Source organism: Saccharopolyspora sp. NPDC050642, assembly GCF_040654735.1.
Taxonomy (GTDB): Bacteria; Actinomycetota; Actinomycetes; order Mycobacteriales; family Pseudonocardiaceae; genus Saccharopolyspora; species Saccharopolyspora elongata.
The window spans coordinates 170,170-227,365 of sequence record NZ_JBFAIN010000002.1; the positions used below are offsets into that span (position 1 = coordinate 170,170).

Here is a 57,196-nt window from a genome sequence, read left to right on the forward strand (position 1 = left end):
TCTCGGCCAGCTTCACCAGCCCGGTGGCCGCCGTGAACACGTCCGAGAACCGGCGCAGCCCCAACGGGATCCGCAGCACCGACTCGCGCCGCTCCCGCGCCTCCTCGTCGGTCGCCAGCCGCCGCGCCCGGCCGATGTGCCCGCCGCACACCGACGACGCCCACTGCGCGAGCTCCGCGTCCACGCCGTCGCGCTCGTGCAGCACCTCTGCGATCGCGCCGGCCAACGGCGTGCGCAGCTGCACCACGCGGCACCGGGAGCGGATCGTGACGGACACGTCCTCGGGGTGATCGGACGGCGCGCACAACAGGAACACGGTCCTCGGCGGTGGCTCCTCCACCGCCTTGAGCAGCGCGTTCGCCGCACCCTCGGTGAGGCGGTCGGAATCTTCGATCAGCACGATGCGCCACTGGCCGGTGGTCGGGCGCCGCGCCGCGGCCTGCACGAGGGCCCGCATCTCCGCGACCGAGATCGACAGGCCTTCGGGCGCCACCAGGCGAACGTCGGCGTGCGTGCCGTGCAGCACCGTCCGGCACGCCGGGCAGTGCCCGCAGCCCGGCTGCTCGGCATCGGAGCACTCCAAAGCGGCGGCGAAGGCACGGGCCGCGATCGACCGGCCCGAACCGGGCGGCCCGGTGAACAGCCACGCATGCGTCATCGAACCCGGCGGAACCGGCTCTCCCCGCACCTGGCGGTGAGCAGCGCGCACGGCGGTGTAGAGCGTCCGCACCGCGTCGGGCTGCCCGACGACCTCCGCCCACACCCCGGTGCTGGGCACGTCCGGAGCGTCGGTTTGCATCACGTCGCCTCCAGTACTTCGCGAACACCCAGACTGTACGGGGCGGCACCGACCGGCCTGCGGTCAACCGGAGAACGCTTCGAGCACCCGGCGCAGCACCGCCAGGGCGACGAGCACCGCGACAGCCAACACGATCAGGAAGCCCACGATCGCCCCGGGCGTGCGGCGCGGCCTCTCCCCCGGCGGCTCAAGACGAGGTGTCTGGGGGCTGGCCGCCGGAGCGCGGCGGCGCCGAATCGGCCTGTGCACGTCCTCCGCCGTACTAGGCGGCGTCCAGGGCTGCGGCGGCGCGGTCCGCTGCTGTGGCACCGCGAACGTGCCGAACAGGGCATCCGGACGAACCGGCAAGGGCGGCAACGGCTGCGTGCCGTCGAGACCGTGCAAGGCATCCCGCATGTCCGCCTCCCCGAGGCTTCCGATAATCGGAAGTCTCCGCCTCGGGGTGGCGGAACACCAGGATCAGGACGACTTCGAAGTGGAACTCGCCGCTTCTTCGCAGCCGTCGTCTTGGACGCACACCCCGGTGCTGGGCACATCCGGGATCACATCGCATCCCGTGTCGACTACGACGGGTCGTGAGTGCGCAACTGGGCTGGAGCCCACGCACGCACTCACGACTCTACGGCGCGGCTCCGACGCACAAGCGGGTGCGGGCCTAGCCGAGCAGCACGATGGCCAAGATCGTCAGCACCGGGATGGCCAACGCCACCAGGCAGCCGATCTTCGCCGCCGGGTTCTTCTTCGGCTGCTTCTTCTTCGGCTGCTTCGCCGACTTGCGCTGCGGGTTCGCGGCGCGACGCGGAAGCGGCCGGTCCACGTCTTCCACAGGCTGCGGTGCGGGCGGCGCCGCCGGCGGACGAGTCCGTTTCGGCGGCGCCGCGCGTGCCACGGTCAATGCATCCGGGTAGCCGCGCAGCGGCGGCAACGCCTGCGTGCCATCCGGGCCCGACAGCGCGTCCCGCTGCGTCACGACGACTTGGAAGTGGAACTCGCCCGCTTCTTCGCCGTCGTCGAGGTGGTCTTCTTCGCCGCGGTCGTCTTCGAAGCCGTCGTCTTCGACGCGGTCTTCTTGGCCGGGGCCTTCTTCGCCGGCGCCTTCTTCTTCGCCGGGGCCTTGGCCCGCCGCTCCGCGAGCAGCTCCACCGCGCGATCCATGGTCAGCGACTCGACGTCATCGCCCTTGCGCAGCGAGGCGTTCGTCTCGCCGTCGGTGACGTACGGTCCGAAGCGGCCGTCCTTGATCACCAGCGGCTTGCCGGTGTCCGGCTCCTCGCCGAGCTCCCGCAGCGGAGCCGCGGCCGCCCGCCGACCGCGCTGCTTCGGCTGCTCGTAGATCTTGAGCGCCTCTTCCAGCGTGATCGAGAAGATCTGGTCCTCGGTCTCCAGCGACCGCGAGTCCGTGCCCTTCTTCAGGTACGGGCCGTAGCGGCCGTTCTGCGCGGTGATCTCGTTGCCGGACTCCGGGTCCTTGCCCACGACCCGCGGCAGCGACAGCAGCTTCAGCGCGTCGTCGAGCGTCACGGTGTCCAGCGACATGTGCTTGAACAGGCTGCCGGTGCGCGGCTTGTTCTTGTTGCCCTCGGGCAGGACCTCGGTGACGTACGGCCCGAACCGGCCTTCCTTCGCGACGACCTCGTGCCCGGACTCCGGGTCGGTGCCGAGGCTGCGGCCCTCCATCGGGGTGGCGAACAGCTTCTCCGCGATCTCCACCGTGAGCTCGTCCGGCGGCAGGTCGTCCGGCAGGTTCGCGCGCTGCGACGAACTGTCGGCGAGCGTCCGCTCCAGGTACGGGCCGTAGCGGCCGACCCGCACGTAGACGGTGCGGTCCTCGTCGTCGTTGAACATCGGGATGGAGTTGATCTCCCGCGGGTCGATCTCCTCGACCCCGGAACCGACCAGCTTCTTCAGCCCGCCGGCGCGACCGATGGAGCCCTCTGGCCCCACGTCGCCGCCGAAGTAGAAACCGGACAACCAGCTGGTCCGCTCCTCGCGCCCTTCCGCGATGCGGTCCAGCTCGTCCTCCAGCGCGGCCGTGAAGTCGTAGTCCACCAGCCGGCCGAAGTGCTTCTCCAGCAGTCCGACCACGGCGAAGGCGATCCACGACGGGACGAGGGCGGAGCCCTTCTTCCAGACGTAGCCGCGCTCCTGCACGGTGCTGATGATCGACGCGTAGGTCGACGGGCGCCCGATGCCCAGCTCTTCCATCGTCTTCACCAGGCTGGCCTCGGTGAAGCGCGGCGGCGGGTTGGTGGTGTGCCCGTCCGGCGACAGCTCCGGCGCGGTGATCGCCTGGTCCTGCACCAGCTGCGGCAGCCGCGACTCGGCGTCGTCGGCGACCCCGCCGGCCTCCGAGTCGACCGCCTCGACGTAGGCCTTCAGGAACCCGGCGAAGGTGATCGTGCGACCGGACGCGGCGAACGTGCACTCCTCGCCGCTGGTGGCGGTGCCGGTGATGCGCACCGACAGCGTGGTGCCCTTCGCGTCGGCCATCTGGGACGCGATGGTGCGCTGCCAGATCAGCTCGTAGAGCTTGTAGCCGTCGACGTCGTTGCGCAGCTCGCCCGCGACCTCGCCCGGGGTGCGGAAGCTCTCGCCCGCGGGGCGGATCGCCTCGTGCGCCTCCTGGGCGTTCTTGACCTTGCGGTTGTACTGCCGCGGCTGCGGCGACAGGTACTGGTCGCCGTAGAGGTCCCGGGCCTGGTTGCGCGCCGCGTTGATCGCCGTCTCGGACAGCGTCGTCGAGTCGGTACGCATGTAGGTGATGTAACCGTTCTCGTACAACCGCTGCGCCGTGCGCATCGTGCGGTCGGCCGAGAACCGCAGCTTGCGGCTGGCTTCCTGCTGCAGCGTGGAGGTCATGAACGGCGCGTACGGCTTCCGCGTGTACGGCTTCTCCTCGACGCTGGACACGTGCAGCTGCACGTCGGTGAGCGCCGCGGCGAGGCTGCGCGCCTCCTGCTCGGTCAGCACCCGCGTGTCGGCGTTCTTCAGCCGCCCGTCGGGGCCGAAGTCGCGACCGGTGGCCAGCTTCGCGCCGTCCACGTTGACCAAGCGGGCGCCGAAGCGACGCGGCGAGGCGTCCGCGCCGGCGTCCATCGTCGCGGAGATGTCCCAGTACTCGGCCGGGACGAACCTGATCCGCTCGCGCTCCCGCTCGACCACGATCCGGGTCGCCACCGACTGCACGCGGCCCGCCGACAGCTTCGGCATGACCTTCTTCCACAGCACCGGGCTGACCTCGTAGCCGTACAGCCGGTCCAGGATGCGGCGGGTCTCCTGCGCGTCCACCAGGTCGTGGTCCAGGTCGCGCGGGTTCGCGGCGGCCGCCTGGATCGCCGACTCGGTGATCTCGTGGAACACCATCCGGCGCACCGGCACCTTCGGCTTCAGCGTCTCCAGCAGGTGCCAGGCGATCGCCTCGCCCTCGCGGTCACCGTCCGTCGCGAGGTAGAGCTCGTCGACCTGCTTGAGCGCGTCCTTGAGCTCGGTGACCGTCGCCTTCTTGTCCGAGCTCACCAGGTACAGCGGCTCGAAGTCGTTGTCGACGTCGACGCCCAGCCGGGCCCACGCCTGGCCCTTGTACTTCTCCGGCACGTCCTTGGCGTTCTTCGGCAGGTCCCGGATGTGGCCGCGAGAAGACTCGACGATGAAGTTCGAGCCCAGGTAGGAGGCGATCTTCTTCGCCTTCGCAGGCGACTCGACGATCACCAAGCGCCGACCCGCGGAGCCAGCCCCGTTGGGGGACCCCGAAGCCCGGCCGGTCCCGCCGGCCTTCTTCGTCCGTGTCGACCCAGCCACGCTTACCTGCTCTCTTCTTCCGGAGGCTTCCATTGCACCCGGTGCTACCCGACAAGTTCCTCAGTGTGCCCCTTATGCGCCGATTCGCAGCACGCCGGGAAGGCACAGGGTTGCACATAACACGCTGAGACTCGTCCACGTCTTCTTGTACGAACGTATCGGGTGACTGTGGTGTTCCGTTGCGTGACCTGGCGTGATGTGCGTCAAACCGGTCAGGACACCAACGGCCACGTTCGCTCGATCGCACCATCGGGCATCGGACCGACGAGCTCAGCGAGGCGGGCGAGCCCCCGCCGACCGGTCACGCGCAGCGCCGGTCCGCCGGCGCGCGGGCCGACCGGCTTCGCCGGGAGGCCGCAGCCGCGCAGCGCCGTGACCAGCGGCGCATGCGTGTCGGGAGCGTGCGGATCGAGCCCGAGGCGGTAGCCGGTGGGCTCGGCGGAGCCGGCGGTCAGCGCCCAGAGCCGGAGGGCGGCGCCGTCCGGGACGAAGTCCGGCGGGACCGACTTCACGGCGCCGCGCAGCCAGCGGGCGGCGAGGCCGGTGAGGTCCGCGCGGAACGCGGTGCGGATCAGCGGGCGACCTTCTTCGGAGCGGCCGAGCTCGGCCTCCACGCCTCGTTCGGCGCAGGCCACGACCAGGGAGCGGGCGCGCCATTCGGCGTCGACCACCACGGACAGCCGGGCCGCGGTGCCGCGGCCGAAACCGACCGCCTGCCCCGGACCGCACAGCATGCCCGCGAGGTCGGCGACGTCTGGCTGCCGCGCCTCGGCCGAGTAGAAGGACAGCTGGTCCACGGCCCGCATGCTAGAACAGCAGTTCGACCTTGGCCAGCACATCCACCCGTTTGCGTCACCGGGACCGGAAATCTCCGCAGGTCCGGGCCCGTGCGTGTTTTGCGCTGCTATGGCGACACAACCCACGCACGGCCCGTGACCAGCGGAAACGCTCAGCGCGGCGGTTGCTGCTGGGGCGGGGCGAAGAACTGCTTGCACTCCGGGGCCTGCTGCGAGGCCGCCTTGAGCTCCTCGTTCCGGTCCAGCGCCGCCAGCTCGTCCTTGAGGTCCAGCTGCTGGCCCTTCTGCAGCTCCTGCTGCATCGCGGCCATGCCCTCCTGGAAGCTCTGCTCGTTGGTCGGATCGACCTGCTTCGCCTTCTCGCCCGCCGACGTCAGCAGGTCGCGGACCTGCGTGAAGCCCTGCTGGAAGCCGTCGTTGACCGAGTCCGCGCCCGCGATCGGCGCCGGTCCGAGGCCCCGCAGGCCGTTGATGGTGTCGTCGGCGGAGCGCACCGCCGAGTCGATGCGTTCGATCACCGTCTGCTTGACCGTGGCCGTGTTCGTCTTGTCGACTCCCGGCAGCTGCTTCTGGGAGGTGGCGAAGTCACCCACCAGCCCGCACATCCGGCCCGCCCACGCGACTCCCTCCGGACTCGGGGCGGCCGGCTTCGGCGGCGGGGCGGGTGCCGGGGCCTGGGCCGGGCCTGCCGCGCACCCGGCGAGTGCCAGCGGGACGGCGGCGAGCACCGCGATGGACGTCGAACGGATCTTCATGCGCACTCCTCGCAGAGATCGGAGTTGCCTTCGGCGTGCGCTCACAGACTCTTCCCCACCGCCTACTGCGCTCCGGAAGGCGGGGTCGCCCATCCGGCAAAACCCCAGCGCACGAAAAGGGCGCCGCCCCGCTAGGGGACAGCGCCCTTCCAGATCCGCACAGCCGGCGCGATCGGAGCGAACGGACTGCCCGCCTCAGCAGCAGAGGTGAACGGTCCGTTCGCTTCACCACCGACGCGTCAGGCCGCGCCGTTGACCGCCTTGTCGTCCGAGGTGGATGACTCCGCGATCGCCGTGGAACGGCGCTTGGAGACCACCACGGCCGCGATGATCACCACGGTCGCGACGACCGCGATGCCGTACCGCACCACCGGGTTCGCGTCCGCGCCCACGGTGAAGGTCACCACGGCCGGCGCGATCAGCACCGACACCAGGTTCATCACCTTCAGCAGCGGGTTGATCGCCGGACCGGCGGTGTCCTTGAACGGGTCGCCGACGGTGTCGCCGATGACCGTGGCGGCGTGCGCCTCGGACCCCTTGCCACCGTGGTAGCCGTCCTCGACCAGCTTCTTCGCGTTGTCCCACGCGCCACCGGAGTTGGCCAGGAAGATGGCCATCAGGGTGCCGGTGGCGATGGCGCCCGCGAGGTAGCCCGCCAGCGGGCCGACGCCCAGGCCGAAGCCGACCGCGATCGGCGCCAGCACCGCGAGCAGGCCGGGCGTGGCCAGCTCGCGCAGCGAGTCGCGGGTGCAGATGTCGACGACCCTGCCGTACTCGGGACGCTCCGAGCCGTCCATGATCCCGGGCTTGTCCCGGAACTGCCGCCGCACCTCGTAGACCACGGCCCCGGCCGCGCGCGACACCGCGTTGATCGCCAGGCCCGAGAACAGGAACACCACGGACGCCCCGATGATCACGCCCACCAACACATCCGGCGCGTAGACGAAGAACGTGGAGGCGTCGATGTGGCCGGCCACATCGACCAGCGCGGCGCCGATCGCGTCCGTGTAGGACCCGAACAGCGCGGTCGCGGCCAGCACCGCCGTGGCGATCGCGATGCCCTTGGTGATCGCCTTGGTGGTGTTGCCGACGGCGTCCAGCTCGGTGAGGATCTTCGCGCCCTCGCCCTCGACGTCACCGGACATCTCGGCGATGCCCTGCGCGTTGTCGCTGACCGGGCCGAAGGTGTCCATCGCGACGATCACGCCGACGGTGGTCAGCAGGCCGCAGCCGGCCAGCGCGACGGCGAACAGCGCCACCGGCAGCGAACCGGACAGCAGGAACGCGCCGAACACCGCCGCGCCGATGATCAGCGCGGTGTACACGGCGGACTCGAAGCCCACCGACAGGCCCGAGAGGATCACGGTGGCCGCGCCGGTCAACGACGACTTGCCGACGTCGCGCACCGGGCGGTGCTCGGTGGCGGTGAAGTACCCGGTGAGCTTGAGGATGACCACCGCGAGCAGGATGCCGATGATCACCGCGACCAGCGCGATCACCGCCGGGTTGCCGCTGGTGGCGCGGATCTCCTCGGATACGCCGGTGAGCTCGCCGAAGGAGCTCGGCAGGTACAGCAGCGCGGCGATCACGCAGAGCACCGCGGAGATGCCAGCCGAGATGTAGAACGACCGGTTGATCGCGGTCAGCGCGCTCTCGCCGGCACGGGCCTTGGTGATGTAGACGCCGATCACCGCGGTGATCACGCCCAGCGCGGGCACGATCAGCGGGAACAGCAGGCCGTGCAGGCCGAACGCGGCGGTGCCCAGGATCAGCGAGGCGACCAGGGTGACCGCGTAGGACTCGAACAGGTCCGCCGCCATGCCGGCGCAGTCACCGACGTTGTCGCCGACGTTGTCGGCGATCGTGGCGGCGTTGCGCGGGTCGTCCTCCGGGATGTTCTGCTCGACCTTGCCGACCAGGTCGGCGCCCACGTCGGCGGCCTTGGTGAAGATGCCGCCGCCGACCCGCATGAACATCGCCAGCAGGGCCGCGCCGAAGCCGAAGCCCTCCAGCACGCGCGGGGCGCCGCCGGCGTAGACCAGCACCACCAGCGCGGCGCCGAACAGGCCGAGGCCGACGGTGATCATGCCGACCACGCCGCCGGTGCGGAACGCGACCCGCATCGCCTTCTCGCGACCCTCACCTTCCTCGCGGGCGGCCGCCGCGACGCGCACGTTCGCGCGGGTGGACAGCCACATGCCGAGGTAGCCGATGGTGGCCGAGAACGCGGCGCCGAACAGGAAGAAGATCGATCGCCCGATCGTCTCGCCGGTGCTCTCCGAGGGCAGCGCGAACAGCACCAGGAACACGATCACGGCGAAGATCGCCAGGGTGCGGAACTGCCGGCTCAGGTAGGCCGAGGCGCCTTCCTGCACGCCCTTGGCGATGTCCTGCATCTTGGCCGTGCCTTGACCGGCGGACAGCACCTCCTTGATCAGGACGTAGCCGAAGGCCAGGGCGGCCAGGGCGATCACCATCACGGCACCGACGACGACGTAGTCGGCGCCGGCGAGCTCGATACCGGTGGCTTGTTGGGCGAGGTCCATCCGGGTTTGCGAGCTCGGTGGTGCAGCGCCCTGGGCCCAGCCGTGCTGGACCGGGGTGAGCAGGGACATCCGTCCTCCTGGGTTGTGCTCGGTTCAGCACCGGGGCTCCGCAACGCTCGACGGGGCTCCGGTGCGCGGTAGGCGGCCCCGCCCGGTACGGCCGGTGATCGGTTGCTGGCCGTCCGTGGCGACGTCGTGGCTCGGGAGTCTATTCAGGCCACGAGTGGCTTACCTCACGGTGTGATACGCAACTCGTCACGACGTGGGATTCTGTTACGAAAGAATCGATTCAGATGGGTACTTGATCACCCAATTGGGCAAAGGTTGATTTGGCCCAAACGGGTTACATGGGGTATGAGGCACGACTCCGACGGTCCACCGGGTCGCCGTCGGATTCAGCGCCACCGCCCCGGCCCGCGGCAAGAACCAACCGATCGAGCGATACCGACACGGATGCGGAAACCGGGAACGCGTGCGCAGCGCGCGATCGGCGTTGTGCGAGGCTCGCTAGCGTGCGCGCAGCGGACCAGGACAAGGGGCGGCGGTTACTCGACCGCGCGGTAGCCGGCATTCCGGCCGACGAAACGCCGTTGCGGCACGTCGCACACCTGCCCGCCCGCCCGGCCCGCACCGCCGACTGGCCTGAGTGGGTCCCGCCGCGACTGGTGGACGCGTTCCGCGAGCGCGGCGCGCGGGAGCCGTGGGTGCACCAGATCGAGGGAGCCGAGGCGGTCCGGGCCGGCGAGCACGTGGTCGTCGCGACCGGCACGGCCTCCGGGAAATCGCTGGTCTACCAGCTGCCGGTGCTCTCGCGGCTGCTCGAAGACGACCGGGCGACCGCGCTGTACCTCGCCCCCACGAAGGCGCTCGGCGCCGATCAGCTGCGCACCATCGGCGAGCTCGGCATGGCGGAGGTCCGGGCGGCGAGCTACGACGGCGACACGCCGCAGGTCGAGCGGGACTGGGTGCGCGCGCACGGCCGGTGGATCTTCACCAACCCGGACATGCTGCATTACGGCGTGCTGCCCGGGCATGGCCGCTGGGCGCGGTTCTTCCGGCGGCTCAGCCACATCGTGGTCGATGAGTGCCACACCTACCGCGGAGTGTTCGGCTCCCACGTCGCGCTGCTGCTGCGCCGCCTGCGCCGCGTCGCGCAGCACTACGGCGCGGACCCGGTCTTCGTGCTCGCCTCGGCCACCGTGTCCGACCCGGAATCGCTGGCCGAGCGCCTGACCGGCGTCTCGTGCCGCGCCGTGACCGACGACGGGTCGCCGCGCGGGGCCCGGACGGTCGCGTTCTGGGAGCCGCCGCTGCTCGACGAGATGATCGGCGAGAACGGCGCCCCGGTGCGCCGGGCGGTCGGCACCGAGGCGGCGCGGATCATGACCGAGCTGGTCATCGAGGACGCCCGGACGCTGGCGTTCATCCGGTCCCGGCGCGGCGTGGAGCTGGCGGCGCTGTCCGCGCAGCGCGCGCTGTCCGATGTGGACGAATCGCTCGCCGCGAAGGTGGCCGCCTACCGCGGCGGTTACCTGCCCGAGGATCGTCGCGAGCTGGAGCGTTCCCTGCTCTCGGGCGAGCTCCGCGCGGTGGCCACCACCAACGCGCTGGAACTCGGTGTCGACATCTCCGGGCTCGACGCCGTCGTGGTCGCCGGGTATCCCGGCACCCTCGCGTCCTTCTGGCAGCAAGCCGGACGCGCTGGGCGGGACGGCGACGGCGCCCTGGTCGTCTTCGTCGCGCGGGACGATCCGCTGGACACCTACCTGGTGCACCACCCGTCCGCGGTGCTCGAGCGCCCGGTCGAGGCGACGGTGCTCGACCCGACCAATCCGTACGTGCTCGAACCGCACCTGGCCTGCGCCGCCGCCGAGCTGCCGCTCGACGAGGACTCCTTCGACGTCTTCGGCGGCGAACCGGCGCGCCGGGCCGTAGCAGCGCTCACGGCGGACGGGGTGCTGCGCAAGCGCCCGCACGGCTGGTTCTGGACCTCCCGCGAGCGTCCACATCGGAACGTCGAGCTGCGGGGCGCCGGCGGGCATCCGATCGCCGTCGTGGAGGGCGAATCCGGGCGCATGCTCGGCACCGTGGACCCGGACTCGGCCTGCGGAACGGTGCACCCGGGAGCGGTCTACCTGCACCGCGGCGAATCGTTCGTGGTGGACGAGCTGGACCTGGAGACCGGGCTCGCGCTGGTGCACGAGGAAAGCCCCGATTGGACGACCTCGCCCCGCAACGTGGTGGACATCTCGGTGCTGCGGACCATCGAGCGGCACGACACCGGACGCGGCGTCACGGTCTGCCTCGGCGAGGTGGAAGTCACCTCGCAGGTCGTCGGCTACCTGCGGAAACGGCCCTCCGGGGCGGTGCTGGACCAGGTTCCGCTGGACCTCCCCGCGCAGACCCTGATGACCCGGGCGGTCTGGTACACGGTCGGCGACGAGCTGCTGGTGGGCAGCGCGCCGGGGGGCGCCGGGCTGGATCCGGCGCGCATCCCCGGCGCGCTGCATGCCGCCGAGCACGCGGCGATCGGCCTGCTACCGCTGTTCGCGACCTGCGATCGATGGGACATCGGCGGGGTTTCCACCGCGCTGCACGCCGACACCGGGGAGGCAACGGTGTTCGTGCACGACGGTCATCCGGGAGGGGCCGGATTCGCCGATCGCGGTCATGCCGCATTGGTCCCATGGTTGGCCGCGACGCGGGAAGCGATCGCTTCCTGCGACTGCCCGGCGGGATGCCCGTCCTGCGTCCAGTCGCCGAAGTGCGGGAACGGCAACGAGCCGCTGGACAAGGCGGGGGCGGTGGCTGTTCTCGATGCGGTGTCGGCCGCGCTCGGGGGCGGCGCCGGCGGATCGGCTGGGCTGCACGACCGTCCACAAGAGAGCTGAGCACGAAGGGCTGGTGCGTGCTCGGAGGAGACGTGTTCGGTCGTGTCGGGGAGCCCGGGGCGCGGATGCCGATCCGGTCGGCGTCGGTGCGGCCGGCAGGTGATCACCTGCCCGCTGCGAGAAGTTCCGCCACGTTCTCCGGACTGCTGTTGTCAAGGAGTTCGAGACCCGTGCAGAGCGCGTCCTGCACGAAGTCCGGGGTGGGCAGCTGCCAGGCGCAGACCTCCGGCTTGACCCGCCAGTGCACCGCACCGCCGGGGTAGGCCGTCGGGGGCATCGGCACCCAGCTTCCGTTGCTGTGCAAGATGATTCCGCCCTGCTCGGCCAGCTCGGGGTAGAGCTCGCCGCCACCGGACATCAGGAAGTACCAGCGGCCGTCCGGGGTGGCCACGATCGGCACCGGGAAGCCGAGTGCGCGCAGCACCAACGCGGCGCGGTGGCCGAGGTTCGAGTCGACCTCGATGGCGTCGACCGTGGTTCCGGTGGCGACCAGCAGGCCGTAGGGCCGCTCCGTCCACCATGACGTGACCTCGTCGGGGTTGGTGCCGAGGCGGTCCTGCCAGTCGCGGTACACCGGCCGCAGGCCGGTCTCCTGGCGTCCGCGGCGACCGATCCAGCCGTCTTCTTCGGGGTAGGTTCCGGGTAGCACCGGCCAACCGCGCGAGGCGAATCCGATTGCCTGCACGCGAAGTTCGATCCGGCTGCTGGTCAGCCCGGCCGGGTGGGCCGGGATGCCGCGGAAGGCGCTTTGCCACCTGTCCGCTGACCGTTGCATTTGCTCCGCCTCCTTGTTCCACAGTGGGCGCCGGACCGGCGGCTCGGGGGTGCCTCCGGCAGAACCTTCGGCAGCCGCCTGGTTCTCGACCTCGTTGTCGTGAACCTTGGGTCTTGCGCTCACACCACTAATCAACGTCATCCGAACCGGGTGAGTACACCCCCAGTCGACGACCGGTAGCTGAGCCGCGACGAACGCTCCCGCCCGGAACACGTGAACTATAAGGATCATCCTGTTGAGCGGCACCGGAACGACCGCTCGCTAGGGTGAAATCCGGTCGCCCGACCGCTCGTCGACCGTTCGTCGCGGCCGGATCGATCGGCCGCCGTTCAGCTTCCCTCCGGCCCGGCACGAGCCCGTGCGCTGGCCTTTCGCCCGCCAGGGACGAACGCGGGAAGATCGGCTCGGACCGTCACGAGGGCGTCCCAGCCTTCCATCCGGCACTCCTCGAGCTCGGCTCGCATCCCGCTCGCGACCCGGTTCGCCCGCTCGCACGCGACCTGTTGCCCGTGCGGCGCGTACGCAGCGGCGGCCAGCGCGGCGAGATCCGCCGCCCCTTCGGCCCGGTGGCGGGCGACGGTGGCCGCGCCCAGTTGCAGGACAACGGACAGCAGGATGATCAGCGCCAGCGAGAGCACCGCCGCAACCACGGTGACCGCTCCCCTGTCGCCGCTCATGGCGCCACCCCTGGTTCCAGCACCGCCACCGCCCGCGCTTTCAGCCAGCGGCCGGGCAGGAACTCGCCGGGCAGCGGGGCACTCACCTCGGTGCTGACCTGATCGCCCTCGACCAGCACCGTAAGCGACGCGCCGCCGGGCGCGATGCGGCCGACCGCCTCGTCCGCGCGGGGCCGGTCGCCGCGCGCCACCAACCGCGCGGCTTCGACCGCCGCATCGGTGCAGCGGAGCTGGCCGATCAGCGCGCCGATCCCGGTCACGATCAGCGCGAACACCGCGATCACCGAGCAGATGCCCAATGCCGCCTCGACCGTGACCGCCCCGGCGTCGCGGCAGGCCGTTCCGGCGCCGGGCGACGCCGGAACCACCTGCGCGGCCATCAGGTATCGCCGCCTTCGAGCCCGCGGGCGATGAGCCCGGCGAGCGCGTCCTTGACCGAGTTTCCGGTCACGACGTCGTAGAGAAGCGAGGCGAACGCCACCGCGGCGACGGTTCCCACCGCGTATTCGGCGGTGCTCATGCCGCCGTCTCCGCGCAGCAGGGCGCGCAGTCGGCGCGTCGCCGTCCACCGGTTCGACCGGGCACTCATCTCGATCAACCTCCAGCTCATATCCACAATGGACTTACAAGGGCACCGCGAGGCGGTGCATCATGCCGACCACCACGGGCAGCACTCCGAGGCACAGGAACGCGGGCAGGAAGCACAGGCCCAGCGGCGCCGAGATCCACACCGTTGCGCGCTGCGCGCGTGCTTCGGCCTGCTCGGCAACCGCCGCTCGCGCATGCGCAGCGATTTCGCCCGCCACGTCCGCCAGCGCGCTGCCGGTCCGGGCGGTGCGCCGGGCCGCCCGTGCGAGTTCTGCGGTGTCCGGGTTCCGCAGCGCCGGTTCCCAGCCGGTCGCGGCATCCGCGCCCAGCGCGAGGTGGTCGGCGACCTCGCGCAGAGTTCGGTGCGCCGCACCGGTGAGTTCGTCGGCCACCGCGCGCACGATCACCGGCACCGGCAGCCCGGCGCGCATCCCGGCGGCCAGCAGGTCCCAACCGGCGGCCAGCGCGAGCGGATCCGTCCGGTCGCGGCGCTGGTCCGCGAGCGCCGACCACCGGCGCACGGCGAAGGCAGCGGCCAGCCCCATCGAGATCCCGACGACCGGGCCCAGCACCTGCACCGCGCCAGCCCCGACGGCCAGCGGCAACGCCCAGACCACAATGGACTTCCTGGGACGCCCGCGAGCCGGCGAGCGCGGGCCGAGCGAGCGGAGCCTCGCCCGCGCCGAGCTCGGCGGCACGAGCAGCAGAGCCGCGGCCGCGAGCAGCAGTTCGATCACGGCTGCACCACCGCCCTGGTCAGGCGCAACGTCCAGCCGACCCCGGCGCACAGCAGGGCCACTCCGACCAGCAGGAGCAGTTGCCCGAGCAGCCCGCCGGTCAGGACGGTGATCGGCCCCGCCCCGACGGCTTCGCCGAACAGCAACCCGAAGATCGGCAGCCCGGTGAGCACGGCGGCGGTCGATCGCGGGCCGGCCATCTTCGCCTCGACGTCCCGCCGGAACGCGGTCCGCCGCTCGACGTCGCGGCGCACCGCGTCGAGCAGGTCGGCCAGCGCTACGCCATGCCGCTCCGCCAGCGCCCAGGCCCTGGCCATCCGGTCCTGCGGCCCGCGCAGCTCGGCGATCCCGTCGTGCCCTTCGAGAGCCGCCGCGACATCGCCGCCGAGCCGGACCGTGGTGGCCATGTCCTGGAACACCCCGGCCACCGCCGGACCGGCCTCGGCCGCCGCCCCCTCCGCAGCGGCGGCCGGGTGGGCCCCAGCGCGCAGCTGCGCCACCAGCAGCCGCAGCCCCGCGGTCAGCTCGTCGGCCCGGTCCAGCCGATGTCGCCAGTCCCGCTGCGTTCGCCAGTACTTCGCGCCGAGCAGCGACAACGCGACAGCCGCGCAAGAACCGGCCGGACCGGCGAAGCCCCAGCCCGCGACGGCGCCGGCTGGAATCACGAGCAGCCGACCGACACCCCGGAACGAGGGCCTGGCAACGCGTACCGGCTCGGCGAGGAGCCGGTCGCGCGCCCTGATCTCCGGCCAACAGAGAACGGCTACGGCCAGCACGACCAGCGCGTGGATCAGCACGGCAACGCACCTCCTCTCGCGGCCAGCAGCGCCGCCAACGCGTCCTTGCCCGGCCCCCACCCGCTCCCGGCCTGCCAGGCCGGGAGCACCTCGACCAGCTCGCCGCTGCGCCGCAGTACGCCTATCCCGGCGAGATGCCTTCCGCGCCGAGCGCTCCGGCGAACGTGCAGCACCACCTGCACTGCCGCAGCGAGCTGGCTGTGCAGGGCCGCGCGCGGGAGCCCGCCGAGCGCCGCCAGCGCCTCCATCCGGGCCGGAACCTCTTGCGGCGAGTTGGCGTGCAGCGTGCCCCCGCCTCCGTCGTGGCCGGTGTTCAGCGCGGCCAGCAGCTCGCGCACCTCGCCGCCGCGCACCTCGCCGACGACGAGCCGATCGGGCCGCATGCGCAGCGCCTGCCGGACCAGGTCGCGGACCTGGATCTCGCCTGCTCCCTCGACGTTCGCCGGGCGGGTGAGCAGCCGGACCACGTGCGGATGACGCGGGTAGAGCTCGGCGGCCTCCTCGACGCACACGATGCGCTCGGATTCCGCGACCTCGCCCAGCATCGCCGCCAGCAACGTCGTCTTGCCGCTGGCCGTGCCGCCGACGACCAGGAAGGCCAGCCTGGTCGCGACGATTTCGCGCAGCACCGCGGCGGTCGGGCCGTCGAAGGCACCGGAACCGCACAGCGCGTCGAGATCGTGCGCGGCCGGGCGCAGCACGCGCAGCGAGATGCAGGTGCCCTCGCCCGCAACCGGTGGAAGCACCGCGTGCAGCCGGACCGGCCCGGATGCGCTCTCCTGCGGCAACCAGGCATCGACCCATGGCTGGGCGTCGTCCAGCCTGCGGCCGCTGGCCACCGCGAGCCGCTGCGCGAGGCGGCGCACCGCGTCTTCGTCGGCGAAGCGCACCGCCGCCCGCTGGAGCCCTTCGCCGCGGTCGACCCACACCTTGTTCGGCGCGGTGACGAGCACGTCGGACACCGCCGGATCGCGCAGCAGCGGCTCCAGCACGCCGGCCCCGCGGAATTCCTGCTGCACCAGGCGAAGTGCGGCCAGCACGTCGGCGTCGGCGACCAGGCCGCCCGACTCCTCCCGCACCGCGGACGCGACGGCGGCCGAGGTCAGCGTGGCGCCGCTGCCGACCAGCCGGTTGCGCACCCGCTCCAGCAACTCACCGTCGATCGAATCGGCCACAGTGGACGATTCCGCCGATCCGCCGGGGATCGGGTCGACTTCCAGGACACGACTCATGGACATGACTCGACTCACTTCCGTTCCGATGGAGCACCGAAAGAGCTGAATCCCCGCGCGCCCGACCGGCGCGCTTCCCTGCCGTCAACCAGCCACTGTGGACGGTTCCGAGCGGCCGAGCGCGGCCAGGACTTCCCGCGCGACCTGGGCCACCGGGCCCCGCCGCACCGGGCCGGCCGCGGCGAGACCGCCGCGATCCAGGACCGCCGGCAGGCGCGGCTGCGGCCGCATGACCGCCAGGACCTCCGCGCCCACGGCTCGCGCCACGTCCGCCGTGCGCAGCCCACCGGGCGCGGGCCCCCGGACCACCAGCCGGACCGGACCGGCCGCGTGTTCCCGGATGCTCGCCACCGCGCGGGCCGCCGCCGCGCAGGCCCGCACCTCGGCAGGCACGACGACGACCGCCAGGTCCGCGTCGCGCAGCCCGGCCGCGGCCGCAGCCGGAAGGGTGCGCGGCAGATCGCAGACCACGGTGTCGCCGGCCCGACGACCAGCGCAGAGCACGGCTCGCACCGCCTCCGGCGTCAGCCCGGTCGGCGGCCCGTCGCGGTCGCAGGACAGCACCGTGATCGCGCCGCTGCCGATCCGGCGCTTCGGCAGCGCCTCGTGCAGCGCGCTCGCGGCGAGCCGGCCGGCGTTGACGGCCAGCCCCGACCAGCGCAGGCCGTCGGCCGCCTCCGCACCGACGGCGAGATCGACCCCGCCGCCGAGCGGATCGCAGTCGACCAGCAGCGACCGTTCCCCGCTGCGCGCGGCGAACACCGCCGTCGCGGTGGCCAGCACGGACGCTCCCGCCCCACCGCAACCACCCAGCACCGCGAGCACCCGGCCGCCCTGCGCCGGAGCGTCGCCGGCATCCGCCAGCAGCTCGATGAGACCCGCCTCGTCGGCAGGCAGTTCGAGCACGCGCTCGGCGCCGATCTCGAACGCGGCACGCCAGAGATCGGGCGTCGGATCCCTCGACAGCACAACGACTCCGCGCCTTCGCGGCAGTCCATCGGCCGCGCCGAGCGCAGCGGCGTCAAGCAGCACCAGCGGCGCGGTCCGCCAGCTCGGCGGCGCCGGGCCCGGCACGTGTTCCACTTCGCCGCCGGCCGCCGCGGCCAGCCGCGAGACCTCTTCGGCCAGCGCGGAATCCCGCGCGACGAGCAGCGGGCGTGCAGCAGTCATGGCGATGCCTCCGGCAATCGAATGGCGGGGATGGATGCGCGCCGAATTGGCGCTCGATAACCAAGGTGGCCGGATCACCGGCAGCTGCCAACCGACTTTTCCAAATCTGTGGACAAACCGACGACCTGTGGATAACTCGCATACCCCGAAAGCACGACATCGCCCGCGAAAAACGGAAAGAGTTCGCATTGGCGTCCGGCGGAATGGGCCGCGGCGGAGCCCCCGGAAAGGGGACGGCCCCCGCCAGGGGGGAGGGGCGGGGGCCGTCTGCAGTTCAGCTCCGGGGGGTCGAGCTGAACCTGCCCGGTAGCACCGGACTCCTCTCACTCTAGCTCGTAGATCCCCCGCAATGCCCCCCGTCCATTTGAGCGAACGTTCTCGCTCTCAGTGCGCACCGAACCGGTCAGTAGCCGACATTCGAGTCAAGAAAAAACTCCCACTAGACGAAAGCAACGCCCAACACCACACACAGCGTGAGTTCTCGACGCGTGGTCGCCCGCCCCCGCCCCAGGCGCGCGAGATCGGGCCGTCCGAGCCCCCGGAACTAGCAAATCCCGGGCCGTCGACGGCACGACAACGGGCGCGGCGACTAACGGATCGATTGCCGAAAACGATGCGCAAGGCCACCACCGGGAATGGAAAACCCTTCGGTAATGCGCGCCCGCAGCCCGCCGAAGCGGGCTCGTATGCTGTGCGGCGTGACAGAGCCCGCGAACCCATCGACCCACACCGGACGCCGGGTGGCCGCGTTCTTCGACCTGGACAAGACCGTCATCGCCAAGTCGAGCACCCTCGCCTTCAGCCGCCCCTTCTTCCAGGAAGGGCTGATCAACCGACGGGCCGTGCTGAAAAGCGCCTACGCCCAGTTCGTGTTCATGCTGGCCGGCGCCGACGCCGACCAGATGGACCGGATGCGCGCGCACATCACGTCGCTGTGCACCGGCTGGGACGTCGAGCAGGTCAACGCGATCGTCGAGGAAACGCTGCACGACATCGTCGATCCGCTGGTCTACAAGGAAGCCACGCAGCTCATCGCGGAGCACCAGGAGCAGGGCCACGACATCGTCGTGCTGTCGGCCTCGGGCGAAGAAGTGGTCGCCCCCATCGCGAAGCTGCTCGGCGCCACGCACTGGTCCGGCACCCGGATGGTCGTGGTGGACGGCCGCTACACCGGCGAGATCGAGTTCTACTGCTCCGCGGAGAACAAGGCGACCGCCGCCCGCGAGCTCTCCGACGAGTACGGCTACGACCTCGCCGAGTGCCACGCGTACTCGGACTCGATCACGGATCTGCCGCTGCTGGAAGCCGTCGGGCACCCGACCGTCGTCAACCCCGACCGCGGACTGCGCAAGGAGGCCGTCCAGCGCGGCTGGCCGACGCTGTCCTTCGAGCACCCGGTGTCGCTGCGCGCCCGGATCCCCACCCCGTCCCGCGCGGCGGTGACCGCGGCCGGCGTCGGCATGGGCGCGGTGGCCGCGGCCGGTGCGGCGTGGTGGGGCCTGCGGGCCTGGCGCCGCCGGCGCTGACTCCCGCATCGGGCGCGCGGTACCGCACCGCCGGCGAAGATCGCCACCCGAAAAACCCATACCTACGGCCTGCATCCGAACCCTTGCAGTGACGCGCGTCACCGACTACAAAGGAAGTGCGGACCATGGTTGGCCAGGGATGTTACGGAGGAGAAGTAACATCCACCCCGATCAGACTCCGCGCGCGAGGCCCGGAGCACCCACGCGTTGCCGCACACAAGGCTGGTCGTTCCACGGGGTTGCGTACCGGGACGCCGGACGCCTAGCCCGGAAGTTACGACAAGAGTGCACGCTTGGTAACCCGAGTACTCGCGCAGAGGGGCGGCGGCCCGTCGATCTGATCGACGGGCCGCCGCCGTATCTCTGTCTCGTTCCTCCTTCGCGGGACCGTCCGCGACCACACCGGTGCGCAGCGTTGACCGGGGCCGAACGTGTGAGTAACTTCCGAAATCGACCGATTTCGTGGTGAACACTTTCCGCCCGGCGTTACCCCGCCCGCAGGGAGGCCAACGTGAAGACCCGAGCGCGCCGCGCCGCCATCGCGCTGAGCGCCATCGCCATCGGTGCCGCCGCGCTTACCACCACCGGCGGCACCGCAGCCCCGAAGCAGCCGCAGTCACCCGCCGAGCTGCTCAAGAAGATGACGCTGGAAGAGAAGGTCGGCCAGCTGTTCGTCACCTACGCCTACGGCCGCACGGCGGACACCGCGCACCCGCAGAACCAGGCGGAATTCGGGGTCGACACCCCGGCGCAGGTGGTGCAGAAGTACCACCTCGGCGGCATCATCCACTTCGCCTGGACCGACAGCCTCTACGACCCCAAGCAGATCGCCGAGCTGTCCAACGGCCTGCAGGGCGCCGCGCTCAACTCCGGCGCGAAGGTGCCGCTGCTGATCTCGACCGATCAGGAGCAGGGGCAGGTCACCCGGATCCTGGAACCCGCCACCCAATTCCCGGGCAACATGGCGCTCGGCTCCGGCCGCAGCACCGATGACGCGGTCCGCGCGGCCGCGATCACCGGGCAGGAACTGCGGGCGATGGGTCTGAACCAGAACTTCGCGCCGAGCGGCGACGTCAACGTCAACGCGGCGAACCCGGTGATCGGGGTGCGGTCGTTCTCCTCCGACCCGGCACTGGCCGCGCAGCTCACCGCCGCGCAGATCCGCGGCTACGAGGACTCGGCGAAGCCGGGCGAGACGGTGTCGGCCGCGGTCAAGCACTTCCCCGGGCACGGCGACACCAGCCAGGACAGCCACACGTCGCTGCCGGTGATCGAGCACGACCGGCAGCAGTGGGAGCAGCTGGACGCGCCGCCGTTCAAGGAGGCGATCGCCGCCGGGACCGACATGGTCATGAGCGGTCACCTCATGGTCCCCAAGCTCGACGACTCCGGTGAGCCGTCGACGCTGTCCCCGAACGTGCTCACCGGGATGCTGCGCGACGAGCTCGGCTTCAAGGGCGTGATCGTCACCGACTCGCTGAAGATGGACGGGGTGCGGGAGAAGCACCCGGACGCCGAGATCCCGGTGCTCGCGCTCAAGGCCGGTGTCGACATCATGCTGATGCCGTTCAACGTGCAGGTCGCCATCGACGGCGTGGTCAACGCGGTGCGCAGCGGCGAGCTCACCGAGCAGCGCATCGACCAGAGCGTGGAGCGCATCCTGGCGCTGAAGGCCGCGCGGGGCGTGCTGGACAACCCGTTCGTCGACGTGTCCAAAGTGGACCAGATCGTCGGGACACCGGAGCACCTCGCCGAGGCGCAGGCCATCACCGACCGCACCACGACCGTCCTGCGCAACGACGGGATGCTGCCGCTGCAGAAGCCGGGATCGATGTTCGTGGCCGGCGCCGGCGACAAGGCGACCGCCGCGCTGGCCGAACGGATCAAGGCGCGCGGGCCGCAGGCGTCGGCCCTGGCGACGGGCTTGAAGCCGACGCCGGAGCAGATCGGTCAGGCCGTCGAGGAGGCCAAGCGCAACGACGTCACCGTGGTGCTGACCAACGCCGCGTGGAGCGAGGCCAACAAGACGCAGCTCGACCTGGTCAGCGCCCTGCAGCAGACCGGGAAACCGGTCGTCGCCGTCGCCGTGCGCGACCCGTACGACGCGGCGCACGTCGACCTGCCCGGCTGGATCGCCACCTACTCGGACAAGGCGGTGGCGATGGAATCGCTGACGAAGGTGCTCTTCGGCGAGATCTCCCCGGTCGGCAAGCTGCCGGTCCCGGTGCCCGACCCCGGTCAGCCCGGTGTCGACAAGTACCCGTTCGGCCACGGCCTGAGCTGGTAGCCCGGGTGAACTCGGAAAGGGCGGGCATGGGTGTGAATCGACGGGGCTTCCTGACCGCCGCGGCGCTGACGGTGCCCGCGGCGGGCCTCGCGACGAGTTCCGCGTGCGCCGCCCCGCGGTCCACCGACCTCGGCCCGGGCGTCAAGACCGGGGCGGACGTCCTCGCCGCGCGGAACTGGCAGGACATCACCGGCCGCCGGGTCGGGGTGGTGACCAACCCGACCGGCGTGCTCGCGTCGCTGGAGCACGTCGTGGACGTCATGCACGCCAGCGGGGCGGTGGACGTGGTCGCGGTCTTCGGACCGGAGCACGGGTTCCGCGGCACGTCGCAGGCCGGCGGCTCGGAGGGCGACTACCGCGACCCGCGCACCGGCCTGCCCGTGTACGACGCGTACGGGGCCGACGCGGCGAAGCTGGCCGAGATGTTCCGCAAGGCGGGCGTCGAGCAGGTCGTGTTCGACATCGCCGACGTGGGCGCCCGCTTCTACACCTACATCTGGACGATGTTCACCGCGATGCAGGCGGCCCACCAGGTCGGAGCGGCATTCCTGGTGCTGGACCGGCCGAACCCGATCGGCTCCCGGGTCGCCGGCCCGCGGCTGGACCCGCGGTTCGCCTCGGGCGTCGGGCTGCTGCCGATCGTGCAGCAGCACGGCATGACGGTCGGCGAGCTGGCGCGGCTGTTCGACCGCGAATACCTGCCGAGCCCGCTGGAACGCCTCGACGTGATCCGCGTGGAGGGCTGGCGCGGGCGCGGCGCGGACGCCGGGCTGCCGTGGGTCCCGCCCAGCCCGAACATGCCGACCCCGGACACCGCGGCGGTCTACCCGGGGACCGGGCTGTTCGAGGGCACCGTGCTGTCCGAGGGCCGCGGCACCACCAGGCCGTTCGAGATCATCGGCGCACCCGGCATCGACTGGCGCTGGGCGGAGGAGCTCAACGCCGCCGGGCTGCCGGGGATCCGGTTCCGCGAAACCTACTTCGTGCCGACTTTCTCCAAGCACGCCAACGCAACCTGCGGCGGCGTGCAGGTCTACCGATCGGGCGAGGTCGACGCGATCGGCGCCGCCGTCGCGATGATCACCACCGCGCGCCGCCTGTACCCGCAGGTCTTCGGCTGGCGACCCGACAACATGATCGACAAGCTGTCCGGCTCGGACCGCCTGCGCACGATGGTCGACGCGGGAGCCGACGTGCCCGAGATCGTCGGCCCCTGGCAGGACGACGTGGCGGACTTCCAACGACAACGCGAGCCGTACCTGCTGTACCGCTGAGGGGGACGCGATGGGCAAGACCATTCTGGCGGCGGTCGCGCTGCTTTCGGTCACCGCGCTGGCGGGGTCCGCCACGGCGTCGCCCGGCCACGTGTACGGGCACTTCGACCGGCCGCAGGACGGCTTCGCGCCGGCCGGCACCTTGTTGTCCGACGGGAGCCCCGAAGACGTCGGGCTCGATCCCCGTCCGATCGACGCGGCACTGCAGCAGATCGCGGCCTGGACGGACAAGACGCCCGGCCGCGAGCACCCGATGTACGCGGGTGCGGTGAGCCTGCTGGCGCACGAGGGCGTCGTGGTGCGCCGTTCGGTGGCCGGGCACGAGCTGCGCTACGCGGACGGCAACGGCACCGAACTGCCTCCCGAGCAGCGGGAACCGATGCACCGCGACACGATCTTCGACGTCGCGTCGATCAGCAAGCTGTTCACCTCGATCGCGGTGCTGCAGCTGGTCGACGACGGGAGCGTGCAGCTCGACGAGCCGGTGGCCACCTACCTGCCGGAGTTCGGCGTCAACGGCAAGGAATCGATCACGGTCGAGCAGCTGCTCACCCACACCTCCGGCCTGCAGGCCGAGGCCCAGCTGTGGAAACTGCCGCCGGAGCAGCGAATCCCGTCGATCATGCAGCTCACCCCGGAACACCCGCCGGGCACCAACTACACCTACTCCGACCCGAACATGATCACGCTCGGGCTGCTGGTGGCACGCGTCTCGGGCGCCCCGCTGGACCAGGTGGTGGCGGAGCGGATCACCGGGCCGCTGGGCATGACCGACACCGGCTACAACCCGCCCGCCTCCGAGCTGCACCGCATCGCGGCGACGGAGTACGAGGCCGAGCCGCCGCGCGGCATGGTCCGCGGGCAGGTGCACGACGAGAACGCCTGGGCGCTCGGCGGCGTCGCCGGGCAGGCCGGGATCTTCTCCACCGCCGACGACCTCGCGGTGCTGGGGCAGGCGGTGCTCAACGGCGGGACCTACGGCGGCAACCGCATCCTGTCGGAGGAAGGCGTCGAGATGATGCTGACCGACTTCAACGGCGCTTTTCCCGGCAACTCGCACGGCCTGGGCTTCGAGCTGGACCAGCGCTGGTACATGGCCGGGCTCAGCGGGCCGCGGACGGCGGGCCACACCGGCTTCACCGGCACGTCGCTGGTGATCGATCCGACGTCCCGTTCCGTGGCGGTGCTGCTGACCAACCGGGTGCACCCGTCGCGGCAGTGGGGGTCGAACAACGCCGCCCGGCAGGCCTTGGCGCAGGGCATGGCCCGCGCCCTCGGCGTGGCACCGGCGCGGGGCTCGGAGTCGTGGTTCTCCGGGCAGGGCGGGACGTTGACGACGGACGTGCTGGGGCCGGTCAGCGGCCCGACGCAGGTGTCGTTCTTCGCGTTCGTGGACACCCAGCGCGACGGCGACGGCACCGACCCGCTGCTCGTGGAGTCCAGTGTGGACGATGCCGGGTGGCGGCCGGTGCCGCTGCGGGCGTCCGGTCCCGGCGCGCCCGACGAGCCGCAGGATTCGTTGGCCGGGGCCGGGCATCGGAGCTGGTGGAAGGTGCGCGGCATGGTCGACGCGAACGCCGGTCAGCAGCTGCGCCTGCGGTGGCGCTACGCGCCGGACGCGCAGTACACCGGGCGCGGCGTGAACGTGGACGGAGTGCACGTGGCCGACCGCGACGCGACGCTGCTGGACGGCGAGCTCGAGGCCGCGCGGCTCCACCCCGAGGGCTGGCTCTCCACCGGCCGCTGACGCAGGGGTCCGCAATTTCCATTGAAATTGCGGAAGTTGTCCACAGCATCCGGTGTGTCGTGTGCCCGACTCGCCGGAGGTCCGCAATTTCAATGGAAATCGAAGGTCCGATTTCCATTGAAATTGCGGTGGAACCCGGTCATGGGAGTGGGGTCCAGGTGGTGCCGGTGGGTTCGGTGGTGACCCGGCCGAACTGGACGTCCGCGAAGTGGATCCCGAAGCCGATCGTGTTCGGCTCACGGAGCTCGCGCAGCAGGTCCTGGCGCGACCTGACCGCCGCGTCGTGGTCGACGTCCGCCCACACCGGCCAGGTCGGGTTCTCGATCTGCACCGCGCTGTGCAGCGCATCGCCCAGGACGATCAGGCGCCGGCCGCCCGAGGAGATCGTGTACGAGGCATGGCCAGGCGTGTGGCCGAAGGCGGTCCGCACTCGCACGCCCGGGAAGACCTCCTGTCCATCATGGACGGTCTCCACCTGCTCGCCCAGCCGGTCCAGCATCTCCTCCGTGACGTCCGCGGCATGCTGGTCGCGGCGCTCCCACTCGCGCTCGGACAGCAGCACCCGCGCCTTCGGGAACGCTCCGTGGTGCGCCCAGCCGATGTGGTCGGTGTGCAGGTGGGTGATCGCGACGGCTTCGATCTCGTCGGGTTCGCGGCCCAGCGCGGCCAGGTTGTCCAGCAGGTCGCGGCCGTGGATCGCACCGATGGCCGGGTTCGCCGGATCGTCCGGCGAGCCCGCCGGCCCGTAACCCGCGTCGATCAGCATCGCCCGCGAACCGCTCTCGACGAGCAGCCCGCCGATGCTGGCGACCAGCTGCCCGGCCTCGTCGAGGTGCCGTGCGTGTTCGCGCCAATCGGCTTCGGTCGTCCCCGGGAACCAGCCGCGCGGCTTGAGGCCCACGACGCCGTCCGGGACGTAGCTGACGCGCAGGTCACCGAGGTCGATCGAGCGGATTCCGGCCACGGCGTTCCAGCGTTGTGCATCGTTCATGGCACAAGAACTTACAACTTTAACTATTAAAATTGCAACAGTTCTAGCTTGCTAGACTTGCCGCATGGACGAGCCGATGGCCGCACGCGAGCTCTGCAGCCTGATCAGCGAGCTCGCGCACAACATCGACGAGCACGTGCGCGGCTGCGTCGCCGACACCGACCTCACCGCGCCCCAGGCGATCGCGCTGCGCGAGCTGAGCGAGCCGCTGACCATGCGCGAGCTCGCCGACCGGATGCACTGCGCGACGTCGAACGTGACCTTCGTGGTCGACCGGTTGGAGAAGCAGGGCCTGGTCACCCGGCAGCCGCACCCGCGCGACCGCCGCGCCAAGCAGCTCACCCTGACCACCGAAGGCGAGCGGCAGCGGGCGAACATCATCGACCGCTTCTCGGTGAACACCCCGCTGGCCGGGCTCACCCAGGCGGACCAGCAGGCCCTGCACGACCTCCTCCGGCGGGCCCTCGCCGACCGCTAGCGGCGGGCCGCCGTTCGAGTCGCGGGGCGGGTCGCGGGCGGGCAGGGTCGTACCGCAGCCGCAAATCGTTCGGAGGGAGTCGAAGTGTCGGCGATTCCGCAGGACCGCGAGGAAATCCTGAACAAGCGCGCCTTCGCCCACGTGGCCACCATCGGGCCGCACGGCGAACCGCAGTCGAGTCCGGTGTGGATCGACTGGGACGGCCAGTACCTGAAGTTCAGCCAGACCAAGACGCGGCAGAAGTACCGGAACCTCAAGCGGGAGCCGCGCATCGCCATCTCCGTGCACGACCCGGACCAGCCCTATCGGTACGTGGAGGTGCGCGGCAAGGTCGCCAAGATCGAGGACGACCCGGACCGCACGTTCATCAACAAGATGGCGAAGAAGTACCTCGACGAGGACGAGTACCCGTGGCCCCGGCCCGGCGAGGAGCGCGTGGTGGTCTACGTCGAACCGGAGCACTCGACGAAGCAGTGACGGCGGAGGGCGCGATTTCGCGCGGAATCGCGCCCGCCCCGGTCACGTCGGCGGGAGGACGTGGGTGCCGGTCCGGTCCGTGGTCAGGCAGAGGGAGCAGATGATCGTGTCCGGGACCGCGGAGGCCAGCACGTCCGGGCGCTCGAAGGTCTGGTCGCAGACGTCGCAGGTGTAGGCGGTGTCCACCGGGGTGCCGTCGGCGTCGAAACGCGGTTCCGGGATGCCGTCGTCAGTGCGCCGCAGGTAGTAGCGGCCCCGCGTGACCGCCGCCAGCAGCGGTGTCAGCACCGCCGCGATGGCCACCGCCGCGATCGGCGAGTACGGCTGGACCGCCGCGCCGAACGCGCCGAAGTACATCGCGATCGAGAAGCCCGCCGAGGCCAGGAACGCCACCACCCCGACCGGGTTCACCGCGTGCAGCATGCCGCGGCGGAACTCCGGCTCCTTCGGCGACAGCCCCAGCACGTACTTGTTGATCAGGATGTCGGTGGCCACCGTGACCACCCACGCGATCGCGCAGTTCGCGTAGAAGCTGAGCACCGAGTTCAGGAAGGCGAACATGTTCGCCTCCATCAGGACGAGCGCCACCAGCAGGTTCAGCAGCACGAACACGATCCGGCCCGGGTACCGCCTGGTGATCCGGGTGAAGGAGTTGGTCCAGGTCAGCGAGCCGGAGTAGGCGTTGGTGACGTTGATCTTCACCTGGCTGAGCACCACCAGCACCACCGCCAGCGGGATCGCCAGCCAGGCGGGCAGGAACAGCTCGTAGATGCCCATGAACTGCTGCACCGGCTCGGTGGCCGCCGCGCCCGCCACGCCCATGATGAAGAACGCCAGGAAGGCCCCGGTGGCCTGCTTGACCGCGCCGAAGACGACCCAGCCCGGGCCCGCCACCAGCATCGACGCCCACCAGGACCGCTTGTTCTCGGCGGTGCGCGGCGGCATGAAGCGCAGGTAGTCGATCTGTTCGCCGATCTGCGCCATCAGCGACAGCGCCACCCCCGCGCCGAGCATCACCGACGCGGCGTTGAGCCCGCCGCCTGCCGCCCCGCCGAACGCCAGCCACGAACTCACCGAGCCCGGGTCGACGACCACCAGGTAGCCGATCGGGCCGACCATCAGCAGCAGCCACAGCGGCGTCGTCCACACCTGCAGCTTGCTCAGCGCCTTCATCCCGTAGATGACCAGCGGCACCACGACCAGCGTCGTGATCAGGTAGCCGAGCCACGGCGGCACGCCGAGCCCGACTTTCAGGCCCTGCGCCATGATCGCGCCCTCGGTGGCGAAGAAGATGAACGTGAAGCTGCCGAAGATCACGCTGGTCAGTACCGAGCCGTAGTAGCCGAAGCCGGCGCCGCGGGTGATCAGGTCGAGGTCGATGTTGTAGCGCGCGCCGTAGTACGCCAGCGGCAGCCCGGTGACGAAGATGATCACGGCCGCGACCAGGATCGCGACCAGCGCGTTGAGCGTCCCGTAGCCGAGCCCGATGCCCGCGCCGATGGAGAAGTCGGCGAGGTAGGCGATGCCGCCGAGCGCCGTCGTCGCCACCACGCCCGGCTTCCACCGGCGGTAGCTGCGCGGGGCGAACCGGAGGGTGTAGTCCTCCAGCGTCTCCCGCACCGCCTGGTCCTTCGTCTCCGCCGCGACCATCCGCTGCCTCCCGTCGAACGCACGAGCGGAAGGCAGTGTTCGGCATCGATGTTTCGAGCACGGGCGGGGCGCGTTTCCGGATCATGACGCCGGGTGTGAATCGCATCGTCGCAGCGTCGGACCGGGAATTACCCCTTTCGGAGTAGTTGGGTTCCGAGGCAACCTGGGTATGAGATTGCCGCGTCTTCCCCGTGGAAACCCGGAAGAGGCCCATTGACCTGCACAAGAGATGGTTAGTAAGTTTCCCACATGGTCACTGACGACACGTTCCGCGAATCGGGCGAGTCCAGCCCGCTCGTCAAGATTCGCTCCCTGCTGCCCGGCCTGGCGCGGGCGGAGCAGCGCGTGGCCAACATCGTGCTCGCCGACCCCGCGTCGATAGCCCGGCGCAGCATCACCGAGGTCGCCGAGGCCGCGGGCACCAGCGAAACCACCGTCACGCGGTTCTGCAAGGCGATCGGCGTCGGCGGCTACCCGGACCTGCGGATCGCGCTGGCCGCCGACACGGCGCGCACGTCCGTCCGCGACCGCGAGCTGGGCAGCGACATCGCCCCGGACGACGACCTCGGGCAGATCATCGAGAAGGTCGGTTACGCCGACGCGAAGGCGGTCGAGGAGACCGCCGGGCAGCTGGACGCCGCGATCCTGCAACGGCTCGTCGACGACGTCGCCACCGCCCGCCGCATCGACGTCTACGGCGTCGGCGCCAGCGCGTTCGTCGCGCTCGACCTGCAGCAGAAGCTGCACCGCATCGGCCTGACGTGCTTCGCGTGGGCCGACACGCACAACGCGCTGACCTCGGCCGCAGTGCTGCGGGAAGGCGACGTCGCGATCGGCATCTCGCACACCGGCGCCACCAGCGAGACGGTCGAGGCGCTGCGCGAAGCGCGGCGGCGCGGCGCCACCACCGCGGCGCTGACGAACTTCGCCCGCTCGCCCATCACCGAGGTCGCCGACCGCGTGCTGACCACCGCGGTGCGCGAGACCACCTACCGCTCCGGCGCCATGGCCAGCCGCATCGGCCAGCTGACCGTGATCGACTGCCTGTTCATCGGCGTCGCGCAGCGACACCTGGACCAGGCGAAGGCCGCGCTGGAGGCCACTTACGAGGCAGTGGGCGGCCACCGCCTCGACAGCCGCCCGGACCGCCGGCGGCAGAAGGAGACGTGATGCGCGACCCCGACCCGCACCCCGAGCGGGTGCTCCCGCAACTGCCGCAGGAGGCGTGATGAGCCCGGACCGCGCGGTCCGCGTGGACGCTCCCACCGAGCGCAGCAACCCCAGGACCAGGGATATCGACCTGCTGCCGACCCTGGACATCCTGCACGTGCTCAACGGCGAGGACCGGACGGTGCCGGTCGCGGTCGGCCAGGTGCTGCCCGAACTCGCCCGCGCGGTCGACATGGCCGTCGCGGCGCTGCGCGCGGGCGGCCGCGTGCACTACGTCGGCGCGGGCACCTCCGGGCGGCTCGCGGTGCTGGACGCCGCCGAGCTGATCCCGACCTTCAACGTGCCGCCGACCTGGTTCGTCGCGCACCAGGCGGGCGGCCCAGAGGCGTTCCGGCGCGCCGTGGAGAACGCGGAGGACGACGTCGATTCCGGCGCCGCCGCCATCCGGGAGGATGCCAGCGGGCTCGACTTCGTCCTCGGGCTGGCCGCGTCCGGGCGCACCCCGTACGTGCTGGGCGCGTTGGACGCCGCGCGGCAGATCGGGGCGGGAACGGCGCTGGTGACGTCGAACCCGGACGTCGGGCCGGTGCCGGCCGACGTGGTGATCGCGGTGGACACCGGGCCGGAACCGATCAGCGGGTCGACCCGGATGAAGGCGGGCACCGCGCAGAAGCTGGTGCTGACCTCGTTCTCCACCGCGGTGATGATCCGGATGGGCCGCACCTACTCGAACCTGATGGTCAGCATGCTCGCCACGAACGCGAAGCTGCGCGGCCGCACCATTGGGATCCTGCAGGAGGCGACGGGCGCCTCGGAAGAGGTGTGCTCGACGGCGCTCACGGCGGCGGACGGAGACCTCAAGACGGCGTTGGTGCACCTGCTCACCGGCGTCGACATCGAGCGCGCAGCGGCCGCGCTGGCGGTCTCCGACGGCCACGTCCGCGACGCCCTCCGCGCCGTGGAGGACTGACCGGGAGCTCCGTTTCTACTGGTCAGGGCCCGTGTGTACTTTGTGCTGCTATAGCAAAAAAGTACTCACGGGCTTTTAGCAGCGGAAACGGAGCTTCAAGCTGCTGCCATCGGCAGGTCGTAGCTGCGGCGGACGCTGGAGCCGAGGACCGCGATGTTCGCGCCGTAGATGTGGATCGAGATCGCCTTGGACGTCCCCGCGTTGCGCACCAGGTGGATGTCGCCGGGCGGCGCGAAACCGCACACCTCGCCCGGCTGGTTGGTGGCGTGCCCTGCCAGGACCAGGTGGTCGTCGCGGATCTCGTAGCGCTGCTCGTGCTCCACGCCCTCGTAAACGCCGGTGACGCACCACGAGACGTGGTCGTGCACGGGAGTCTGCTGCCCGGGCAACCACACCAGGGCGACGATCGAGAAGCTGCCGTCGGGTTCCACGTGCAGGACGTGCTGCCGGTAGTTGTCGGGATCGCCGATCCGCTGTTCCGGGCGCAACAGGTCCGGCTCGGCCAGGAACGGCCGGAGGGCTTCCTGGACCAGTTCGCCGGTTTCGGCCGCCTCGGCACCCCGCCGCACCTGTTCGCGAATCGCCCCGGCCAGTTCAGTCAGCTGCGAAGTCATGCGAATCACCTTGCCCCGACCGGAATCCGCACGTCGACCACCGAAAACTTGGTGACTCTCAAAGAAGAGCTTATGGCTCAGATGCACCGTTCGACGCGTGGCGTCCAGGCGCCGTCCGAGGTTCCGCCACCCGCGCTACGAGGCGAACTGCGTCTGGGAACAGGCTTCAGCGCATCGCGGTACCGACCCGTTCGAAGGTTTCCAGCATCAGCGCGGTTGCCGGGATTCGGTGGTGGTCGCGCAGCGCGTACGCCGACACCTGTCTGTTCGCCAGCCTCCGCACCCGTCGGCTGATCACCTTCGGGTGCCGCAGGAACGACAGCACCAGGCTGGGCATCAGCGCGATGCCGGTCCCGGCCGCGACCAGGCTCTGCACCGCGAGGTTGTCGTCCGTGGTGAAGGCGATGTCCGGCTCGAAGCCGACCGCGCCGCACTCCTGCACGAAGTGGTCGCGGCAACGCGTGCATCCGGCGATCCAGCGCTCGTCGGCGAGATCGGCCAGTTCGACCGATCTCCGCTTGGCCAGCCGGTGTCCCTTCGGCAGCACCGCGACGACGGGATCGTCCAGCACGGCTACGCCCACCAGGTCGCCGTCCAGCTGCTCCGCCACCCCCGGGTACGTGAAGGCCAGGGCGACGTCGCATTCGCCGCGCCGCAAGGTTTCCATCGAGTCAGGGGGTTCCGCCTCGATGAGCCGGATCCGCAGGTCCGGGTGGTCGCGCGCGATGTGCACGGTCGCGGCGGGCACGATCGTCGCGCTGGCACTCGGGAAAGAGCAGATGCGCAGGTTTCCCACGCGCAGCTGTCGGATCGCCGCGATCTGGTTCTGCGCGGCGTCGAGGTCGCGCAGAACAGATGCGGCGTGGCGGGCCAGCACCTCACCCGCTTCGGTCAACCGCATGGTCCGGCCGGCGCGGGTGAAAAGCGGTGTGCCGACGGTGCGTTCCAGCGCGCGCATCTGCTGGCTCACCGCGGGCTGGCTGTAGCCGAGCCGCCGAGCCGCGCCGGAGTAAGAGCCGGTCTGCACCACCTCGTGGAACATCCGGATGTACCGCGGATCGACCATGCAGAAAATCTCTCACGTTCGCCTGGATCGCGGCACTGCCGATACGGCGCTTCAAGCCGCCCGAACGGCCGAACCGCGCAACTCCCCGAGCTGATCGCGCAGCTGATCACGCACCCGCGTCAAGTCGTCGATCCGCTGCTGGACCAGCGCCAGCCGCTGCTCGAACACGTCGATCTTGGGCGTGCGGTCGGCGCAGGTGTGCACCGGATCGGCCAGGCATCCGTCGATGAGCCGCAGGTCTGCGGAGGTGAGTCCGGCGGCGAGCAGGAGCTGGATGTTCGCCACCACCGTGACCGCGTCCGAGCCGTAAACCCGGTAGCCGTTCGCCGAACGCTCCGGCCGCAGCAAGCCCTGCTCCTCGTAGTAGCGCAACGCCCGCGTCGTGGCGCCGGTGGCGTCGGCCAACTCACCGATCCGCATGCCGCCTCCCCTGGTCCGGATCGACGGTAAACCTTGACGCCAGCATGAAGGTCAAGCCCCCGGTTCCAGCGCGACCACCGGGATGAGCCGCGCTGTCCGCTCCTGGAAGTCGGCGAACTGCACTCCTTCGAACGCTCCGCCGACCTCGCCGCGGTTCGCGCGGAACTCCCGGATCACCTCCCGATTCACGTCGTTCACCGCGACACCTCGACCATCCGCCGGTCACCGGCTGATTCGACCACTGCGATCACCAGGGCCAGCACAGCGAGCACCCCGCCAGCCACCGGAACCATCCACAGTGGAAAGCCGTGCCCGATCAACCGCCCGCCGAACCAGCCCCCGGCGGTGATGCCGAGGTTGAACGCGGAGCTCTGCACGGTGAGCGCGAGCGTTCTGGCCTGTTGCGATGCGACGGCGAGCAGCCTGGTGTTCACCACCGGGATCACCGCGTAGTAAGCGGCACCGAAGGCGAACAACGCCGCGACGGTGAGCGGCTTGTTCGCGGCAACGGACCCCAACAGCAGCAATGCGGCAGCGAGCGAGGCGAGCGCGCCGCAGATCGCCGGCATCAGGGCGCGATCGGCGAGCCTCCCGCCGAGCACGTTGCCCGCGGTGCCACCGATCCCGAAGACCAGCAGCAAGGCGGTGACGGTCATCGGCCCGAAACCGGTGACGTCCGTGAGCATCGGGGTGATGTAGGTGTAGGCGGTGAACGCGGCGGCGGCTCCCAGCGCCGTCATCGCGACCGTGACCTGCACCCTGCGATCACCGAGCACGCGCAGTTCTGCGAGCCGTCCGGCAACGGCCCGCTGCCCGGTCGGCAGCAGCAGCCGCAACAGCGCCGTCGCGGCGAGCGTCAATGCGGCCAATGCCCAGAACATCGCCCGCCAGCCGAGCCACTGGCCAACCGCGGCGCCGATCGGCAACCCGATGACCGTCGCCAAACTGAGCCCCAACGACACTCTCGCCACCGCCGACGCACGCCTTTCTGGTGGCACGAGATCCACGGCGACGCCGAAGAACAGCGGCATCAGCGCGGCATGCGCCAAGGCCGCCAACACCCGGGAACCGACCAGCAACGGGAAGGACGGCGACAACGCCGCGACCACGTTGCCCCCGGCGAACAGCAGCATCAGCGCGAGCACGAGCGGCTTGCGGGCAAGACCTCCGGTCGCCAGCGCGAGCACCGGCCCGCCCACCACGACCGTCAGTGCGAACATGCTGATCAGCATGCCTGCGATCGGCAGCGGGACGCCGACCTCAGCGGCGATCTCCGGCAGCAGGCCCGCAAGCATGATCTCGCCGGTACCGAGGATGAAGGCGCAGCCGGTGAGCACCAGCAGAAGCAGGCCTGGGCGGGGTTCCGTTGCACTCATGGCACCGAGCGTCCGCGTTCACGCCAGGCGTGAAGGTCAACCCGGCGTGAGCAGGACCACTCGCACCATCAGCGTCCCTTGTGAACGAAAGAGGGCGCCGACCTCGACCGGCGCCCTTGCCCGCGAGTCAGTCCGGGAGGCCGGCGGCGACGTTGCGGTAGGCGTCGGCGACCAGGCTCCAGAAGCCCTCGGAGTCGAGGGTCGTGGCGACGTCGGCGTTGTGGACGTCGGCCGGGGCCCGGAAGTCCGTGACCGTCATGCCCGAGGTGAACCGGCCCTGAGTTTCGACGTCGACGCGGGCCGGCACCGTCTCGAACAGCCCCGGGTCGATCACGTAGGCGACCGCGCACGCGTCGTGGATCGCCGGGCCCTCGTCCTGGTAGCTGATGTGGCTGCCGTAGAAGTCCAGGCACGGCGTGATCAGCTCGGACTCCAGCCGGCCGAGCCCGGCGAACCGCGCGCGCACCGCGGCGTTCGCCCGCGCCTGGTAGGTCAGGTCCAACCCGATCATCACCGTCCGCCAGGGCGCGTTGAACGCGACGGCGGCGCCCTCGGGATCGGCGAGGATGTTGAACTCGGCGGCCGGGTTGGTGTTGCCGCGGGTGTAGGAGCCGCCCATGATCACGAACTGCCCGGCCCACTCGGCGATCCGCGGCTCCTTGCGCAGCGCGAGCGCGATGTTGGTGAGCGGCCCGACCGCCACCAGGCTGATCTCGCCGGGCGCGGCGGCCAGGGTGTCGATGATGAAGTCGACGGCGTGCCGGCCGCTCAGCTCCGACTTCGGCTCCGGCAGCACGACGCCGCCGAGACCGGTGTTCCCGTGCACGTCCCCCGCGGTCCGCGGCTCGCGCACCAGCGGCCGCCCGGCGCCGCGCGAGACCGGGGCGTCCATGCCGTAGTAGTCGTGCAGCCGCAGGGCGTTGTCGGTGGTGTGCTCCAGCTCGACGTTGCCGCCGACGGTCGTCACGCCGACCACGTCCAGCTCCGGGCTGCCGTGCGCCAGCGCCAACGCCAGCGCGTCGTCGATGCCCGGATCGCAGTCGATCAAAATCTTCTTCACGCCGTGTCCCTCGCCTCTAGAGGCTGTTGTGGATGTCGTGGGGTTTTGTCTTTGAAGCGGCGCAGCCGCTTAGCCCACCTACGCAACTCGCACCGCCGCGCAAAACGCGTTTGGAGACAGGCTCTCTAGCCCTCGCGGGAAGTTCAGCCTTCCTGGACGGCGTCGGCGATCGACTTCGCCTCGCGCGCCCCGGCCTCCAACGCCTTGCAGCAGTACACGATCCAGGCCGCAACCGCGTCGATCTCGCCGGTGGCGAAGCCGAGGGCCAGCTCGGCGTACTCCTCCTGCCGCCGGAAGTACGCGACCTCGGGAACCACCAGGCCCTTCGGGTCCAACCCGCTGCCGATCACGCTCAGCCGCGCCGCGGCCCGCGCGATCACGCCGTCGGCGGTGCCGAACGGCTGCAGCGCGAGGAGCTCGCCGTGCACGACGGCGGCCAGCACCGGGCCCGGGCCCTGCGCCTCCCGGTCGGTGATGATCTCGGCGAGCAGGTCGAGCCGCTCGGCGATCACCGGGTCGGCCTGCGGGCGGCCGAGCAGGTCCGGGTCGTCGACCAGGTCCGCGGCCGCGAGCACGTGCATCCGGGCCAGCGCCTGCCGCGGCGCGCGCTGCCAGGTGGGCAGCAGCGTGCCCATCGCCTCGGCGATCCGCAGCGAGCCGGCCAGCAGCGGGTCGGTGACCTCGCCGGACTCCGGGATCTCGGCCGCGCCACCAGCGATGGCCGCCGATGCGCGAGCCGCCCGGACCGACGCCTCGGCCGCGGTGGCGGGCCAGCCGCGCCGGTTGGCCGGGTGCCGGTGCACCTCGTCGATCGCCGCGCGGGCGGCGGTCACGGCGTCGGCGACGCCGTCCAGCTCCAGCAGCGGCACCAGCGATGGCTTCTCGTTCACGCCCGACGACGCTACCGGCACGCCATCACCCCTTCGCCCGGTCGCGCTGCGACATGTGACACAGTGACCGCGCTGCCGCCCTGCGTAATGCGGCGATATCGGACCGTATTGCCGGATTGGTCTGAACCATTTGGACGAACCCTCTGTTGCAGTGAGCCCGATCGCATTACGGTTCCCATAGCACTGACATCCCCGCACCAGGGAGGTTCTCGGCAATGACCCAGCCCGACGGGCAGAGCAACACGCTCGACAACCTGCTCACCGAAAGCAGGGCATTCCCGCCGTCCCAGGAATTCGCGGCGCAGGCCAACGCCACGTCGGCGCTGTACGAGGAAGCCTCGGCCGATCGGGAGGCGTTCTGGGCGAAGCAAGCCGAGCGGCTGGCCTGGGACACCAAGTGGGACCAGGTCCTGGACTGGTCGAACGCGCCGTTCGCGAAGTGGTTCGTGGGCGGCAAGCTGAACGTGGCCTACAACTGCGTGGACCGCCACGTCGAGGCGGGCAACGGCGACCGGGTCGCGATCTACTGGGAGGGCGAGCCCGGGGATTCCCGCGAGATCACCTACGCCGAGCTGCAGCGCGAGGTCTCCCGCACCGCCAACGCGCTGGCGGCGCTGGGCGTGGGCGCCGGGGACCGGGTCGCGATCTACCTCCCAATGCTGCCCGAAGCGATCTTCTCGATGCTGGCCTGCGCCCGGCTCGGCGCCATGCACAGCGTGGTCTTCGGCGGGTTCTCCTCGGAGGCGCTGCGCACCCGGATCAACGACGCCGAGGCCAAGGTCGTCATCACCTCCGACGGCCAGTACCGGCGCGGCAAGCCCATGCCGCTGAAGGCCAACGTCGACGAGGCCGTCGCGGAGACCCCCAGCGTCCAGCACGTGCTCGTGGTGCGCCGCACCGGCGGCGAGGTGGCCTGGGACGACTCGCGCGACAAGTGGTGGGACGACGTCGTCGCCGGCCAGCCGGACGTGCACACCCCGGAAGCCTTCGACGCCGAGAACCCGCTGTTCATCCTCTACACCTCGGGCACCACCGGACGCCCCAAGGGCATCCTGCACACCTCCGGCGGCTACCTCACCCAGGTCGCCTACACGCACCACAACGTCTTCGACCTCAAGCCCGAGTCCGACGTGTTCTGGTGCACCGCGGACATCGGCTGGGTCACCGGCCACAGCTACATCGTCTACGGCCCGCTGGCCAACGGGGCCACGCAGGTCGTCTACGAGGGCACCCCCAACGCGCCGCACGAGGGCCGGCACTGGGAGGTCGTGCAGAAGTACGGGGTGACGATCTACTACACCGCCCCGACGACCATCCGCACCTTCATGAAGTGGGGCGCGGAGATCCCCGCCAAGTACGACCTGTCCTCCCTGCGCCTGCTGGGGTCGGTCGGCGAGCCGATCAACCCCGAGGCCTGGATCTGGTACCGCAAGAACATCGGCGGCGACCGCACGCCGATCGTGGACACCTGGTGGCAGACCGAGACCGGCGCGATCATGATCTCGCCGCTGCCCGGCGTCACCGCCGCCAAGCCCGGCTCCGCGCAGCAGCCGCTGCCCGGCATCTCGGCCAAGGTCGTCGACGAGACCGGCACCCAGGTCGGCAACGGCGGCGGCGGGCTGCTGGTCCTCGACGAGCCGTGGCCGTCGATGCTGCGCGGCATCTGGGGCGACGACGAGCGCTACCGCGACACCTACTGGTCGAAGTTCGCCGACCTGGGCTTCTACTTCGCCGGTGACGGCGCCAAGTACGACGACGACGGCGACATCTGGCTGCTGGGCCGGGTGGACGACGTCATGAACGTCTCCGGGCACCGCATCTCCACCACCGAGGTCGAGTCCGCCCTGGTGTCGCACCCCAACGTCGCCGAGGCCGCCGTGGTCGGGGCCTCCGACCCCACCACCGGCCAGGGCATCGTCGCGTTCGTGATCCTGCGCGGCGGCACCGACGACACCGCCAGCGGCGAGGCCGCGCTCAAGGAGCTGCGCGAGCACGTCTCCCACGAGATCGGCCCGATCGCCAAGCCCCGCCAGATCATGGTCGTGCCCGAGCTGCCCAAGACGCGCTCCGGCAAGATCATGCGGCGGCTACTGCGCGACGTCGCGGAGAACCGCGAGGTCGGCGACGTCACCACGCTCGCCGACTCGTCCGTCATGTCGCTGATCTCCAAGGGCCTGAACAAGTCCAGCGACGACTGACCGGCACGTCCGACACGCCAGGGGCGCCCTCCCGCACGGAGGGCGCCCCTGTTGCGTCCGCGACCTCTCTGATTCGCACACGGCGCTTTGACCTGGGAGGACGCCTTCCCGATCTTGTTTGCGCCGACAATCACACGCGCTGCGGATGTTAGGATTCCAGCAAAGGTGTGCCGGGAAGACTGGTCGGCGTCGCAGTTCGTGCTATCCGCGATCGGAGCCGCCAGTGTCGAAAGCCGCCCGCAACCAGTCCCAGCCCGCCAAGTCGGCTCGAACCTTCGACTTCGGCTCCTACCTGCGGACCGAAACCGTCGGCGGCGTGGTCCTGCTGGCCGCGACCGCCCTCGCGCTGCTGCTGGCGAACTCCCCCGCGGCCGGGATCTACCACGCGGTCCGCGACTTCGAGATCGGGCCGCAGTTCCTGCACCTGGGCCTGTCCGTCGGCGACTGGGCCAAGGACGGCCTGCTCGCGATCTTCTTCTTCGTCGCCGGGCTGGAGCTCAAGCGCGAGCTCGTGGTCGGCGAGCTCTCCAACGTCAAGAACGCGCTGCTGCCCGTGATCGCCGCGATCGGCGGCATGATCGTGCCCGCAGCGCTCGCCTTCGCGATCGGCCACGGCGCGCCCGGCGCGCACGCCGCGTGGGCGATCCCGGTCGCGACCGACATCGCCTTCGCCCTGGGCGTGCTGTCGCTGACCGGCTCCTGGATGCCCACCGCGGCGCGGGTGTTCCTGCTCAGCCTCGCCGTCGTCGACGACCTCGGCGCGATCGTCGTGATCGCCGTGCTGTTCACCGACGGGCTCAGCGTGCTCGCGCTGCTCGCGGCGGTCGTGCTCTGCGTCGTCTACTGGTACCTGCAGCGCAAGCGGGTCACCACGCCGTGGCTGTACGTGCCGCTGGCCGTGGCCACCTGGATCGCGGTGCACACCAGCGGCATCCACGCGACGATCGCCGGCGTGGCGCTCGGGCTGCTCACCCGCGTCCGGCGCGACCCGCACGAGCCGGCTTCGCCGGCGATGCGCCTGGAGCACCGGCTCCAGCCCTGGTCGGCCGGGCTGATCGTGCCGGTGTTCGCGTTCTTCGCCGCGGGCGTGCCCGTGGACGGCGAGGCGCTGGCGGCGATCCGCGAGGACCGGGTCGCGATCGCGGTGATCGTCGGCCTGGTGGTCGGCAAGCTGATCGGCATCTTCGGCAGCTCCTTCCTCGCGGTCAAGCTGGGCATCGGCGCGAAGCCGGAATCGGTGCAGTGGCGCGACATGGCGGCGCTGGCGATGCTCGGCGGCGTCGGCTTCACGGTCAGCCTGCTGATCGCCGACCTGTCGCTGACCGGCGCGGCGGCGGAGCGGGCCAAGGCCGCGGTGCTGATCGCCTCCGCCATCGCATCGCTGCTAGCAGCGGCGGTGCTGCTGCGCCGCGGCCGCAAGATCAAGAACGGCGACGGCGCCGACGACGCCTGAACTCCACGTCCAGCCCCGGGAGACCGCAGTTTCAATTGAAACTGCGGGCCCGAGGCCCGGCACGAGGTTTCCATTGAAACTGCGGGACGCCTGGCCCGGCGGGTCACTCGCGGGTAACGCACCGCGAGTCGCCCGGTGGCGTGCTGATCGCGCGTGGCACGATGGGGCACGTGAACAGCGCCCAGAAGAGCACCAACGGCAGCCGTGACGGTGCGGGGTGGACCGCGGTCACGTCCATCCCGCTGTCCGAAGAGGGCACTGCTCCCGACGGGCAGTCCATCGGCGCGTTGGTACGCGATGCCACGACGCACCTGTCCACACTGGTCAGGTCCGAGGTCGAGCTGGCCAAGACCGAGCTCGCCGGCGAGATGAAGAAGGCCGTCAAGGGCAGCGTCTACTTCGTCCTCGCGCTGACCGTGCTCGGCTTCAGCCTGTTCTTCCTGTTCTTCACGCTGGCCGAGGGGCTGGCCCAGCTCGGCCTGTGGCGCTGGGCGGCCTTCGGCATCGTGTTCCTGGTGATGCTGCTGGTCGCGGGCCTGCTGGCGCTGCTCGGCTACATGCGGGTGCGCAAGATCCGGGCGCCGAAGCGCACCATCGAAACGCTCAAGGACACCTCGAAGATCGCCAAGCGCCAGCACACCGAGGAATCCCCGGCCGCATCCTGACGCTCCCGCTGGTCACCGGGCCACGCGCCCGTTGATCAGCTGTCGAGGCGGTTCGCGAGGCTCCATGCGTCGTGGCGGCGAAGCCCCTTGGCGCGCCGTTTTCGCGCGAGAACGACGCCCAGCGCGCTTCCCGGCGCGGCCTCTTCAGCGCCTCCGAAGTACTCACCGCCCAGTGCCTGCAAGACCTCCCGCTCGCGCGGGTCAGCTGGTGCAGGGGCCGGTGTCGACCTCCGCGGTCAGATTCGGGGCCGCCGCGACCTCGTCCGCCACTTCCTTCGCCGTGAGCGCGAAGCCCGTTTCCGGGTCGTCCACCGCCGCTCCGAAGACCACGCCCACGACCTTGCCGGACGGGTCGATCAGCGGCCCGCCGGAGTTCCCGCTCTGCACCCGGCCTCGCACCGTGTACACGTCGCGGACCACGGTGTTCGCGTCGTAGATGTCCGGGCCGCGCAGCCTGATCTGCTCCCGTATGCGGCCCGCCGACGCCGTGTAGGGCCCGTCCAGCGGATAGCCCAGGGCGATCACGTCGTTGCCCGGGCTGGCCGGTCCCGGCACGAAGGTCATCGCGTCCGCGTCCAGGTCCGGCACCGCCAGGATCGCGACGTCCACGTCCGGCTTGTAGAGCACGACCTCCGCGTCGAACTCGCCGCGACCGATCTCGATCGCCACCCGGTCGGTACCCGCGACCACGTGCGCGTTCGTCATCACCCGGTGCGGCGAGATCACGAAGCCGGTGCCCTCCAGCGCCCGCGCGCAGGACGTGGCCCGGCCCCGGACCTTCACCACGCTGGTCCGCGCGTTGCGCACCGCCTGGCTGTTGGCCAGCGCCATGTCCGGCGGCGCGATCTCCGCGACCGGGGTCTCCGAGAAGGGCTCCAGCGCCTGCGGGAAACCGGACACCCCGAGCATTTCGCGCAGGTCGTCCGGCAGCGCCTTGGCCGAGGCGGGCATCACCGAGTTCACCGCGGTCAGCACCTTCGACCGGCTTATCGCGGCCGCGAGGCCGGGCAGCGCCGACGCCGACGTGAACGGCAGCGCGATCAGCCACGCCACCACGAGCACCGCGACGAACTGCAGGACCGCGCCGAGCGCGTTGTCCACGCCGGTCAGCTTCGGGGAGGTGATCCGGTCCCGCAGTTCCCGGCCGGCCCACATGCCGAAGGTCTCGCCGAAGGCGACCAGCAGCACCACGATTCCGACGCCGAAGGCGAGGCGGGCGACCGGGCTGTCCAGGCGGTCCAGGATCAGCGGCGCCACCTTGAGGCCCACCACCGCGCCGATGAACACGCCCAGGAACGAGAACAGCGCGGTGACCAGGCCGCTGCGGGCCCCCGACACCGCGGCGAGCAGCGCCAGCAGCACCACCAGCAGGTCGACCCAGTTCACCCGCTCACCTCAATCTCGCCGACGATCGGCGGCGCACCACGGTCCCACAACCCGTCCTCGAAGCGGTCCCGCGCGTGCTGGAAGACGAGAACAGGTTCTCAAACCGTTCACGAACGCCCGAAGCCGATGTCCTCGGCCTCCTCCGCGGCCCGCCACGCCTCGTCGAGTTCTCGCACGTCGGCGCGGTTCCAGCGACGCGACCAGCCGGCCAGGTCCAGCAGCCCCGACAGCAGGCCGCCGGTGAAACCCCACACCAGCATCCCGGGCACCAGGAACGCCGGGCTCGCGTGCCGACCGGTCAGCTCCACCCGCAGCCGGTTCGCCGGATCGGTGAGCCAGGAGATCGGCACCCTGGCCACCGCCGCCGTCTCGCCGGGATCCACCGGCGAGACCGGGGACGGCTCGGCCCAGTGCGCCAGCACCGGGGTCACCCGGAAGCCGCTGTGCGCCACGTGCAGTTCCGGCAGCGTCGCCACCGGGCGGACGCCCTCCGGCCGCAACCCCACCTCCTCGACGGCTTCCCGCAGCGCGGCGTCGACCGGCCCACGATCGACATCGTCGAGCGAGCCACCCGGGAAAGCAACCTGGCCGGGATGCGAGCTCAGCCCGTCGGCGCGGCGCAGCAGCAGCACGTCCGGGCCGTCGGTGCCCTCACCGAAGAGCACCAGCACCGCGGCCGGGCGGGCCTCCGCCGGCGGGTTCTCGCGCGGCCAGCCGAAGTGCCCCGGATCGAGGTCGGCGGACCGCTCGACCAGGCCGCGCAGCCAGTCGGGCAGCTCCGCCGGGTCGACCAGCGGGCCCGTTCGCGGCGGGTTCACCGGGCGCTCCCCAAGGTCCGGTCGACGGCGGCTCGGATCTCCTCCGGGCTCTTGAACGCGACCGGCGGATCGATGCGGCGCACCTCGCCGGAGGCGGTCACCACGTAGCTGATCGGCAGCACGTTCGGCGCCTTCAGCGCGGCCCTGATGCGGTTGTCCCCGTCATGCACGTTGGGGAAGTGAACGCCCAGCTGGGTCAGAAGGTCAAGACCGTCCGCCGGATCGCTCTGCACCTGGACGCCGAGCACCCGGATCGCGCCCGGCTGCTCGGCGTAGGCCTGCAGCGCGGGCAGCTCGGTGCGGCACGGCGCGCACCAGGTCGCCCAGAGGTTGATCAGCGTCGGTCCACCGGCGACGGCGGAGCCCGCGTCGGCGGGCCGCCCGTCGGCCAGGCAGCTGCCGGTGATCCCGGCCAGCTCCGCCGGGCCGCCTTCGGCCGCCGGGCAGGGCTGAAGCGCCGCCGCCGCTCGCTGCGCGGGGTCGATGGCGCGGGCCGCCGGCGGCGGAGCGGGCGCGGCGGTCTGCTCCTGCTGCTGGTCGGCGTCGCGCGGCCAGAGCGCGATCACGCCGACCACGGCGAGCACGAGCACCACGATCGTCCAGCGGATCTCGTTGCCGTAGGCGCGCAGGTTCACGCCACCGGCTCCTTCGCCGTGGCCTGTTCGACGGTGCTCTCCGGGACCTCGTCGACGACCCCGGCCAGCGCCAGCAGCCGCGGCGTCTCCGGGCCGCGGACCAGCTTCGCCGCCGGGGCGGGTTCGGTCGGGCCCAGCCCGTACGACGGGCAGTCCTTGGCCAGCAGGCAGGCGCCGCAGGCGGGCTTGCGGGCGTGGCAGACGCGGCGGCCGTGGAAGATCACCCGGTGCGAGAGCATCGTCCACTCCTTGCGCGGGATCAGCTCGCCGATGGCGTGCTCGACCTTGACCGGGTCCTCCTCCTCGGTCCAGCCCCAGCGCCGGACCAGCCGCCCGAAGTGGGTGTCCACCGTGATGCCCGGGACGTCGAAGGCGTTGCCGAGGATCACGTTGGCCGTCTTCCGGCCGATGCCCGGCAGCTTGACCAGCTGGTCCAGCTTCCGCGGCACCTCGCCGTCGTACTTCTCCACCAGCGCCGCGCCCAGGCCCATCAGCGACGCGGCCTTGTTCCGGTAGAAGCCGGTGGAGCGGATCATCTCCTCGAGCTCGGTGCGGTCGGCCCCCGCGTAGGCGGCGGCCGTCGGGTAACGCCGGAACAGGGCCGGGGTGACCTCGTTGACCCGCTTGTCGGTGCACTGGGCGGACAGGATCGTGGCGACCGCCAGTTCCAGGGGCGTCTCGAAGTCCAGCTCGCAGTGCGCGTCCGGATACGCCTCGGCCAGCGCCCGCAGCATCCGGCGGGCTCGCCGGACCAGCCCCAGCCGGGTCTCACCGCCCGAGCCGGCGGCGGCACTCTTGCGCTTGTTCCGAGCCAGGTCTGACACCCCACCAGACTACGGATCCGATCGCCTCGACCAACCGGCCGCACCGGCGCGGCTCCCGGCCACCAGGGCGTGTCGGACGCAGGGGGTCTTGCGCAGCCGGATAGGCTGCGCTGCGACACGGTCCGGGCACCCCACCGGACCATGGGCACCGACCGTCACCAAAGGTGGTCGGATCGTCACGCTCGCCGGGAACCCGACCCCGGTTGCACCCGCCCCGAAGGTATGAGCGAGGATTTAACTCATGATGGCTGCCTGGTTCGTCATCGTCGTGCCGCTCGTGATCATGTTCTTCACCCTCTTCATGGAGCGCGTGGAGGCTCGCCTGCGGCACGTGGCGGTGCAGGAGAACGAGGTGGAGGAGCTGCTGGAGAACGCTCGCCCCGACGAGGTGCGGGCGCTGTTCCGGCAAGGTATTGGACGCGCGCTGGAGTTGTTCCAGCTTCGCAGGGTGGGACGCGCCGGTAGGCTGCGTACTCGCCGTTCCCGCGACCAGTCTTAGAATTTACTGGTAGTGATCGGCGGCACACCGCTAGATTCGCACTCGCGGGTCCGGCACCACAGACAGCCGCCGCGTCTCAACATGGAGGGACGAGGTGGACGAGACACTGGCCCGGGCCGGCATCTTCCAGGGCGTTGAGCCGGCCGCGGCAGAGGCACTGGCCCAGTCGCTGGAACCGGTCGAGTTCCCGCGAGGACACGTGATCTTCGCCGAGGGCGAGCCGGGTGACCGGCTCTACATCATTCAGTCCGGCAAGGTGAAGCTCGGACGCAAGTCGCCGGACGGCAGGGAGAACCTGCTGGCGATCATGGGCCCGTCGGACATGTTCGGCGAGCTGTCCATCTTCGATCCGGGGCCGCGCACCTCGACGGCGACCACGGTCACCGAGGTCCGCGCGCTGAGCATGGACCGGACGGCGCTGCGGCAGTGGATCGCCACTCGCCCGGAGATCGCCGAGCAGCTGCTGCGCGTGGTCGCTCGCAGGCTGCGCCGGACCAACGGCATGCTGGCCGACCTCATCTTCACCGACGTGCCGGGCCGGGTCGCCAAGGCGCTGCTGCAGCTCGCGCAGCGGTTCGGCAGCCAGGAGGCCGGCCTGCTGCGGGTCACCCACGACCTGACGCAGGAAGAGATCGCGCAGTACGTCGGCGCATCGCGGGAGACCGTGAACAAGGCGCTGGCTGACTTCGCGCACCGCGGTTGGCTGCGGCTCGAGGGCAAGAGCGTGCTCATCCTCGACCCGGAGCGGTTGGCCCGCCGCGCCCGCTGACACCAGCGACGCCGCGAACTGACGCGCGTCGGCCGACGGGTCCGGGGTTCGTTCCCGGGCTCCTCAGTCGACGCGCGTTTTTTTCGTGTCCGAAAGACAACCCACCAGTCACCTGCCCCGTGTAAACCTTGATCGGTTGACCGACAGGCTGGGGGCGACATGCACTGGATCGGCTACGTCGGGGCGGCGATGCTGCTGCTCCTCGTCATCGCGATCATCTGGGACCGGATCAAGCGCCGGCCTTCGCGGCGCCGCGCGCGCATGCAGCGCAACCGCAACTACGCCGCGCGGCGGCGGCTCAGCTCGACGAGCAGCAGCGGCACCATCGATTCCGGCACCACCTGGCACCACCACCACGGCGACTCGGGCTGGGGGCACGACTCGGGTGGCGGCTGGGACTCCGGCGGCGGCAGCGACTCCGGTGGGGGTGGCGACTCCGGCGGCGGCGGGGGCGACTGAGATTCCTTCACTTTTCGTGTCCGGGTCGCAACCCTGAGCTGGCGACGCGCGTCCAACCTGGGACCGAGGACCGGACCGAGCTGAGGGGATCGAACAGGTGGAACCGGCCTTAATCCAAGCATTGGTCCTGGTTGCCGTGGTCGCGGGCGCCGGGCTGGTCATGGCGGCGATCATCGCCTCCACGTCCAAGGACGACGGGCGTCGTCGTTCTGGCGCGACCGTGAGCTCCGCGACCTACATCGACTCGAGCAGCGATTACGGCAGCAGCGACAGCGGGAGCAGTGACGGCGGGAGCGGCTTCGGCGACAGCGGCGGCGGCTTCAGCGGCGGCGACAGCGGGGGCGGCGGCTTCAGCGGCGGTGGCGACGCCGGCGGGGGCGGTGGTGGCGGCGGGTTCTGACGCCCGCGCCTGCTCTTGGTGCATGTGAAGGGGCTGGGCGCCGCCCCCGACGCGGCGCTCCAGCCCCTTCACATGTGCGTGGTTCGTCCCCCGACGACCAACCACGCTCCCCCGATCCTCCGATGCGTCGGCCCCGAATCCTTGGCACCAGAGGAAAGCTCTCTTGTCGAAGATGCTGGACGGCCGGCGCCACCAGCAACCCCTCTCACCTTCCAGGACGCAGCCACCCTCAGCCCGGTTGCAGAGTTCACCCGGATTGCGTAGCCGCTCTTTTATGAGTGTGCCCTGTTTCGGCGCCGAGCGAACCGGGTAGAAGGTCCTTTTCCGGCGCGCGTGAGGCGGATTACCCGAAACCGAGTTGGTACTGTCGTACCACAATTGGAATACTGGTTCGCGTGTCCCAATCCATGTCCCTCACCGACTACCGCACCGCCCTGACCGCCCCCGGCGCCCGCGGGCCCGTCATCACCTCGCTGCTCGGCCGCCTGCCGATCGCGATGGTGGGCCTCGCCCTGATGCTCTACGTGCAGCGCCAGACCGGGTCGTTCGCGGCGGCCGGACTGGTGTCGGCGGGCGCGCTGATCGGCGTCGCCTGCGGCTCGGTCGCGCAGGGCCGGGTGATGGACCGGGTGGGACCGACCATCCCGCTGTACGTGATGTCCGGCGTGTTCGCGACGCTGGTGGCCGTCGAGGTGGTGGCCATCGAGCTGCACGCCCCGGTCGCGCTGATGACCGCGCTGGCGTTCCTGGTCGGGATCAGCGAGCCGATGGTGGGCCCGGCGTCGCGGGCGCTGTGGGGGCGGCTGCTGCCGGCCGGCCCGGCGCGGGACGCCGCCTACTCGTACGAGGCGATCAGCATGGAGGTCTTCTTCATCCTCGGCCCGGGCCTGGCCGGACTCATGGTCGCGATGCCGTGGCCGGGGACCGGGGTCGTCGTCGGCGCCACGTGCATGGTCATCGGCAGCGTCGGCTTCGCCTCCACCCGCGCCGCGCGCAGCCACCACCCGGAGCCCATGCCCAGCGGCGGCGGCAGCCTGCTCGGGGCGATCGCCAGCCCCGGAATGCGGACCGTGGCGCTGGCCGCGCTGGGCTTCGGCATGCTGATCGGTTTCATCGAGGTCGGGGTGCCCGCGGCCGCGGTGGAAGCGGGGCACCCGACGGCCGGCGGCCTGCTGCTGAGCCTGCTGTCGGTCAGCTCGGTGATCGTCGGCGTCGCCTACGGACTGCGGCCCTGGCCGCGGCCGATGCACCTGCGACTGCCCGCGCTGCTGTTCGGCTTCGCCGTGCTGCTGACGCTGCTGGCCGTGCCGTCGACGCTGTGGGGCCTGTGCCTGGCGCTGCTGGTGGCCGGCAGCCTGATCACGCCGCAGTCCACCGCGCACTCGGTGGCGATCGAGATCGCGGCGCCGGCGGGCACCGCCACCGAAGCGTTCGGCTGGGTGGTCACCTCGGTGACGCTGGGCGCCGCCATCGGCCAGTCGATCAGCGGGCAGCTGGTCGAGATCAGCGGCCCGGCTGCGTCGTTCCTGACCGCGAGCGCGGTCGGCGTCGTCGCCGCCGCGGTCCTCTGGCTGCGCCGCGGCACCCTGGTCCCCGCCACGTCCCGCGCCGACCTCTCCCTCGCCGCCAAGTAACCGTTCTGCCTGGTCAGGGCTCTTGGAGTGCTATGGCGCTCCAAACCACTCACGAGCCATCACCTGCGGAAACGTCGTGCGGCTCGGGCTGTCGGTGCTGGTGGCTAGCTTGCGCGCATGGACCTCGACGTCACCTCGGCGACCCGGACGCTTGCGTACGCCGCCAACGATCTTGTTCGTCTGCTGCGTGGCCGGGTGCTCGACCCGGTGCTCAGCGGCATCGTGCTCGAAGCCAACGCACACGGCTTCGTGCTCGCGGGCACCGACCGGGAACGCAGCATGCGGTTGAGCCGCGGCGCGCGGACGCACGCCGAAGGCCGTGTGCTCGTGCCCGGCCGTCCCTTCGCCGAGACGCTGCGCAACATCGACAGCCCTGAGGTGCGGCTCGTCGTCGAGGGCCGCAAGCTCGCGCTGCGCACGCCGAACGCGCGCTTCGCGCTCCCGCTCCTCGACCTGCCGTCCCACCCCGGCATCCGCGAGGCCCCGCCGCGCGTCGGCGCGCTCGACATCGACGTCCTGCCGCTGGCCGCTGTCGCGGCGTCCACCGCGTCGCGCGACGACGCGCTCCCCGTGTTCACCGGCGTGCACGTCAAGCAGCTCGGTGAGCGGTTGGTGTTCGTCGGGACCGACCGGTTCCGGATGGCGGTGGCGAGCGTGCCGTGGGAATCCGAGGTGGCCGAGCTCGACGTGCTGATCCCGGCGAACCTGTTCGCCGAGATCGCCAAGCAGGCCGACGACGCAAAGGTCGTGCTGCACGCCGACGCGGACCGGGTCGGCATGAGCTGGCCGACGACCGAAGTCAGCAGCACCGTGCTGGACGCGCCGTTCCCGAGCGAGGCGCGCCACCTCGCCGACGCCTTCGACGGCACCGTCGACGTCGCGGCCGCCGACCTCGCCGGGGCCGTGCGCCGGGTGACGCCGTTCGCCGGGGCGCAGGGCACGCTGCTGCTGGAGGTCGGCGACGCCGAGGTGCGCGTGCGCGCGGCCGACCAGCAGTTCGGCGACGCCGAGGAGGCGGTCAAGGCCACCACCAGCGGCGATCGCATCACCACCGCCTACCAGCCCCGATACCTCTCCGATGCGCTGCAGGCGTTCGGCGCGCAGACCATCCGCATCGGCCTTCGCGCGGGCAACCGCCGTTCGACGGTGATCACCGGGGCGGAGCCGGACCCGTCCGGCGCCGAACTGCACTACGTGCTGATGCCCAAGCGGACCTGACGGTCAGGGTGTTGTTGATCTCGCTGCGTAACCATCGTGATCACTCGGACAGCGGTGACGGGGAACTCCGCGCCATATCAGGATGGGAAGGCGTCAAGGCTGGGCGTCCGCGCATCAAGCCACGACCGCTGCACTGGGGACTAAACCGATCCACTCCGGGGGAGGAGGGACGGTCGACACCGACCGGCCGCCTGTGGCAGAGACTTCGTCATGGCCCGAAGGGACCCTGCTCGGAAAGCTAGATCCGAAGAGCCGAGCCGTGCTGCTGGGACTGGGCTCGAAGAAGATTTACCAAGCCGGCGAGACACTTCTGGGGCAAGGCGTGCAGGCGTCGCACGTAGTAGTGCTGCTTCACGGTATGGCCAAGGTGACGGCCATCCGGGAAAATGGAATCGAAATCCTGCTGGCCTTACGCTTCGGCGGTGATCTCGTCGGCGAGATGGGCGTGCTGGAGAAGCGGGAGCGTTCCGCGACAGTGACGGCCTGTTGCCGCACCGTGGGGCGGTGGATCGAGTCCGCGGAACTGGAGCGTTCCTGAACCAACATCCCAGGGTCTCGATCCAGATCACACGAATGATCAGCGAGCGGCTCCGGTGGGCGAATGAACGTCGCCTCGATTTCGCCGCACATGATGCGAAAACCCGAGTGGTGCGGGTACTTGTGCAGATCGCCGAGACTTACGGCCACTACTACCGAAGCGCCGAACCACGCGAAGTTCCGCTGAGGCAGGAGGACCTCGCAGCGCTCGCCGGCGCGAGCCTGCGGATCACGCAGTCCACCCTGCAGGAGCTGGAACGCCTAAACGCGGTCCAACGCGGTTACCGCAAAGTACTGATCACGAACTCCGGTCGACTACATAAAGTCGCGAAGGAACTTAGCCAGAACCCGCAGTAGCGCGGAATGTTCATTCTTTCGCCGTAGCACAGTTCCCTTCCTAGCAGCTTTCCGTGTTCAACAGCTTGCAAGGAAGGGCCATCAGGGTGATGTCAGCTCAATTCAGCCGCCGGTTCTGTCTGTCCGTAGACGCGGAGAACTACGGGGCCCAGGACGACCAACGCCAGCGGGCCATCCAGGACGGCGTGCTCGCGGTGCTCGACCAGGCGGCCGACCGCGCCGGACTGCACCGTGACCGATGGGAGCGCCAACCGCAGGGCGATGGGGAGCTCGCGCTCCTGCCCGAGGTCGACCCGGAACCCGAGCCACAGATCATTGATGACTACGTCCGTGAGCTCGGACAGGCGCTTGCCCAGCACAACCGTGGCATGTTGTCGGGCAGTCGTCTCCGACTGCGCCTAGCGATGCACTACGGCGTCGCCATCCCTGCCAGCAACGGCTTCTCTGGGCAGGCCGTCGTCCTGGTGAGCCGGCTGCGCGATGCCAAACCGCTCAAGGAAGCGATGACCGCGGCACCGGAGTGCGCCCTCGGCGTCATCGTGTCGGATCGGCTGTACCAGGAAACGATTAGGCAGGGACACACGGAGCTCAGCCCCAACGACACTCGCGCGGTTTCGGTCCGGGAGAAGGAGCTCGCGGAGAAGGCATGGATCCACGTTCCGGGGGTCAACGTCCATCGCCTCGAAATCCCGTCCGCGGACCAGCCGCTCAACCGGCGCAGCAGCGACAAGCCAGCATTGCCGCGCCCCAAGTCGACGACGCACAACGAGTTCCACAGCACAGTGCACGCCGAGCACGCCAACTTCGGCGTGTCCTACTGAGGCCAGGCGGAGCCCATGTCTGAGGATGAAGCCTGCCCAGAATCGACCGGCGCCGAATCCGTCCCGCCGCCTTCCCCCATTGCCGAGGAGGATGCACTCAGCGATGCGGACGTCGCCGAACTGAGGCGAACCACGCAGGTCATCAACAAGTTCTACGGGAACGTCGACGCCGGGAGTGCCCAGTTCGGCGTCTCCCTCGGCGTCACGCACCGCCGCGCAACTGGCCCGGTAGCTGAAGCGCAAATACGGCAGGCGCATGAGCACTTCGTGGCACCTCCGCGGCACAGTGACGCGGCGCGCATCCTGGTGCAGGAGAACCTTGTGCTCCTGAGTGGGCCGGAGAACACCGGTCGGACGACCAGCGCGATCGTTCTGCTGCACCTCGCGCTGGACGATCCACAAGCCCCGCTTGTGAGTCTTTCGCCCGCCATGAGCCTGGCCCAGCTCGTCGAATACCCACATTTCAAGCGCAATCGCGGTTACCTGGTCCGGGGCTGGGTTGACGACGCCGAGCCGGACGCGGTGCAGCAGTTCGAGGTGGCTCAACTGTCCGATCGGCTCCAAAAGGTCGGCGCCTACCTCGTGCTGGTCACCGAGTCCGCCAGGATGCGGCGGCTCGCAACCTCGGCGGTCGAGTGGGAACCGCCGGCTCCGGAAGCGTTGTTCGACGAGTACGCCCCACCTCAGCAGGACGCCCGGGCACGGGCACACGCGGTTGAGCTGAATTCCCCTGCAGAAGTCGTGGCGTTCGCGAAGAACCTGTCGTACGGGCTGGAAACCGCGCTCGCCCGGCTGGATGGTTCCACTGCGAAGCAGGTGACGAAGTGGTTCGGAAGCAAGCCCGACCGGCTGAAAACCTTGGAAGTCGCGGCACTCGCGTTCGCGCACGGACTCCCGGACCGAACCTTCGAGGCAGTTTTCCAGCGGCTACTCGGGATTGCCGACCCGGTTCCTACTGACGCACCGGGCGAATCGGAAATCCGGCAGTCGCGGGCGGACCGGAGCGACCATCCGCTCATCAGCACCACCCTGGACGTTCTGGAACCAGGCGGCCTTGCTGGGGAACGCAGGCTGGTCTTCCGGTCCGTCGAGCACCGGGCGCGCGTCATCGCCGAACTCGTCGAGCGGTACGGGTTCGAACTGTGGGACCCGATCCGGACCTGGCTGCACGAGTTGGTCTCCGAACCGCCGCTCTCGGAGCTGCATTTCCAGATGGCGCTCGGCATCAGCTTGCTCGCCAGGAACTCGCCACGCGAGGCAGAGCAGGACTACCTTTTCCAGTGGGCGGACGGTACTTCGGTCACCCGGCTGACTGCGGCACACGTGCTGACATGGATGTGCATCGACGACTCGCTCGCGCCGCAAGCACTGCGCATCGCACTGTCGTGGGCGACAGATGCGGGTACTCGGCGTGCGATGACCGCGGCAACCGCGTTGGGCAGTGAGATCGGCGCCCGCTACCCATCGGACGCGATGCGGATGCTGTGGTTCCTCGCCGCACGCAGCCAGCGGATCGGTGACATCGCGCGGGTTTCGCTGAAGCTGCTGTTCTCGTCGGCGGTGGAGAACGCGGCGGACTCCAGTTGGGTCCTGAATCTCCTTCGCAGCCTTGCCCACCAGAGCATTGGCAACGGCAACGACTTCCGCCGGATCCAGCTCTCGAGGAGAGCGCTGCTCTCGGTGCTTTCCGGCAGCTGTGGAAGCTCCGAGGAACCCATCACCGCACATGTCCTGCGCTGGCAGCCAGCGAGCATGCACGCGCTTGGGGAGATCTGGTGCTGGGTGCTGTGCAGCGGTTCGCATCGAGGACGAGCTATCGAAGCGCTCCGGTGCGCACTGCAAGCCCTCGCTGCTCACGACGGAACCCTGCCGGTCATCGCGGAACTCGGCAACGCCATCCGAACCCGTATGCCCGCGCCGCAGCTGGAACTGTTGCAGCGCGATCTCCACTTCGCATTGACGAAGACCGATCAAGCGGTCGCATCGACGTTCTTGTCCTCTTTGGATCGGCACCCGCACGCAATCACCACCTGACGAGACGGGAACAGTGAGCATGAACATGCATTTCACGGGCTATCCGGTGGTCGCCGAACACCCCCTTCCCCCGGCGCGGCGCCGCCTGCTTCTTGGAGGCAAGCGGGACCTCGCCGATTTGCCTCCGCAGGAGCCGGGGACGGTACTGGTGTTCGAGGTGAACGGACATTACGAGGCTTTCCGGGAACGCCGCCACCTGTCGGGAAGCGAGGACGCCGTCGTCTCGGCCGTGGCGATCAGCGTCGTCGACATGAGGGAGCGACTGACCACGACGAGGCTGATGATCCCGTCGAACAGCCCTGCCGACGACTTCGTCGTCGAAGCGATTTTCAGGGCGAAGGTGACCAGACCGGAGACCGTCGCAGCGGCCGGGCTCACCGACCTGGACGCCACGTTGCGCAGTTACCTCAGCCAGGACCAGGAACTGCTGGGGCTCGGACTCCAGTGTGGCGTGGAGGAGATCAACGAGGTGCGCAGCTTTGTCCGGCGGCGGATCATGGCCTACTGCAAGGTCGTCCCGCCGCAGGTCGACGGCATGGACCTATCGCTCTGCGAGGTCCGCGTTCCCACACCAGCTCCGCTGCGCGAGCACTCCACCGTGGTCCGCGACGAACGATGGAACCAGGACGTGCTGGAGCTGCGGCAGGCGTTCGAGCAGCGCGACGTCGAGCGCATCCACGAGATACTTCAGGGCGGCCCGAGCATGGTCACCGCACTGGGGATCAGCCGACGCGAAATCCACACTTCCGACGCGGTCCGAGAAGCCTACGAATCCGAAGACCGGCGCCGAAAGCACATGCTCGACCTGCTCCGAACGCTACCGTCCGGTTACCTGGACTCCCTGCCGATCGACGCCATGCAGTTCGTGACTGCTCTCAGCTCAAGTCTCCGTCCTGGCGCGACCGGAGATCCAGTTCTGGATGAGGAGAAACCGCAGAGTGCGTTGGGCCGGGCACCGCGGGATGCCGACAAGCCGCCGATTCTCGATGAGGACGGACACATTGACTGACCCCTGGAAGACCGGCGGCCGACGGCTCTGGAACCGAATGCGGAGCGCTGACTACGGCAGGAAGCTGCGCGTCCTAGCCGGGACGGACGAGAACACGCTCGCCTGGGTCCCACACAACCGGACCCGCTACACCGGTGTCGGCGGAGTCGTGCTCAGCACTGCGGTCATCGCGGGTCTGTCCATGACGTTCGCGTTGAGCCAAGTTCTAGGCGGATTCAGTCTGCTGCTCCTGCTCCCGGCGCTGCTCTGGGCTGTCGTGGTGCTGAACCTCGACCGATGGCTGATTTCCAGCGCCACGGACACACGGTGGGGACGCCGCACCGCAATGCTGGTTCCCCGACTGCTCGTGGCGGGCCTGCTTGGCTTTATCATCGCCGAGCCGGTCGTGTTGCGCCTGTTCCAGACCGCGGTCGAGCAGCACATCAACGACGAACGCGATCGGCAGGTTCGGGAGCTGGTGGACGGCCTAGTCCGCTGCAACCCGCTCCCCGGTGGCCCCCAACCGCCAGGCGTTCCGCCGGACTGCGCTGGAAAGGTCTTCAGCATCGGTATCGAGCCGACGGCCCTGGCACGTGAGCTCGCAGCCACTGAAGAGCAGATGATCTCGCTCTCGAACAGCATCCGAGTCGACAGCGAGCAGCTCGCCAACCTGGAGAACCTAGCGCGGCTGGAATGCACAGGCGCATCCGGGCCGGGGCTTACCGGCATCCCCGGTGAAGGCAGGGACTGCCGACGACTCCGACGAGAGGCTGACGAGTTCCGCATCAGCCATCCGATCGAGACTCGCAGCGCAGAGCTGAGCGCGCTGAACTCGCAGGTCGCCGATCTTCGGGACCGGGCCGGTTCCGCGCAACGCGACTACCAACAAGCGCGCGACACCGAGATTCAGCGGCAACGTGCGGAGCTGGAAAACCACCAGCGAGAAATCGGGCTGTTGGAGCGGCTCCGGGCATTGGACGATATGACCGACCAGAACCCGGTCCTGTGGGCCGCGACCTGGTTGATCCGGCTGATGTTCGTGCTGATCGACTGCCTGCCGATCCTGGTCAAGCTGCTCGGCGGGACGACTGCCTACGACAGGCTGGTGGAGACCCGAACCGCGAGCCATGAACGGATCTACACCGAGGTCGTGCAGAACACCGAAGAAACCGTGCTCAGCGAGCTCGCGCTGCGACGGCACGAAAAGCTACTGGACCTACGGAAACGCCGAGAGCGCGCTGATCTGGACATGCGACGGCACGACGCTGGGATCACCGAGGAGATCAACGAGACGATCGCGGAGGTAGCCGCTCGCATGACACCCGAAGAACCCAGGCCGACCAACGGTCACTCGGTCGCCGGAGTCTGATCGTGCCGGACACCGATGACGTGTGGAAGGCGTTGCTCCAGGTGAACGACTGGATCAAACTGGCTGATGCCAAGGCTGCGGCGGTCTTAGCAGGTAGCGGGGTGTTGGGCGGCCTGCTCGTGCGAGGTTTCCCGCAGCCGTGTGCTTGGGCGCACCAGCCGTGGCACGCAATGCTGATGCTGGCCAGCTTCCTGCTGGTCAGCACCAGTGCCCTGTTGGCGCTGATCGCCGTCGCTCCCAGGCTCCACAAGCGGGGTCGGCCTTCTATTGTCTACTTTGGACATATTGCGCGCCACTACCCGGAGCTGCACGACTTCAAGGCAACATTCCTGCCAGCACTGGAACGCGAAGGGCAGCTACGAGAGCTCCTCGCGGAGCAACTGTGGACGAACAGCCGCATCGCGCGAGGCAAGCTCCGGAAGGTATCGCTGTCCATCTGGCTCCTCGGCGGCGGCCTCGCCACCGCCGCCTTCGCTGGTCTTCTGCGAACTTGATCGGCTGCCGCGGTTTACCGCGAAGCCGATCTCGCTTGGGTCCAAACCTCCCACCATCACGTCCGGAGCTCGCCCTGTTCTCGCAGGTAGGCGAGTTGGGCTTGGACCGTCCACTCCGCCGCGGGCCAGACCGAGCGGTCGACGTCCGCGTAGACGACCTCCACCACCTGGCGGGGCGTGACCTCCGGCCCGTGGTCGCGGACGGCCGCGCGGACCTGGTCGAGGCGCTGTTCGCGGTGCTTCAGGTAGGCCGTCGCGATCGCCTGGGCGTCGGGCAGTTCCGGGCCGTGGCCGGGCAGCACCCGCAGGCCCGGCGGCAGCTCGGCGAGCAGGCGCAGCGACGCGAGGTAGGAGCCGAGGTGGCCGTCGGGCTGCGCCACGACCGTCGTGCCCCGGCCCAGGATGCTGTCGCCGGTGAACACGGCCGGTTCGTCGTGGTCGGCGATGAAGCACACCGAGTCGGCCGTGTGGCCCGCCGTCGCGACCACCCGGAGCTCCACGCCGCCGGCCTTGATGACCTCGCCGTCGCGGAACGCCTCCGCGCCCCGGCACAGCGCCGGGTCGAGCGCGCGCACCGGTGCCCCGGTGAGCTCGACGAACTGGTCGACGCCGTCGGTGTGGTCGCCGTGGTGGTGCGTGAGCAGCACCAGCGACACCGGGCCCTGGTCGGCGACCCGGCGCAGGTGTTCGGCGTCGTCCGGGCCCGGGTCGATCACCACGCAGTCGCCCGCGCCCGGATCGCGCACCACCCACGTGTTGGTGCCTTCCAGCGTCATCGGCGACGGGTTGTGCGCGAGCAGCACCGACGCGTACGGGGTGACCTGGCGCAGCGTTCCGTAGGCCGGGTGCTCCATCACTTCGCCTCCTCGAATCCGGGTTCGCCCGGCAGCACCGCGTGCCACCGGTCGTTGCGGCGCACCAGCTTCGGCATGACCTTGGCGAGGGTGCGCTCCGCGGCCAGCGCCGCGGGCAGGCTGCCGCACTCGGCGATCTCGCTGAGCGTGACGCGGGTCGGCGGGAGCAGGTGGCAACGGCCCGCCTCGAAGTCCGCCAGCGCCTGCCGCGGGGTGGACCAGTACGCCTCGGACGCCTCCGAGGTGACCGCGTCGGCCCGCTGACCGGCGGGCATCGCGGCGAGGAAGAACCGCGTGTCGTAGCGGCGCGGCTCGCGCTCGGGCGTCACCCAGTTCGCCCACGGCCTCAGCAGGTCGGCGCGCAGCACCAGCCCTTCGTCGGCGAGGAACTTCGCCAGCGACATCTCGCGGGAGACCAGCGCGGCGCGGGCACCGGCGTAGTGGCTCGTGTCGCCGACCACCGTCGCCGGGTCCGGCCCGGCCAGCAGCACACCGGATTCCTCGAACGTCTCGCGCACGGCCGCGCACACCAGGGCGCGGGCCACGTCCTGCGTGCAACCGAACCGCTCGGCCCACCAGTCCGCGTCCGGTCCGCTCCACGCCACCGACGCGTCCGCGTCGCGCTGGTCGACGCCGCCACCGGGGAACACCGTCATGCCGCCTGCGAAGGCCATGCCCTTCACCCTGCGCTGCAGGAACACCTCCGGGCCCGCCGAACCCTCCCGGAGCAGCATCACCGTGGCCGCGTCCTTGGGCGCGGCCGGCTGCGCGGGGAGCTCATCGGGCACGAATCCCGTTGGCAGGACGCGATCTTCGGGCAGTTGCACCATGCGGGCCACCCTATGCCGGAAAACCACTAGAAAGTGATTCCAGAATTGATTTTTCGCACGGAGAGCGCAGCGCCCCGGCCACCCGACCGTGGCGTTCGGACCCCCAACTGCAGTAACCGCGATGGGTCAACGGCACCATTGCGGGCATGGACGAAGCACTGCGAGTCGGCGTGGTCGGAGCGGGTCCCTGGGCGCACCGGGCGCACGGACCCGGCTTGTCCGCGCACCCGGGAACGCGGTTGGCGGCGGTGTGGGCGCGGCGACCGGACGCGGCCAAGACCTTCGCCGAGCCGTACGACGCGGCCGTCGTCGACGGCTTCGACGAACTGCTCGAATCGGTCGACGCGGTGGCCTTCGCGGTTCCGCCCGCGGTGCAGGCCGAGCTCGCGCCGCGGG

General features: G+C 70.4%; 56 protein-coding genes (2 of these 56 running past the window's edge). 26 read left to right on the forward strand and 30 right to left on the reverse strand.

The annotated features are described in order from the left end of the window. The 7 genes from AB0H93_RS04495 to AB0H93_RS04525 all read right to left on the reverse strand — a co-directional run. Positions 1-799: the 5' portion of a DNA polymerase III subunit delta' gene (locus AB0H93_RS04495; RefSeq protein ID WP_358568450.1), read on the reverse strand. The gene continues 425 nt to the left of window position 1, outside the view; only the first 799 of its 1,224 coding nucleotides appear in the window; the start codon lies at positions 797-799; its stop codon lies off the left edge, out of view. Between the two features lie 63 nt (positions 800-862). Next, positions 863-1,195, reverse strand: a complete 333-nt coding sequence (locus tag AB0H93_RS04500) for a hypothetical protein (protein WP_358567319.1) — start codon at positions 1,193-1,195, stop codon at positions 863-865. A 259-nt stretch (positions 1,196-1,454) separates the two neighbouring features. After that, positions 1,455-1,769: a hypothetical protein gene (locus tag AB0H93_RS04505; RefSeq protein WP_358567322.1), complete on the reverse strand. Its 315-nt coding sequence runs from the start codon at positions 1,767-1,769 to the stop codon at positions 1,455-1,457. Continuing rightward, positions 1,766-4,510, reverse strand: a complete 2,745-nt coding sequence (gene topA / locus AB0H93_RS04510; protein ID WP_358567325.1) for a type I DNA topoisomerase — start codon at positions 4,508-4,510, stop codon at positions 1,766-1,768. The genes AB0H93_RS04505 and topA overlap by 4 nt, the downstream gene beginning before the upstream one ends. Positions 4,511-4,809: 299 nt before the next feature. Further along, on the reverse strand, positions 4,810-5,403 hold the full coding sequence (locus AB0H93_RS04515; RefSeq protein ID WP_207954315.1) for a hypothetical protein: 594 nt from the start codon (positions 5,401-5,403) through the stop codon (positions 4,810-4,812). A gap of 143 nt (positions 5,404-5,546) precedes the next feature. Beyond that, a complete protein-coding gene (locus AB0H93_RS04520) occupies positions 5,547-6,149 on the reverse strand; it encodes a hypothetical protein (protein ID WP_358567328.1) in 603 nt (200 codons plus the stop codon). A 239-nt stretch (positions 6,150-6,388) separates the two neighbouring features. Continuing rightward, positions 6,389-8,695 carry a sodium-translocating pyrophosphatase gene (locus AB0H93_RS04525; RefSeq protein WP_358568453.1) on the reverse strand — a complete coding sequence of 769 codons (2,307 nt, stop codon included), beginning with the start codon at positions 8,693-8,695 and terminating at the stop codon, positions 6,389-6,391. A gap of 512 nt (positions 8,696-9,207) precedes the next feature. Here AB0H93_RS04525 and AB0H93_RS04530 point away from each other — a divergent pair. Further along, the gene (locus tag AB0H93_RS04530) at positions 9,208-11,586 is read left to right on the forward strand and encodes a DEAD/DEAH box helicase (protein ID WP_358567330.1); all 2,379 of its coding nucleotides are present in this window, start codon (positions 9,208-9,210) and stop codon (positions 11,584-11,586) included. Positions 11,587-11,689: 103 nt separating this feature from the next. On the opposite strand, the gene AB0H93_RS04535 is transcribed toward AB0H93_RS04530, so the two are convergent. From AB0H93_RS04535 to ssd, 8 genes are all read right to left on the reverse strand, one after another. Beyond that, positions 11,690-12,361 (reverse strand): bifunctional DNA primase/polymerase, encoded by a 672-nt coding sequence (locus tag AB0H93_RS04535; RefSeq protein WP_358567332.1) that lies wholly within the window; start codon positions 12,359-12,361, stop codon positions 11,690-11,692. A gap of 329 nt (positions 12,362-12,690) precedes the next feature. After that, positions 12,691-13,038 (reverse strand): Rv3654c family TadE-like protein, encoded by a 348-nt coding sequence (locus AB0H93_RS04540; protein ID WP_358567335.1) that lies wholly within the window; start codon positions 13,036-13,038, stop codon positions 12,691-12,693. Continuing rightward, positions 13,035-13,418, reverse strand: coding sequence for a TadE family type IV pilus minor pilin (locus AB0H93_RS04545; RefSeq protein ID WP_358567338.1), 384 nt, complete (start codon positions 13,416-13,418; stop codon positions 13,035-13,037). Before AB0H93_RS04545 ends, AB0H93_RS04540 begins: the two co-directional genes overlap by 4 nt. After that, a complete protein-coding gene (locus AB0H93_RS04550; RefSeq protein WP_358567341.1) occupies positions 13,418-13,627 on the reverse strand; it encodes a DUF4244 domain-containing protein in 210 nt (69 codons plus the stop codon). Before AB0H93_RS04550 ends, AB0H93_RS04545 begins: the two co-directional genes overlap by 1 nt. A gap of 34 nt (positions 13,628-13,661) precedes the next feature. Beyond that, entirely contained in the window at positions 13,662-14,363 is a 702-nt protein-coding gene (locus tag AB0H93_RS04555; RefSeq protein WP_358567344.1) for a type II secretion system F family protein, read from the reverse strand. Further along, the gene (locus AB0H93_RS04560; protein WP_358567347.1) at positions 14,360-15,160 is read right to left on the reverse strand and encodes a type II secretion system F family protein; all 801 of its coding nucleotides are present in this window, start codon (positions 15,158-15,160) and stop codon (positions 14,360-14,362) included. Before AB0H93_RS04560 ends, AB0H93_RS04555 begins: the two co-directional genes overlap by 4 nt. Then, positions 15,154-16,323, reverse strand: a complete 1,170-nt coding sequence (locus AB0H93_RS04565) for a TadA family conjugal transfer-associated ATPase (RefSeq protein WP_358568456.1) — start codon at positions 16,321-16,323, stop codon at positions 15,154-15,156. The genes AB0H93_RS04560 and AB0H93_RS04565 overlap by 7 nt, the downstream gene beginning before the upstream one ends. A 153-nt stretch (positions 16,324-16,476) precedes the next feature. Then, positions 16,477-17,562, reverse strand: a complete 1,086-nt coding sequence (gene ssd, locus AB0H93_RS04570; protein ID WP_358567350.1) for a septum site-determining protein Ssd — start codon at positions 17,560-17,562, stop codon at positions 16,477-16,479. A 698-nt stretch (positions 17,563-18,260) separates the two neighbouring features. On the opposite strand from ssd, the gene AB0H93_RS04575 reads away from it, so the two are divergent. From AB0H93_RS04575 to AB0H93_RS04590, 4 genes are all read left to right on the forward strand, one after another. Then, positions 18,261-19,088, forward strand: coding sequence for an HAD-IB family hydrolase (locus AB0H93_RS04575; protein WP_245761298.1), 828 nt, complete (start codon positions 18,261-18,263; stop codon positions 19,086-19,088). A gap of 511 nt (positions 19,089-19,599) precedes the next feature. Next, on the forward strand, positions 19,600-21,375 hold the full coding sequence (locus AB0H93_RS04580; RefSeq protein ID WP_358567354.1) for a glycoside hydrolase family 3 protein: 1,776 nt from the start codon (positions 19,600-19,602) through the stop codon (positions 21,373-21,375). A gap of 26 nt (positions 21,376-21,401) precedes the next feature. Continuing rightward, a complete protein-coding gene (locus AB0H93_RS04585) occupies positions 21,402-22,649 on the forward strand; it encodes a DUF1343 domain-containing protein (protein ID WP_358567357.1) in 1,248 nt (415 codons plus the stop codon). 10 nt (positions 22,650-22,659) lie between these two features. Beyond that, complete coding sequence (locus AB0H93_RS04590; protein WP_358567360.1) at positions 22,660-24,396, forward strand: serine hydrolase domain-containing protein; 1,737 nt, start codon at positions 22,660-22,662, stop codon at positions 24,394-24,396. Between the two features lie 139 nt (positions 24,397-24,535). Here the strand turns inward: AB0H93_RS04590 and AB0H93_RS04595 are convergent, their stop codons facing one another. Further along, positions 24,536-25,387 (reverse strand): MBL fold metallo-hydrolase, encoded by an 852-nt coding sequence (locus tag AB0H93_RS04595; protein WP_358567363.1) that lies wholly within the window; start codon positions 25,385-25,387, stop codon positions 24,536-24,538. 64 nt (positions 25,388-25,451) lie between these two features. On the opposite strand from AB0H93_RS04595, the gene AB0H93_RS04600 reads away from it, so the two are divergent. Next, entirely contained in the window at positions 25,452-25,865 is a 414-nt protein-coding gene (locus AB0H93_RS04600) for a MarR family transcriptional regulator (protein WP_358567366.1), read from the forward strand. Between the two features lie 84 nt (positions 25,866-25,949). After that, the gene (locus AB0H93_RS04605) at positions 25,950-26,342 is read left to right on the forward strand and encodes a PPOX class F420-dependent oxidoreductase (protein WP_358567369.1); all 393 of its coding nucleotides are present in this window, start codon (positions 25,950-25,952) and stop codon (positions 26,340-26,342) included. Positions 26,343-26,384: 42 nt separating this feature from the next. Here the strand turns inward: AB0H93_RS04605 and AB0H93_RS04610 are convergent, their stop codons facing one another. Further along, positions 26,385-27,992, reverse strand: coding sequence for a cytosine permease (locus AB0H93_RS04610; RefSeq protein ID WP_358567372.1), 1,608 nt, complete (start codon positions 27,990-27,992; stop codon positions 26,385-26,387). A gap of 249 nt (positions 27,993-28,241) precedes the next feature. Between AB0H93_RS04610 and AB0H93_RS04615 the strand changes: the two genes are divergently transcribed. Together AB0H93_RS04615 and AB0H93_RS04620 are read left to right on the forward strand one after the other, a co-directional pair. Next, on the forward strand, positions 28,242-29,162 hold the full coding sequence (locus AB0H93_RS04615) for a MurR/RpiR family transcriptional regulator (protein WP_132484415.1): 921 nt from the start codon (positions 28,242-28,244) through the stop codon (positions 29,160-29,162). A 55-nt stretch (positions 29,163-29,217) separates the two neighbouring features. Next, complete coding sequence (locus tag AB0H93_RS04620; protein ID WP_358567376.1) at positions 29,218-30,132, forward strand: N-acetylmuramic acid 6-phosphate etherase; 915 nt, start codon at positions 29,218-29,220, stop codon at positions 30,130-30,132. 95 nt (positions 30,133-30,227) lie between these two features. On the opposite strand, the gene AB0H93_RS04625 is transcribed toward AB0H93_RS04620, so the two are convergent. The 7 genes from AB0H93_RS04625 to AB0H93_RS04655 all read right to left on the reverse strand — a co-directional run bounded on the left by AB0H93_RS04625 (position 30,228) and on the right by AB0H93_RS04655 (position 35,558). After that, positions 30,228-30,746, reverse strand: coding sequence for a cysteine dioxygenase family protein (locus tag AB0H93_RS04625; protein WP_358567379.1), 519 nt, complete (start codon positions 30,744-30,746; stop codon positions 30,228-30,230). Positions 30,747-30,912: 166 nt separating this feature from the next. Further along, complete coding sequence (locus AB0H93_RS04630; protein WP_358567382.1) at positions 30,913-31,812, reverse strand: LysR family transcriptional regulator; 900 nt, start codon at positions 31,810-31,812, stop codon at positions 30,913-30,915. 51 nt (positions 31,813-31,863) lie between these two features. Then, the gene (locus AB0H93_RS04635; protein ID WP_358567385.1) at positions 31,864-32,232 is read right to left on the reverse strand and encodes a MerR family transcriptional regulator; all 369 of its coding nucleotides are present in this window, start codon (positions 32,230-32,232) and stop codon (positions 31,864-31,866) included. A gap of 51 nt (positions 32,233-32,283) precedes the next feature. Then, positions 32,284-32,430 carry a hypothetical protein gene (locus tag AB0H93_RS04640; protein WP_358567388.1) on the reverse strand — a complete coding sequence of 49 codons (147 nt, stop codon included), beginning with the start codon at positions 32,428-32,430 and terminating at the stop codon, positions 32,284-32,286. Continuing rightward, positions 32,427-33,608, reverse strand: coding sequence for an MFS transporter (locus AB0H93_RS04645; RefSeq protein ID WP_358567391.1), 1,182 nt, complete (start codon positions 33,606-33,608; stop codon positions 32,427-32,429). The genes AB0H93_RS04640 and AB0H93_RS04645 overlap by 4 nt, the downstream gene beginning before the upstream one ends. A 127-nt stretch (positions 33,609-33,735) precedes the next feature. Then, on the reverse strand, positions 33,736-34,668 hold the full coding sequence (locus AB0H93_RS04650) for a nucleoside hydrolase (RefSeq protein ID WP_358567394.1): 933 nt from the start codon (positions 34,666-34,668) through the stop codon (positions 33,736-33,738). A 143-nt stretch (positions 34,669-34,811) separates the two neighbouring features. Then, positions 34,812-35,558 carry an oxidoreductase gene (locus AB0H93_RS04655; RefSeq protein ID WP_358567397.1) on the reverse strand — a complete coding sequence of 249 codons (747 nt, stop codon included), beginning with the start codon at positions 35,556-35,558 and terminating at the stop codon, positions 34,812-34,814. Between the two features lie 215 nt (positions 35,559-35,773). Between AB0H93_RS04655 and acs the strand changes: the two genes are divergently transcribed. From acs to AB0H93_RS04670, 3 genes are all read left to right on the forward strand, one after another. Beyond that, entirely contained in the window at positions 35,774-37,756 is a 1,983-nt protein-coding gene (acs, locus tag AB0H93_RS04660; protein ID WP_358567400.1) for an acetate--CoA ligase, read from the forward strand. Positions 37,757-37,979: 223 nt separating this feature from the next. Next, positions 37,980-39,209 carry a Na+/H+ antiporter NhaA gene (gene nhaA, locus AB0H93_RS04665; RefSeq protein ID WP_358567403.1) on the forward strand — a complete coding sequence of 410 codons (1,230 nt, stop codon included), beginning with the start codon at positions 37,980-37,982 and terminating at the stop codon, positions 39,207-39,209. A 161-nt stretch (positions 39,210-39,370) separates the two neighbouring features. After that, positions 39,371-39,874, forward strand: a complete 504-nt coding sequence (locus AB0H93_RS04670; RefSeq protein ID WP_358568459.1) for a phage holin family protein — start codon at positions 39,371-39,373, stop codon at positions 39,872-39,874. Positions 39,875-40,075: 201 nt separating this feature from the next. Here the strand turns inward: AB0H93_RS04670 and AB0H93_RS04675 are convergent, their stop codons facing one another. The 4 genes from AB0H93_RS04675 to nth form a co-directional block, all read right to left on the reverse strand. Continuing rightward, positions 40,076-41,260 carry a MarP family serine protease gene (locus AB0H93_RS04675; protein WP_358567406.1) on the reverse strand — a complete coding sequence of 395 codons (1,185 nt, stop codon included), beginning with the start codon at positions 41,258-41,260 and terminating at the stop codon, positions 40,076-40,078. A 107-nt stretch (positions 41,261-41,367) separates the two neighbouring features. Continuing rightward, positions 41,368-42,078 carry a CoA pyrophosphatase gene (locus AB0H93_RS04680; protein WP_358567409.1) on the reverse strand — a complete coding sequence of 237 codons (711 nt, stop codon included), beginning with the start codon at positions 42,076-42,078 and terminating at the stop codon, positions 41,368-41,370. Then, complete coding sequence (locus AB0H93_RS04685) at positions 42,075-42,713, reverse strand: TlpA disulfide reductase family protein (protein ID WP_358567412.1); 639 nt, start codon at positions 42,711-42,713, stop codon at positions 42,075-42,077. Before AB0H93_RS04685 ends, AB0H93_RS04680 begins: the two co-directional genes overlap by 4 nt. Next, a complete protein-coding gene (gene nth / locus AB0H93_RS04690; protein WP_358568462.1) occupies positions 42,710-43,447 on the reverse strand; it encodes an endonuclease III in 738 nt (245 codons plus the stop codon). The genes AB0H93_RS04685 and nth overlap by 4 nt, the downstream gene beginning before the upstream one ends. 334 nt (positions 43,448-43,781) lie before the next feature. Between nth and AB0H93_RS04695 the strand changes: the two genes are divergently transcribed. The 13 genes from AB0H93_RS04695 to AB0H93_RS04755 all read left to right on the forward strand — a co-directional run bounded on the left by AB0H93_RS04695 (position 43,782) and on the right by AB0H93_RS04755 (position 55,116). After that, positions 43,782-44,036 (forward strand): hypothetical protein, encoded by a 255-nt coding sequence (locus AB0H93_RS04695; RefSeq protein ID WP_029535541.1) that lies wholly within the window; start codon positions 43,782-43,784, stop codon positions 44,034-44,036. Between the two features lie 94 nt (positions 44,037-44,130). After that, the gene (locus tag AB0H93_RS04700) at positions 44,131-44,805 is read left to right on the forward strand and encodes a Crp/Fnr family transcriptional regulator (RefSeq protein ID WP_093267402.1); all 675 of its coding nucleotides are present in this window, start codon (positions 44,131-44,133) and stop codon (positions 44,803-44,805) included. 159 nt (positions 44,806-44,964) lie between these two features. Continuing rightward, positions 44,965-45,264: a hypothetical protein gene (locus tag AB0H93_RS04705; RefSeq protein WP_358567415.1), complete on the forward strand. Its 300-nt coding sequence runs from the start codon at positions 44,965-44,967 to the stop codon at positions 45,262-45,264. 97 nt (positions 45,265-45,361) lie between these two features. Continuing rightward, positions 45,362-45,664, forward strand: a complete 303-nt coding sequence (locus AB0H93_RS04710; RefSeq protein ID WP_358567423.1) for a hypothetical protein — start codon at positions 45,362-45,364, stop codon at positions 45,662-45,664. A gap of 407 nt (positions 45,665-46,071) precedes the next feature. Next, on the forward strand, positions 46,072-47,298 hold the full coding sequence (locus AB0H93_RS04715; RefSeq protein WP_358568465.1) for an MFS transporter: 1,227 nt from the start codon (positions 46,072-46,074) through the stop codon (positions 47,296-47,298). A 117-nt stretch (positions 47,299-47,415) separates the two neighbouring features. Then, positions 47,416-48,516 carry a DNA polymerase III subunit beta gene (gene dnaN / locus AB0H93_RS04720; protein ID WP_358567426.1) on the forward strand — a complete coding sequence of 367 codons (1,101 nt, stop codon included), beginning with the start codon at positions 47,416-47,418 and terminating at the stop codon, positions 48,514-48,516. A 259-nt stretch (positions 48,517-48,775) separates the two neighbouring features. Continuing rightward, the gene (locus AB0H93_RS04725) at positions 48,776-49,054 is read left to right on the forward strand and encodes a cyclic nucleotide-binding domain-containing protein (protein ID WP_358567428.1); all 279 of its coding nucleotides are present in this window, start codon (positions 48,776-48,778) and stop codon (positions 49,052-49,054) included. 35 nt (positions 49,055-49,089) lie between these two features. After that, the gene (locus AB0H93_RS04730) at positions 49,090-49,410 is read left to right on the forward strand and encodes a helix-turn-helix domain-containing protein (protein WP_358567431.1); all 321 of its coding nucleotides are present in this window, start codon (positions 49,090-49,092) and stop codon (positions 49,408-49,410) included. A gap of 53 nt (positions 49,411-49,463) precedes the next feature. Continuing rightward, the gene (locus AB0H93_RS04735; RefSeq protein WP_358567434.1) at positions 49,464-50,231 is read left to right on the forward strand and encodes a hypothetical protein; all 768 of its coding nucleotides are present in this window, start codon (positions 49,464-49,466) and stop codon (positions 50,229-50,231) included. Positions 50,232-50,246: 15 nt separating this feature from the next. Beyond that, positions 50,247-52,265 (forward strand): hypothetical protein, encoded by a 2,019-nt coding sequence (locus AB0H93_RS04740; protein ID WP_358567437.1) that lies wholly within the window; start codon positions 50,247-50,249, stop codon positions 52,263-52,265. Between the two features lie 19 nt (positions 52,266-52,284). Continuing rightward, a complete protein-coding gene (locus AB0H93_RS04745) occupies positions 52,285-53,274 on the forward strand; it encodes a hypothetical protein (protein ID WP_358567440.1) in 990 nt (329 codons plus the stop codon). Then, the gene (locus tag AB0H93_RS04750) at positions 53,267-54,622 is read left to right on the forward strand and encodes a DUF4407 domain-containing protein (protein WP_358567443.1); all 1,356 of its coding nucleotides are present in this window, start codon (positions 53,267-53,269) and stop codon (positions 54,620-54,622) included. The genes AB0H93_RS04745 and AB0H93_RS04750 overlap by 8 nt, the downstream gene beginning before the upstream one ends. 2 nt (positions 54,623-54,624) lie before the next feature. Beyond that, positions 54,625-55,116: a Pycsar system effector family protein gene (locus AB0H93_RS04755; protein ID WP_358567446.1), complete on the forward strand. Its 492-nt coding sequence runs from the start codon at positions 54,625-54,627 to the stop codon at positions 55,114-55,116. Between the two features lie 56 nt (positions 55,117-55,172). Here the strand turns inward: AB0H93_RS04755 and AB0H93_RS04760 are convergent, their stop codons facing one another. Further along, a complete protein-coding gene (locus AB0H93_RS04760; protein WP_358568468.1) occupies positions 55,173-55,970 on the reverse strand; it encodes an MBL fold metallo-hydrolase in 798 nt (265 codons plus the stop codon). Next, a complete protein-coding gene (locus tag AB0H93_RS04765; protein WP_358567449.1) occupies positions 55,970-56,800 on the reverse strand; it encodes an NUDIX hydrolase in 831 nt (276 codons plus the stop codon). Before AB0H93_RS04765 ends, AB0H93_RS04760 begins: the two co-directional genes overlap by 1 nt. A gap of 146 nt (positions 56,801-56,946) precedes the next feature. On the opposite strand from AB0H93_RS04765, the gene AB0H93_RS04770 reads away from it, so the two are divergent. Further along, positions 56,947-57,196: the 5' end (the start) of a Gfo/Idh/MocA family oxidoreductase gene (locus tag AB0H93_RS04770; protein WP_358567452.1), read on the forward strand. 638 nt of this gene lie beyond the right edge of the window; only the first 250 of its 888 coding nucleotides appear in the window; it begins with the start codon at positions 56,947-56,949; its stop codon lies off the right edge, out of view.

Excerpts from the sequence above, each read along its gene's own strand:
- AB0H93_RS04500 (WP_358567319.1), bottom strand. The coding sequence starts at position 1,195 with ATGCGGGATGCCTTGCACGGTCTCGACGGCACGCAGCCGTTGCCGCCC.
- AB0H93_RS04515 (WP_207954315.1), bottom strand. The coding sequence starts at position 5,403 with ATGCGGGCCGTGGACCAGCTGTCCTTCTACTCGGCCGAGGCGCGGCAG.
- AB0H93_RS04520 (WP_358567328.1), bottom strand. The coding sequence starts at position 6,149 with ATGAAGATCCGTTCGACGTCCATCGCGGTGCTCGCCGCCGTCCCGCTG.
- AB0H93_RS04525 (WP_358568453.1), bottom strand. The coding sequence starts at position 8,695 with ATGGACCTCGCCCAACAAGCCACCGGTATCGAGCTCGCCGGCGCCGAC.
- AB0H93_RS04535 (WP_358567332.1), bottom strand. The coding sequence starts at position 12,361 with ATGCAACGGTCAGCGGACAGGTGGCAAAGCGCCTTCCGCGGCATCCCG.
- AB0H93_RS04540 (WP_358567335.1), bottom strand. The coding sequence starts at position 13,038 with ATGAGCGGCGACAGGGGAGCGGTCACCGTGGTTGCGGCGGTGCTCTCG.
- AB0H93_RS04545 (WP_358567338.1), bottom strand. The coding sequence starts at position 13,418 with ATGGCCGCGCAGGTGGTTCCGGCGTCGCCCGGCGCCGGAACGGCCTGC.
- AB0H93_RS04550 (WP_358567341.1), bottom strand. The coding sequence starts at position 13,627 with ATGAGTGCCCGGTCGAACCGGTGGACGGCGACGCGCCGACTGCGCGCC.
- ssd (WP_358567350.1), bottom strand. The coding sequence starts at position 17,562 with ATGACTGCTGCACGCCCGCTGCTCGTCGCGCGGGATTCCGCGCTGGCC.
- AB0H93_RS04585 (WP_358567357.1), top strand. The coding sequence starts at position 21,402 with ATGGGTGTGAATCGACGGGGCTTCCTGACCGCCGCGGCGCTGACGGTG.
- AB0H93_RS04590 (WP_358567360.1), top strand. The coding sequence starts at position 22,660 with ATGGGCAAGACCATTCTGGCGGCGGTCGCGCTGCTTTCGGTCACCGCG.
- AB0H93_RS04595 (WP_358567363.1), bottom strand. The coding sequence starts at position 25,387 with ATGAACGATGCACAACGCTGGAACGCCGTGGCCGGAATCCGCTCGATC.
- AB0H93_RS04600 (WP_358567366.1), top strand. The coding sequence starts at position 25,452 with ATGGACGAGCCGATGGCCGCACGCGAGCTCTGCAGCCTGATCAGCGAG.
- AB0H93_RS04610 (WP_358567372.1), bottom strand. The coding sequence starts at position 27,992 with ATGGTCGCGGCGGAGACGAAGGACCAGGCGGTGCGGGAGACGCTGGAG.
- AB0H93_RS04615 (WP_132484415.1), top strand. The coding sequence starts at position 28,242 with ATGGTCACTGACGACACGTTCCGCGAATCGGGCGAGTCCAGCCCGCTC.
- AB0H93_RS04625 (WP_358567379.1), bottom strand. The coding sequence starts at position 30,746 with ATGACTTCGCAGCTGACTGAACTGGCCGGGGCGATTCGCGAACAGGTG.
- AB0H93_RS04630 (WP_358567382.1), bottom strand. The coding sequence starts at position 31,812 with ATGGTCGATCCGCGGTACATCCGGATGTTCCACGAGGTGGTGCAGACC.
- AB0H93_RS04635 (WP_358567385.1), bottom strand. The coding sequence starts at position 32,232 with ATGCGGATCGGTGAGTTGGCCGACGCCACCGGCGCCACGACGCGGGCG.
- AB0H93_RS04645 (WP_358567391.1), bottom strand. The coding sequence starts at position 33,608 with ATGAGTGCAACGGAACCCCGCCCAGGCCTGCTTCTGCTGGTGCTCACC.
- acs (WP_358567400.1), top strand. The coding sequence starts at position 35,774 with ATGACCCAGCCCGACGGGCAGAGCAACACGCTCGACAACCTGCTCACC.
- AB0H93_RS04670 (WP_358568459.1), top strand. The coding sequence starts at position 39,371 with ATGGGGCACGTGAACAGCGCCCAGAAGAGCACCAACGGCAGCCGTGAC.
- nth (WP_358568462.1), bottom strand. The coding sequence starts at position 43,447 with ATGCTGCGGGCGCTGGCCGAGGCGTATCCGGACGCGCACTGCGAGCTG.
- AB0H93_RS04695 (WP_029535541.1), top strand. The coding sequence starts at position 43,782 with ATGGCTGCCTGGTTCGTCATCGTCGTGCCGCTCGTGATCATGTTCTTC.
- AB0H93_RS04705 (WP_358567415.1), top strand. The coding sequence starts at position 44,965 with ATGCACTGGATCGGCTACGTCGGGGCGGCGATGCTGCTGCTCCTCGTC.
- AB0H93_RS04715 (WP_358568465.1), top strand. The coding sequence starts at position 46,072 with ATGTCCCTCACCGACTACCGCACCGCCCTGACCGCCCCCGGCGCCCGC.
- dnaN (WP_358567426.1), top strand. The coding sequence starts at position 47,416 with ATGGACCTCGACGTCACCTCGGCGACCCGGACGCTTGCGTACGCCGCC.
- AB0H93_RS04730 (WP_358567431.1), top strand. The coding sequence starts at position 49,090 with ATGATCAGCGAGCGGCTCCGGTGGGCGAATGAACGTCGCCTCGATTTC.
- AB0H93_RS04740 (WP_358567437.1), top strand. The coding sequence starts at position 50,247 with ATGTCTGAGGATGAAGCCTGCCCAGAATCGACCGGCGCCGAATCCGTC.
- AB0H93_RS04745 (WP_358567440.1), top strand. The coding sequence starts at position 52,285 with ATGAACATGCATTTCACGGGCTATCCGGTGGTCGCCGAACACCCCCTT.
- AB0H93_RS04760 (WP_358568468.1), bottom strand. The coding sequence starts at position 55,970 with ATGGAGCACCCGGCCTACGGAACGCTGCGCCAGGTCACCCCGTACGCG.
- AB0H93_RS04765 (WP_358567449.1), bottom strand. The coding sequence starts at position 56,800 with ATGGTGCAACTGCCCGAAGATCGCGTCCTGCCAACGGGATTCGTGCCC.